This is a genomic window from Halorubellus litoreus (assembly GCF_055378595.1).
The window spans coordinates 453,123-510,793 of record NZ_AP043834.1; the positions used below are offsets into that span (position 1 = coordinate 453,123).

The 57,671-nt window shown below is 68.7% G+C and carries 48 protein-coding genes and 1 pseudogene (2 of these 49 cut by a window edge); 31 read left to right on the forward strand and 18 right to left on the reverse strand.

Translation table 11 applies throughout. From position 1 onward, the window contains the following. Nucleotides 1-1,653: the 5' portion of a PAS domain-containing sensor histidine kinase gene (locus ACZ48X_RS02070; RefSeq protein ID WP_336351234.1), read on the reverse strand. It extends 672 nt beyond the left edge of the window; the window shows 1,653 of its 2,325 coding nt (coding positions 1-1,653); the start codon lies at nt 1,651-1,653; its stop codon lies off the left edge, out of view. Between the two features lie 80 nt (nt 1,654-1,733). Continuing rightward, nucleotides 1,734-2,111 carry a hypothetical protein gene (locus tag ACZ48X_RS02075; RefSeq protein ID WP_336351233.1) on the reverse strand — a complete coding sequence of 126 codons (378 nt, stop codon included), beginning with the start codon at nt 2,109-2,111 and terminating at the stop codon, nt 1,734-1,736. Nucleotides 2,112-2,349: 238 nt separating this feature from the next. On the opposite strand from ACZ48X_RS02075, the gene ACZ48X_RS02080 reads away from it, so the two are divergent. From ACZ48X_RS02080 to ACZ48X_RS02090, 3 genes are all read left to right on the forward strand, one after another. Beyond that, a complete protein-coding gene (locus ACZ48X_RS02080; RefSeq protein ID WP_336351232.1) occupies nt 2,350-3,306 on the forward strand; it encodes a hypothetical protein in 957 nt (318 codons plus the stop codon). A 63-nt stretch (nt 3,307-3,369) separates the two neighbouring features. Next, on the forward strand, nt 3,370-3,972 hold the full coding sequence (locus ACZ48X_RS02085; protein ID WP_336351231.1) for a hypothetical protein: 603 nt from the start codon (nt 3,370-3,372) through the stop codon (nt 3,970-3,972). After that, nucleotides 3,950-4,267 (forward strand): hypothetical protein, encoded by a 318-nt coding sequence (locus ACZ48X_RS02090; protein WP_336351230.1) that lies wholly within the window; start codon nt 3,950-3,952, stop codon nt 4,265-4,267. Before ACZ48X_RS02085 ends, ACZ48X_RS02090 begins: the two co-directional genes overlap by 23 nt. Before the next feature lie 82 nt (nt 4,268-4,349). Here ACZ48X_RS02090 and ACZ48X_RS02095 read toward each other — a convergent pair whose 3' ends face one another. Continuing rightward, nucleotides 4,350-6,050, reverse strand: coding sequence for a histidine kinase N-terminal 7TM domain-containing protein (locus tag ACZ48X_RS02095; protein ID WP_336351229.1), 1,701 nt, complete (start codon nt 6,048-6,050; stop codon nt 4,350-4,352). 424 nt (nt 6,051-6,474) lie between these two features. Between ACZ48X_RS02095 and ACZ48X_RS02100 the strand changes: the two are divergent. The 4 genes and pseudogenes from ACZ48X_RS02100 to ACZ48X_RS02115 all read left to right on the forward strand — a co-directional run. Then, nucleotides 6,475-6,750: pseudogene (locus ACZ48X_RS02100) on the forward strand (DUF8156 family protein); the annotation flags it as partial. Nucleotides 6,751-7,013: 263 nt separating this feature from the next. Continuing rightward, the gene (locus ACZ48X_RS02105) at nt 7,014-9,368 is read left to right on the forward strand and encodes a type B DNA-directed DNA polymerase (RefSeq protein WP_336351228.1); all 2,355 of its coding nucleotides are present in this window, start codon (nt 7,014-7,016) and stop codon (nt 9,366-9,368) included. A gap of 88 nt (nt 9,369-9,456) precedes the next feature. Further along, nucleotides 9,457-10,821, forward strand: coding sequence for a PQQ-binding-like beta-propeller repeat protein (locus tag ACZ48X_RS02110; RefSeq protein WP_336351227.1), 1,365 nt, complete (start codon nt 9,457-9,459; stop codon nt 10,819-10,821). A 50-nt stretch (nt 10,822-10,871) separates the two neighbouring features. Then, nucleotides 10,872-11,855, forward strand: a complete 984-nt coding sequence (locus ACZ48X_RS02115; RefSeq protein WP_336351226.1) for a hypothetical protein — start codon at nt 10,872-10,874, stop codon at nt 11,853-11,855. A gap of 165 nt (nt 11,856-12,020) precedes the next feature. Here ACZ48X_RS02115 and ACZ48X_RS02120 read toward each other — a convergent pair whose 3' ends face one another. Beyond that, the gene (locus ACZ48X_RS02120) at nt 12,021-12,632 is read right to left on the reverse strand and encodes a methyltransferase domain-containing protein (protein ID WP_336351225.1); all 612 of its coding nucleotides are present in this window, start codon (nt 12,630-12,632) and stop codon (nt 12,021-12,023) included. Between the two features lie 1,385 nt (nt 12,633-14,017). Between ACZ48X_RS02120 and ACZ48X_RS02125 the strand changes: the two genes are divergently transcribed. The 4 genes from ACZ48X_RS02125 (at nt 14,018) to ACZ48X_RS02140 (ending at nt 18,398) form a co-directional block, all read left to right on the forward strand. After that, nucleotides 14,018-15,184, forward strand: coding sequence for a thiolase C-terminal domain-containing protein (locus ACZ48X_RS02125; protein WP_336351224.1), 1,167 nt, complete (start codon nt 14,018-14,020; stop codon nt 15,182-15,184). Next, complete coding sequence (locus ACZ48X_RS02130; protein ID WP_336351223.1) at nt 15,181-15,570, forward strand: Zn-ribbon domain-containing OB-fold protein; 390 nt, start codon at nt 15,181-15,183, stop codon at nt 15,568-15,570. The genes ACZ48X_RS02125 and ACZ48X_RS02130 overlap by 4 nt, the downstream gene beginning before the upstream one ends. Nucleotides 15,571-15,681: 111 nt before the next feature. Next, nucleotides 15,682-16,179, forward strand: a complete 498-nt coding sequence (locus tag ACZ48X_RS02135) for a gamma carbonic anhydrase family protein (protein ID WP_336351222.1) — start codon at nt 15,682-15,684, stop codon at nt 16,177-16,179. 173 nt (nt 16,180-16,352) lie between these two features. Then, nucleotides 16,353-18,398, forward strand: a complete 2,046-nt coding sequence (locus ACZ48X_RS02140; RefSeq protein WP_336351221.1) for an AMP-binding protein — start codon at nt 16,353-16,355, stop codon at nt 18,396-18,398. A 127-nt stretch (nt 18,399-18,525) separates the two neighbouring features. On the opposite strand, the gene ACZ48X_RS02145 is transcribed toward ACZ48X_RS02140, so the two are convergent. The 4 genes from ACZ48X_RS02145 to ACZ48X_RS02160 form a co-directional block, all read right to left on the reverse strand. Beyond that, on the reverse strand, nt 18,526-18,951 hold the full coding sequence (locus ACZ48X_RS02145; RefSeq protein WP_336351220.1) for a universal stress protein: 426 nt from the start codon (nt 18,949-18,951) through the stop codon (nt 18,526-18,528). Between the two features lie 5 nt (nt 18,952-18,956). After that, the gene (locus tag ACZ48X_RS02150) at nt 18,957-19,382 is read right to left on the reverse strand and encodes an iron-sulfur cluster assembly protein (RefSeq protein ID WP_336351219.1); all 426 of its coding nucleotides are present in this window, start codon (nt 19,380-19,382) and stop codon (nt 18,957-18,959) included. Next, nucleotides 19,379-20,488 carry an amidohydrolase family protein gene (locus ACZ48X_RS02155; RefSeq protein ID WP_336351218.1) on the reverse strand — a complete coding sequence of 370 codons (1,110 nt, stop codon included), beginning with the start codon at nt 20,486-20,488 and terminating at the stop codon, nt 19,379-19,381. The genes ACZ48X_RS02150 and ACZ48X_RS02155 overlap by 4 nt, the downstream gene beginning before the upstream one ends. Before the next feature lie 211 nt (nt 20,489-20,699). Beyond that, the gene (locus tag ACZ48X_RS02160; RefSeq protein WP_336351217.1) at nt 20,700-22,157 is read right to left on the reverse strand and encodes an aldehyde dehydrogenase family protein; all 1,458 of its coding nucleotides are present in this window, start codon (nt 22,155-22,157) and stop codon (nt 20,700-20,702) included. Between the two features lie 155 nt (nt 22,158-22,312). Between ACZ48X_RS02160 and ACZ48X_RS02165 the strand changes: the two genes are divergently transcribed. After that, on the forward strand, nt 22,313-23,068 hold the full coding sequence (locus ACZ48X_RS02165; RefSeq protein WP_336351216.1) for an SDR family NAD(P)-dependent oxidoreductase: 756 nt from the start codon (nt 22,313-22,315) through the stop codon (nt 23,066-23,068). A 125-nt stretch (nt 23,069-23,193) separates the two neighbouring features. Here the strand turns inward: ACZ48X_RS02165 and ACZ48X_RS02170 are convergent, their stop codons facing one another. The 4 genes from ACZ48X_RS02170 to ACZ48X_RS02185 all read right to left on the reverse strand — a co-directional run bounded on the left by ACZ48X_RS02170 (nt 23,194) and on the right by ACZ48X_RS02185 (nt 28,115). Further along, complete coding sequence (locus ACZ48X_RS02170) at nt 23,194-24,114, reverse strand: ABC transporter permease (RefSeq protein WP_379762707.1); 921 nt, start codon at nt 24,112-24,114, stop codon at nt 23,194-23,196. Between the two features lie 92 nt (nt 24,115-24,206). After that, entirely contained in the window at nt 24,207-25,772 is a 1,566-nt protein-coding gene (locus tag ACZ48X_RS02175) for a sugar ABC transporter ATP-binding protein (RefSeq protein WP_336351214.1), read from the reverse strand. 15 nt (nt 25,773-25,787) lie between these two features. Continuing rightward, nucleotides 25,788-27,146: a sugar ABC transporter substrate-binding protein gene (locus ACZ48X_RS02180; RefSeq protein ID WP_336351213.1), complete on the reverse strand. Its 1,359-nt coding sequence runs from the start codon at nt 27,144-27,146 to the stop codon at nt 25,788-25,790. 192 nt (nt 27,147-27,338) lie between these two features. Further along, on the reverse strand, nt 27,339-28,115 hold the full coding sequence (locus ACZ48X_RS02185; protein ID WP_336351212.1) for an SDR family NAD(P)-dependent oxidoreductase: 777 nt from the start codon (nt 28,113-28,115) through the stop codon (nt 27,339-27,341). Between the two features lie 151 nt (nt 28,116-28,266). Between ACZ48X_RS02185 and ACZ48X_RS02190 the strand changes: the two genes are divergently transcribed. The 5 genes from ACZ48X_RS02190 to ACZ48X_RS02210 all read left to right on the forward strand — a co-directional run bounded on the left by ACZ48X_RS02190 (nt 28,267) and on the right by ACZ48X_RS02210 (nt 34,789). After that, complete coding sequence (locus tag ACZ48X_RS02190) at nt 28,267-29,121, forward strand: beta-keto acid cleavage family enzyme (RefSeq protein ID WP_336351211.1); 855 nt, start codon at nt 28,267-28,269, stop codon at nt 29,119-29,121. Between the two features lie 424 nt (nt 29,122-29,545). Next, complete coding sequence (locus ACZ48X_RS02195; protein ID WP_336351210.1) at nt 29,546-30,313, forward strand: IclR family transcriptional regulator; 768 nt, start codon at nt 29,546-29,548, stop codon at nt 30,311-30,313. Between the two features lie 1,220 nt (nt 30,314-31,533). Next, nucleotides 31,534-32,715: a PQQ-binding-like beta-propeller repeat protein gene (locus ACZ48X_RS02200; RefSeq protein ID WP_336351209.1), complete on the forward strand. Its 1,182-nt coding sequence runs from the start codon at nt 31,534-31,536 to the stop codon at nt 32,713-32,715. Nucleotides 32,716-32,799: 84 nt separating this feature from the next. After that, nucleotides 32,800-33,975 (forward strand): outer membrane protein assembly factor BamB family protein, encoded by a 1,176-nt coding sequence (locus ACZ48X_RS02205; protein ID WP_336351208.1) that lies wholly within the window; start codon nt 32,800-32,802, stop codon nt 33,973-33,975. A 127-nt stretch (nt 33,976-34,102) separates the two neighbouring features. Next, nucleotides 34,103-34,789, forward strand: coding sequence for a helix-turn-helix domain-containing protein (locus ACZ48X_RS02210; protein ID WP_336351207.1), 687 nt, complete (start codon nt 34,103-34,105; stop codon nt 34,787-34,789). 52 nt (nt 34,790-34,841) lie between these two features. On the opposite strand, the gene ACZ48X_RS02215 is transcribed toward ACZ48X_RS02210, so the two are convergent. Next, complete coding sequence (locus tag ACZ48X_RS02215; protein WP_336351206.1) at nt 34,842-35,639, reverse strand: alpha/beta fold hydrolase; 798 nt, start codon at nt 35,637-35,639, stop codon at nt 34,842-34,844. Nucleotides 35,640-35,817: 178 nt separating this feature from the next. Here ACZ48X_RS02215 and ACZ48X_RS02220 point away from each other — a divergent pair, with 178 nt between their 5' ends. The 3 genes from ACZ48X_RS02220 to ACZ48X_RS02230 all read left to right on the forward strand — a co-directional run bounded on the left by ACZ48X_RS02220 (nt 35,818) and on the right by ACZ48X_RS02230 (nt 39,476). After that, nucleotides 35,818-36,843, forward strand: coding sequence for an LLM class flavin-dependent oxidoreductase (locus ACZ48X_RS02220; RefSeq protein WP_336351205.1), 1,026 nt, complete (start codon nt 35,818-35,820; stop codon nt 36,841-36,843). A 66-nt stretch (nt 36,844-36,909) separates the two neighbouring features. Further along, nucleotides 36,910-38,058: an outer membrane protein assembly factor BamB family protein gene (locus ACZ48X_RS02225; RefSeq protein WP_336351204.1), complete on the forward strand. Its 1,149-nt coding sequence runs from the start codon at nt 36,910-36,912 to the stop codon at nt 38,056-38,058. Between the two features lie 83 nt (nt 38,059-38,141). Beyond that, nucleotides 38,142-39,476, forward strand: a complete 1,335-nt coding sequence (locus tag ACZ48X_RS02230) for a cytochrome P450 (RefSeq protein WP_336351203.1) — start codon at nt 38,142-38,144, stop codon at nt 39,474-39,476. A gap of 50 nt (nt 39,477-39,526) precedes the next feature. Here ACZ48X_RS02230 and ACZ48X_RS02235 read toward each other — a convergent pair whose 3' ends face one another. After that, on the reverse strand, nt 39,527-40,423 hold the full coding sequence (locus ACZ48X_RS02235) for a universal stress protein (RefSeq protein ID WP_336351202.1): 897 nt from the start codon (nt 40,421-40,423) through the stop codon (nt 39,527-39,529). A 170-nt stretch (nt 40,424-40,593) separates the two neighbouring features. Here ACZ48X_RS02235 and ACZ48X_RS02240 point away from each other — a divergent pair, with 170 nt between their 5' ends. The 3 genes from ACZ48X_RS02240 (at nt 40,594) to ACZ48X_RS02250 (ending at nt 44,915) form a co-directional block, all read left to right on the forward strand. Then, nucleotides 40,594-41,400 carry an Nmad3 family putative nucleotide modification protein gene (locus ACZ48X_RS02240; protein ID WP_336351201.1) on the forward strand — a complete coding sequence of 269 codons (807 nt, stop codon included), beginning with the start codon at nt 40,594-40,596 and terminating at the stop codon, nt 41,398-41,400. A gap of 831 nt (nt 41,401-42,231) precedes the next feature. After that, nucleotides 42,232-42,624, forward strand: coding sequence for a winged helix-turn-helix transcriptional regulator (locus ACZ48X_RS02245; RefSeq protein ID WP_336351200.1), 393 nt, complete (start codon nt 42,232-42,234; stop codon nt 42,622-42,624). Between the two features lie 152 nt (nt 42,625-42,776). Then, entirely contained in the window at nt 42,777-44,915 is a 2,139-nt protein-coding gene (locus ACZ48X_RS02250) for a plastocyanin/azurin family copper-binding protein (protein WP_336351199.1), read from the forward strand. Between the two features lie 138 nt (nt 44,916-45,053). On the opposite strand, the gene ACZ48X_RS02255 is transcribed toward ACZ48X_RS02250, so the two are convergent. Further along, nucleotides 45,054-45,512 (reverse strand): nucleoside deaminase, encoded by a 459-nt coding sequence (locus tag ACZ48X_RS02255; RefSeq protein ID WP_379762580.1) that lies wholly within the window; start codon nt 45,510-45,512, stop codon nt 45,054-45,056. A 108-nt stretch (nt 45,513-45,620) separates the two neighbouring features. Between ACZ48X_RS02255 and ACZ48X_RS02260 the strand changes: the two genes are divergently transcribed. From ACZ48X_RS02260 to ACZ48X_RS02275, 4 genes are all read left to right on the forward strand, one after another. Beyond that, a complete protein-coding gene (locus ACZ48X_RS02260; protein WP_336351198.1) occupies nt 45,621-45,905 on the forward strand; it encodes a DUF2249 domain-containing protein in 285 nt (94 codons plus the stop codon). A 122-nt stretch (nt 45,906-46,027) separates the two neighbouring features. Next, nucleotides 46,028-46,693: a helix-turn-helix domain-containing protein gene (locus tag ACZ48X_RS02265; RefSeq protein WP_336351197.1), complete on the forward strand. Its 666-nt coding sequence runs from the start codon at nt 46,028-46,030 to the stop codon at nt 46,691-46,693. 88 nt (nt 46,694-46,781) lie between these two features. After that, nucleotides 46,782-47,942: a TIGR04053 family radical SAM/SPASM domain-containing protein gene (locus tag ACZ48X_RS02270; protein WP_336351196.1), complete on the forward strand. Its 1,161-nt coding sequence runs from the start codon at nt 46,782-46,784 to the stop codon at nt 47,940-47,942. A 65-nt stretch (nt 47,943-48,007) separates the two neighbouring features. Continuing rightward, the gene (locus ACZ48X_RS02275; RefSeq protein ID WP_336351195.1) at nt 48,008-50,410 is read left to right on the forward strand and encodes an outer membrane protein assembly factor BamB family protein; all 2,403 of its coding nucleotides are present in this window, start codon (nt 48,008-48,010) and stop codon (nt 50,408-50,410) included. 37 nt (nt 50,411-50,447) lie between these two features. Here the strand turns inward: ACZ48X_RS02275 and ACZ48X_RS02280 are convergent, their stop codons facing one another. Together ACZ48X_RS02280 and ACZ48X_RS02285 are read right to left on the reverse strand one after the other, a co-directional pair. Continuing rightward, complete coding sequence (locus tag ACZ48X_RS02280) at nt 50,448-50,900, reverse strand: universal stress protein (protein ID WP_336351194.1); 453 nt, start codon at nt 50,898-50,900, stop codon at nt 50,448-50,450. A 103-nt stretch (nt 50,901-51,003) separates the two neighbouring features. Continuing rightward, on the reverse strand, nt 51,004-51,897 hold the full coding sequence (locus ACZ48X_RS02285) for a universal stress protein (protein ID WP_336351193.1): 894 nt from the start codon (nt 51,895-51,897) through the stop codon (nt 51,004-51,006). Between the two features lie 168 nt (nt 51,898-52,065). On the opposite strand from ACZ48X_RS02285, the gene ACZ48X_RS02290 reads away from it, so the two are divergent. The 4 genes from ACZ48X_RS02290 (at nt 52,066) to ACZ48X_RS02305 (ending at nt 57,129) form a co-directional block, all read left to right on the forward strand. Beyond that, the gene (locus ACZ48X_RS02290; RefSeq protein WP_336351192.1) at nt 52,066-53,286 is read left to right on the forward strand and encodes a hypothetical protein; all 1,221 of its coding nucleotides are present in this window, start codon (nt 52,066-52,068) and stop codon (nt 53,284-53,286) included. A gap of 192 nt (nt 53,287-53,478) precedes the next feature. Next, the gene (locus ACZ48X_RS02295; RefSeq protein WP_464379795.1) at nt 53,479-54,228 is read left to right on the forward strand and encodes a hypothetical protein; all 750 of its coding nucleotides are present in this window, start codon (nt 53,479-53,481) and stop codon (nt 54,226-54,228) included. 226 nt (nt 54,229-54,454) lie between these two features. After that, entirely contained in the window at nt 54,455-55,048 is a 594-nt protein-coding gene (gene rdfA, locus ACZ48X_RS02300; RefSeq protein WP_336351190.1) for a rod-determining factor RdfA, read from the forward strand. A gap of 119 nt (nt 55,049-55,167) precedes the next feature. Then, the gene (locus tag ACZ48X_RS02305) at nt 55,168-57,129 is read left to right on the forward strand and encodes an archaea-specific SMC-related protein (RefSeq protein WP_336351189.1); all 1,962 of its coding nucleotides are present in this window, start codon (nt 55,168-55,170) and stop codon (nt 57,127-57,129) included. A gap of 301 nt (nt 57,130-57,430) precedes the next feature. Here the strand turns inward: ACZ48X_RS02305 and ACZ48X_RS02310 are convergent, their stop codons facing one another. Next, nucleotides 57,431-57,671, reverse strand: partial view of a DUF7861 family protein gene (locus ACZ48X_RS02310; protein WP_336351188.1) — the 3' portion only. Its footprint extends 17 nt past the window's final position; only the last 241 of its 258 coding nucleotides appear in the window; its start codon lies off the right edge, out of view; it ends in the stop codon at nt 57,431-57,433.

Sequence of the window (57,671 nt, forward strand, 5' to 3'; positions counted from 1 at the left end):
GCGGTCGATGCGTGACAGCGCCGTCGCCAGGTGTCTCGCGAGCAACTCCGCGAGCTCCAGGTCCGTCTCGTCGAACGCACTCGGCGCGTCCGCGACCGCCTGGAAGACGCCGTACTCGCCGACCGGCACAGAGATGAGGCTGTGGAACTCGCCCTTCGGGTCCGCTTCCTCGAACGCGTCGAGTTCGTCCACGCGGAACGACCGCCCCGTCCGGTAGGTCAACCCCGCGACGCCCTCGTCGACCGACATCCGCATCGTCCACGTCTCCTCCAGTTCGTCCGACGCCGCGACGATGTCCAGGTAGTCGTCGTCCTCGATGAGGCTCACGCCACAGAACTCCATGTCGAGGACCTCGGTCGCCGCGGCGACCGTGCGCTCGCTCGCCTCCGTCGGCGTCTCGCTCGTCTTCAGGTCCGACCCGACCGTGTTCAGCGTCCGGAGCGCTCGCTCCCGACGCACTCGCTCGCCGACGTCCTGGCCGACGCCGACGACGCCGACGACGTCGCCGTCGTCGTTCTCCACGGGCCGCAGTCGGAACTCGCAGTCGATCGGCCCACCGGTCGCCGTCGACACGCGCGTCTCGAACGCCACCGCGTTCCCGTCGAGCGCCGTCTCGAGCGCGTCCACCGCGGCGTCCCGGTCCGCGGACGGGAACAGCGACGTCGGGTCGAGCGACTTCACGGTCGCCTCGTCGTACCCCAGGAGCTCTCGCAGGTGCTCGTTCCCGAACTGGACGCGCCACTGTGCGTCCGCGACGAACAGGAGGCCCTCGAGGCCGTCGAGCGCGGCCGGAAGCACCGCACCGCGTCGCGTGAGCGCCCGAACCGGGTCGTGACGGTCCGTCACGTCCTTTGCGACCGTCTGCGCCACCAGTTCGCCGTCGTAGTACGCGGGCGACGTCGTCACGGCCGCGTGCCGTATCTCTCCGTCCGCGGTCAACAACCGCAACTCGACCTCCGCCGTCGACGTCCCGCCCTCGAGGACGTCGTACAGGCCGAGCATCGTACGTTCACGGTCCTCGGGGTGGACGAACGACTCCACTCGCTCGCCGATCATCGCTGGCGCGTCCCCGTACCCGAGGTACGTCGCCGCGCCACCGGTGGCGTGCACGACGCGCCCGTCGTCTCCGACCAACAGCACGGGGACGCTCGCCTCGTCCAGCAGTGCGTCCCGGCTCTCGTAGGTCACGGACGCCTGCCGCGCGTTCCGCCGTCGCCGAACCGCGTTCTCGACGCGGTTCGCGACCACGCGCGTCCTGACGTCGCCGTTCCTTTCGTCATCGTCGCTCCCGCCGTCGTCGCTATCGTCGCTCGCGCCGTCGTCGCTCCCGACCGGGACGAGGTCGTCGGCGCCCGCTTCGAGCGCGTCCACGGCGACGTCGTCGGTCGAAACGTCGACCGCGGCGAGCACCGCCGCCGAATCGTCGATGGCAGCGAGCTCCGTGACCGCGTCCGCGACCGTCGACCCCGTTCCGGCGACGACCACGCACGCGACCGTGCTATCGGCGAGGACGTCGACCGCGGTCGTCACCGTCGATACTCGGCGCACCGAGAACCCCTCGCGTACGTCATCCGGGAGTGCTCCACCGCCGTTCGACGTCCCCGCGAGGTTCAGGAAGAGGACGTCGACGTCCACCCTGCCCCCATCGGTCATACCCTAGTCAGTGAGTCTCACTCAAAGAGTCTTCCGGGGCGACCATGGTCGGGCCCCCGCGCACCCGCGGCGTTCGCGCACTACCCGCGCTTTCGAACCTCGACGGTGACGATGTCGCCGTCGACGCGGACGTAGAGCGTCGACGAGTCGACGCCACTGCCGACGTTCACCCTCGACCGGTCGGTTATCGTCCCGTTCACTGCCACGGACTCGTTCCGGTCGTGCGCCGCGACCGCCGCCTCGCGGACCGGATGGCCCGCCTCGAACTCGGAGACGTCGTACGTTTCCGGCGGTGGATTCAGCGGTGCATCGCGGGGTTCGGCGGTCGCCGTCACCGCGACCGGGCCACCGCTCCCGACGAGGAGGAAACCGCCGATAGCGGCGACGATCAGGAGGACGGCGGCTATCGGCATGAGCGTCTTCACGTCGTCCGCGTTCGGGTCGGGGACGTGACGCATGGGTGACTGTTCCGTTTTCTCGCTTAGGTATCTTGTCCCGGAACGACCGCGTCCTCCCTCGCCCAAGTACCTCGTCCCGTCGTCGCCGCGACCGCCGCCGGCCGTGGACGCTTTCCGGAAACGACGATTCGGCCTCCTCGCGGGCGCTCGCGGTCGACGAGACGGCGCCCGGCGCTTTCCGGAAGTTTCCGGAAACGACACGCCTCGCGTTAACCCGACCGCGGTCGTTCCCTCGACCATGCAGGACTCGACCCAGCAGGACGCGCCGACCCAGCCCGAGCGCGGCGCCGACCGGAACGAGCGCGCGCTCGCGGCCGACGACCACCTCGACCCCGTCCTCCCGTCGCTCGACGACGGCGTCACGCTACTGGACGTCGACGGCCGCGGCGTCCCCGTGCTCCAGTCACTCGCGCTCGACCACCTGCTGACTCGCGACGGCCCCGCGCTCTGGGTGGACACCGCCGGCTGCGCGCGCACCACGACGCTCGCCAGGGTCGCGCCGACGTGGCGGCTCCTCGAACGCGTCCACGTCGCCCGCGGGTTCACGCCCTACCAGCATCACGCCGCCGTCGCCGACGTCCCCGACGCCGCGACCGACCTCGTCGCTCGCGACGACACCGCGGCCGACGCGCCCGCGCTCCTCGTCGCCCCCGTCGTCGACGGCCGGTACCGCGACGCCGACGACCTCCCCCGCGAGCACGCCCGCCAGCTGCTCGCGCGAACGCTCGCCCGCCTCCGCCGATACAGCGACGCGTACGACGCGCCCGTCCTCCTCACGCGCGCCGGCGGCCGGGACGCGACCGTCGCCGACGCCACCGACGCCGCACACGACGGGAGCGACGCGTTCGCCGACGTCGTCGCCCGCACCGCCGACCACCGCCTGCGCTGCGAGCAGACCGCGCAGGGCCCGCGGTTCGTCGGCGACGACACCGAGACGCTCGTCTACCCGCAAGCCGACGGCACCCTCCAGACGACGCTCTCGTACTGGCGGACCGTCCTCCACCAGCGCGCCAGCGCCGCCGGCGTCCAGCCAGCAAGCGCGACGCCGAGCGCGAACGCCGACACCACCCGGTCGTCCGGGCCGAGCGCGGCCTCGACGCGGTTCGGCGACGCCGACAACACCCTCGCCGCCAGCCCCCACGGACACGGCGCCGCACACGAACACCTGCTCTCGCCCTGGCAGCACGGGCGCTGAACGAACCACGCCGCTAGCAGCCGCGGGACCGTTCTTTATCAGGCTGCCCGCGCAAGGCGACGCATGGGCGGCGTCTCCCTCCGCGACGGCGAACTCGTGGTCGAACGACCACCCAACGAACTCGACGACCTCGCCATCGCGTTCTCCACGATTCTCTCGCGGCTCGACGTCGAACACGCGTTCGTCGCGGGGTACGTCGCGATTCTCACCGGGAGAGCGCGCGCGACCGACGACATCGACGTGCTCGTCGAACCGCTCGCCGCCGACGAGGCCGACGAACTCGTCGCGACCCTCGAGGCCGAAGGGTACTGGGGGCCGGCGGCACCGCTCGACGACCTCCACGGGAACCTCGACGCCGGGACGAACATCTGGGTCGCGCCCGACGGGCAGATGACGCCGCATCTCGAGGTGAAGTTCCCGACCGACGAGTTCGACCGCGCGTCGCTCCGGAACGCCATCGACGCGCACGTCGGCGACGCGACGATACCCGTCGGCCCGCTCGAACTCCAGATCGCGTACAAGCTCCGGCTCGGCGCGCAGAAGGACTTCGAGGATGCGGCGCACCTGTACGCGCTGTTCGAGGAAAGCCTTAGGACGACACACCTCGAAACATGGAGCGAGCGGCTCGGGGTGAGTAACGAGTATGAGCGACTCAAGTCGATCTGACGCGCTCGACGCGAAGCATCGCGCGAATCGAGCGTCGCGGCTGGAGGACGTGAAGCGCTGGGTCGAGTACGTCCGCGAGCAGCCCCCGGCGGTCTGGGGCGCGGAACAGAACCGCGTCGTGAACGCGCAACTGGAGAGCGCGCGCGAGACCGAGACGCCGCCGGGTCACGAGCGTCGCGTCGCGGCGTTCGGCGAAGCGATGACCGCCGCCGACCGCGAGTCCACGGACGCCGCCGACGGCGGAACCGGTGACGCGGACCTCGTGGACGGCGAGGACACCCCGGTCGACGAGTAGCGTCGAGCGGCACGCTCGTTCTGCGGTCCGCGGTCGCGACCGCGTGCCGTCGCCGCCCCACGGCGGCACGCGGTCCGGTACGCTACTGGTCTGGTCGCGGGAACCGGACCGTCGCACGCGTCCCGGCGACGTCGACGGCGTCGGTGATGGTGAACGAACCCCCGGACTGGCGGACGATGAGGTCGACCAGCCACAGCCCGACGCCGGAACCGTGCCTGAGCGCCGTCTCGGTACGCCGGTCGAGCGCATCGAGCTCGCTCTCGTCGATACCCGGGCCGTCGTCCTCGACGTATACGACGCTCTCGTCCGGGGTCGACCGGACGCCGACCGCAATCTGCGGGGGTTCGGGGCCGGTATGATGCTCGATGGCGTTCTCCAGGAGCTCCTCGATGGCGTTCGTGACGAGCGGATGCCCCTCGGCGGTGACGTCGTCGTCGATCTCGGTCCGGACCGTCGCCGGCGTCTCCGCGGCGACGCGCGACGCGTGCCCTCGGGCGAGCGTGGAGAGGTCGGTCCGCTCCGACGGCTGGTCCTCGTTGATGAGGTTCCGGAGCACAGTCGCCTTCTCGCTGTGCGCGAGCAACTGCTGGCTCGTCTCCTTGATGTGCTCGACGGAGGTCGCGTGCGCGTCGGCACAATCCGCGTTCCCGATCCGGGTCGCGTGCCCCTCGATGAGGTTGAGGCTGTTCCGGAAGTTGTGCCGGAACACGCGCGCGAACACCTCGTTCAGGAGCTCGAGGTCCGTCTCGCGTTCGCGAAGCTCCGTCACGTCCCGGAACACGTACAGCGTCCCGACGCTCCGGTTGCCGCGCGTTATCGGCTGTCGTTGCGGGACGAACTGCCTGGTGTCGCCGCCGGCAGCCACGGTCAGCTCCGCGGGGTCGTCGCCGTCCACCAGCAGCGGTCGGAGCGCAGGATACGTCCGGCAGAGGGCGTCGGTACTGTTCCCGACGAGTTCCGTGTCGGCGCCGAAGAACGCCGCTGCGGCCTGGTTCGCGTCGACGACCTGCTCGGATTGGCCGACCGTCAGCACGGGGTCGGTGAGGGTCTCGACGGCGGTGCGACGGCTCACCGGGACGAGACTGAACAGCTGGTGCTGTTCGAGCGCGAGCCCCCAGAGGAGCGCGGTCACGAGGAACGCCATCGGTGTCAGGTCGACGTAGGTGGGGATGGCGTCGATGTGCCTGAACAGGTGCGTGTGGAGCGCGCCCGGGAAGCCGATGACCCAGCCGGCCATGAGGAAGACGAGCTGTTGGCGGTGGACGCCGTGCGCGCCCCGGAAGTCGGCGACGAGGAGGCCAATTGGAAGCATCGCGAGGACGCTCGCGAACGCGATGTGGACGTAGTACCACGGGTTCAGGACGAACTCGCTGATGCCGGTGGGGTTCGTGGGCGTGGCGGCGTCGACGACGAGGTGATGCATGGGGTTCGTCACCGAGAGCGCGAGCGTGATGACGGGGATGACGAGTGCGATGGGAACGATCCAGCGCGGGATTCGGATTCGGTCGCGGCGCAGGTACTCGAGGACGAACAGCGGCCACCCGAACGTCACGAGGAGCTGGAAGAAGAACCGGACGGTGATGTTCAGGTGCACCGGGAGGATTCGCGTCGGCCACGTGATCAGCATCAGCAGCAGCGACCACCCGATCATTCCGACCAGACAGAGCAGTAATCCACTGGCACCGGGCTGTCCACGGTTGCGGAAAACGTAGACGGTCACGCCGATGATGGGGATGGTCGAGAGGAACATCAGGAACGCCATCGACTGTGCCCCCTGACTCATGACTCATCCCCGTGCAAAGGTGTGGCATACACGTGTATGCTCGGGTACAATACCGTTTCGGCCGTCGGCGGAGCCGGCGGCGTACCTCGCGTGCGAGTCGCCGACGAACGAGTTCGACCGCGCGCCGCCGTCGAACGCCATCGACGAATCGCTTTCCGGAAACCCTGGAATCGAACGTAGAACGCTCAGCGTCGGCGTCGTCGCCGGAATAGCGTTTTCCGGAAGTTTCCGGAAACGACACGCCGTCGGTTACGTGCGTGGTGGTCGTCGCCTCGAGTATGCAGTACTCGTCCCGCGACGACGACCGCCTCCACTCGCCGTCTCGCATCGCCCGTCCGACAGCTAGCAGCGCGCTCGCCCGCGGACCACCCCGCCGTGCGTTCGCCAGGCCGACCGCCCGCCGCGCTCGCGGGGGTGGTGCGTGATGGGTCGCACGAACCCGACGTACCGCGACGCGCTGTCGGCCATCGAGGAGCGCTGGTCGCCGTACCGGCGCGCGCTCCGGCGCCGGGACCGCGAGCGCTTCGACCGGTTGTTCGGGTACGCTCGCGAGCACGCCGACGCCGCCGGGGCGCGCAACCACCGGAACCCGCTCGTCGCGGCGCTCGTCGGTATCGCGCTCGAACAGGAACGCCGGCACGACGACGCCGAGCGCGAGCGCGAGGGGCTGGCGGACGAACTCGCCGCGGTCGCGGACCGACTGGACCGCATCGACGGCCGACTCGACCGTCTCGAGGGACGGGTCGACGACGTCGAGGCGGCGGTGGACGCGGCGGCGCTCGACCACGAGCTCGACGCGGCGGACTACCCGCCGGCGGTGACCGCGCTCGCGAACCGGCTCGGCGACGCCGAGGTCCCCGACCTGGACCGTCCGGACGACGCCGACTGCGCGGACGACGCCGACTGCGCGGACGACGCCGAGCCCTCGGGCGACGCGGACGACGTCGATGGGGGTGCGTAGGCGTGGCGTTCGTCACGGACTTCCGCGACGACGGCCGCGTTCGAGCGTGGACCCTCGACCCCGAGGATGGTGCGTCGGCGGTGACGCGAGCGTACGCGCCGCGGTTCTACGTGGGCGTCCGCGGGCGTCGCGACGGCGACGGCCGGCTGCGGGACGGTGCGGACGACCGCGGGCGGTTCGTGGACCTGCGCGCGCACTACGAGGCGCACCCGGACGTCCTCGGGACGTCGTTCGTCCACAAGCGCACGTACTTCGGGCGGCCACCGGAGCGCTTGCTTGCGGTGGACGCGACGCACGTCGACCGCGTGCGGTCGCTCGCGCGGCAAGCCCACGAAGTCGCGCCGACGGGGGACTTCGCGTGCTACGACGTCGACCTCTCCCCGGGCTTTCGCTACCATCTGGACGCGCTCGGCGAGGGCGGCGGACGGGTCGTCGGGGGCGCCGGGTCCAGCCGGCGTGCGCGGGCCGCGGACGGCGAGTTCGCGTCCGCGCCCACGAACCCGACGCCCGCACGCGACCCGGAGACGTTCGCGGTCGAGGTCCCCGAGGGCGAGCGCGGGAGCGACGCGTACGGCGCGCTCGTCGTCGACAACGTCGCGTCGTCGACGCGACGAGCGGACGGAACCGCGACCGGCGGTTCCGTCGAGGGCGACCGCGTCTCTGGCGACCCCGCGCACGTCGCCGCAGCCGTCGAATCCCGAATCGAAGCGGCGGACCCGGACGTGCTCGTGCTCGACACCGCGAAGCTCGTCCCGCGACTGGCGGCAGCCAGCGACGCGCCCGCTGGCGAGTACGCGCTCGGGCGCCGCCCCGGCTATCGCGAGCTCGCGGGCGAGTCGACGTTCACGAGCTACGGGCAGGTCGGGCACTCGCCCGCGCGGTACGCGGTCCCGGGGCGTGCTATCGTCGACCTGTCGAACACGTTCTTCGTGAACGAGACGAGCATCGACGGCGTCCTCGACCTCGTCGCGCGCTCGCACAAGCCCCTCCAGGAGGCGGCGTGGGCGAGCATCGGGAACGTCCTCACCGCCATCCAGATCCGCGAGGCCCGCGACCGCGGGGTCGTGGTGCCGTGGCACGCGTGGCGTCACGAGGAGTTCGCGTCGATGCGGACGCTCCACGACGCGGACCGCGGCGGCCTCACGCTCTCGCCCGCCGTCGGCCGCCATCGGGACGTGCACGAACTGGACTTCTCGAGTCTCTACCCGAACGTCATCTGCACGCGGAACGTCAGCCCGGACACCATCCGCTGTCACTGTCACCGCCACCGCGAGGACGTCCCCGGACTCGGGTACGCGGTCTGCGACCGCGACGGCTACCTTCCCGACGTCCTCCAGCCGATCGTCGACGACCGCGACGACTACAAGGCCGCCATCGCCGCGGAGCGCGCGAGCGACGACCCCGACCGCGAGCGCATCGCCGACCTCGAGGGGCGGTCGTCGGCGCTGAAGTGGATCCTCGTCTCGTGTTTCGGCTACCAGGGGTTCTCGAACGCGAAGTTCGGCCGCATCGAGTGCCACGAGGCCATCAACGCCTACGCTCGCGAGATACTGCTCTCCGCGAAGGAGCGCCTCGAAGCGGGCGGGTGGCGCGTCCTCCACGGCATCGTCGACTCCATCTGGGTGACGCCCGCGCCCGACGTCGACGACGCCGCCCGCGAACCGCTCGACGCGCTCGCGAGCGAGATAACCGACGCCGTCGACGTCCGCCTGGAGCACGAGGCGCACTACGACTGGGTGGCGTTCTGCCCGCTCGCCGACAAGGAGGGCGGAGCGCTCACGAAGTACGTCGCGAAGCGCGCGGACGCCCCCGACGCGGTCCCCGCAGGCGACCGCGACGCGTTCAGCGACGCGTTCAAACTCCGTGGCGTTGCCGCGCGCCGCCGGAACACCCCCGAGTTCGTCGCGGACGTCCAGCGCGAGTGCCTGCGCGTCCTCGACGCGACCGACGACCCCCGAGCGGTCGCCGAACGCGCACGGGAGGCCGTCGACCGCCTCCGCCGGGGCGACGTCGACCCCGACCGCCTCGTCGCGCGCCGCCGCACCAGCAAGCCCGCGGACGCCTACCAGCGGTACACGGACGCCACCGCCGCGCTCGACCGCGCCCGCGAGCAGGGCGTCCCCGCTGGACCCGGCCGCGACGTCGAGTACGTCGTCGTCGACGCCGACAAGACGACCAGAGAGCGCGTCCGCCTCGCCAGCGAGGACGTCGACCGGTACGACGCCGACCACTACGCCACCCAGTTAGTGCGCGCCGTCGCGGACGTCCTCGGACCGCTCGACTGGAGCCGCGAGGACGTCCGGGACGCCATCCACGGGCACGAGAACGCGAGCATCGGGAGCTACAGCGAGGACTGAGCGCCGACGGCTTCGAGAGCCAGCCCGCTCCCGGACGTCGAGTGGGTCGCCCAAAACTCCTATATCGCGTCCTTCGGTGGGGTTCTCCATGAAGCGACGGGCGATGTTGACGGCGGCCGGGTTGGGGGTCAGCTTGACGGGGTGTCTGCGGTTGAACGACGGGGGAACCGACACTGCAGCGTCGACGGAGCGCGAGTCGGCGACTCGAACGGCGACGGATCCGGCGACGGCGTCGACGACGGCCACCGAGACCGAGGAGTCGACGGAGACGTCCCGGGCGACGCTCGAGGATCTGGCGTGTCCGGCCGACCGGTCGCTCTCGGGAGCGGCCACGGACGACTGGGGCCAGCCACAGAGCGACGCTGCCAGCACGGGGTACGTCCCCGAGGAATCGGTGGGGACGTCCGCTGCCTGCGTCGCGTGGCGACAGGAGGACGTGGCCCCGGTATCGACGGCGGTCGTGCTCTCGGACTCGCACGTCTTCGTCGGTGGGGAGGGACGAGAGGGGCTTCGTGCGTTGGACCGTACGACCGGCGAGCAGGCGTGGACGACCGACTCGTCACTGTCGGGCGTCATCAACGTCCGGAATCCACTCGTCGTCGACGGGACGGTGTACTTCACCGCCGAGATCGGCGCGGAAGGCGGGCGCGTCTTCGCGTTCGACGCGGAGACGGGGGAGGAACGGTGGCGCATGGAACCCGCGGCGGGCGTGGGAAACATGGGTCCCGTTCGGCACGAGGACGGGGTGCTCTACGGGACGTCGTGGATCGCCGATACCGACGCGGAGAGCGTCGTCTGGGCTCTCGACACCGCTGCTCGGACGACGCGCTGGAAGACGAGACTCGACGGACGGGGCCTCGAGTCGTGCGCCGTGGGGAACGGCCGCGTCTACGTCGCCGGGGACAAGCGGGCGGCGGCGGGCGTTCAGGCACTCGACGCGAACACTGGCGAGGTGCTGTGGCGCGCCGTCGACGCGCAGGTCGCTGGGGCGCCCACCGTCACGGGCAACGCGGTCTACGCGACGACGAACGACACCCGGGACGCACCGTCGCTGTTCGCGCTCGACCCCGAAACTGGGGGGACGCGATGGACGTACGAGACGCTGAACGGGACCGACTGTTCGGTGATTGCCACGGACGACACGGTCACGTACAGGACGTCGGACGGCCTCTTCTGTCTCGGCACCGACGGCGCCGGCCGCTGGCGATACACCGGGCGAGGCGCTCGGTCCCAGAGGGGGTCGCCAGTTCGGGTCGGCGAGACGATCGTCGTCGGTTCGACGGGGAACGACCCCGGTCTGGTGGCGGTCGATGCGAACACGGGCGACCCGCAGTGGTCCATTCCGACGCCCGAGATTCCGATGACGCCCGCGGTCGTCGACGGCGACGTCTACGTGATGTACCGGACCAGCGAGGACTGGAAGTACCACCTGATGGCGCTCCGGACGACGTAGCTCGTTCCGCGACGGCGAACGTTGATAAGGGTCGACTGGAAGGTATCCGTATGAAGCGCCGACATCTCGTTGCTGCACTCTCCGCGTCGTCCGTCGCTGGCTGTCTCAGACTGGACAACGGTGGGGAGACGGCGACGGGGACGCCGACGGGGACGACGACACGACGGACGGAGAGCGAACCGGACGCCACGGCCACCAGCGAGGAGGACGGCGACTCCGACGACCTCTTCGCGACCGAGTCCGAGGCGCTCGAGTACGCTGGCGGATTCGCTGCGGAGGAGGCGGTCGTCGTCGAACAGTCCGTCGACCGGACGCCGGAGTTACTCGAACACGGTGGCGGTTCCGGGAGCAGCTGGGGGCCGGCGGACGGCGGCGGCACCCACACCTCGCAGGACCTCCACTTCGCGTCGATACCGGACGACGGGGTCGCGTTCGGTGGCGGCACGAATCGGTCGCTCCGCGTTCGGAACGTCACGCTCGACAAGGCAGCGACGTTCGAACCGGACGCCGACAGCGAACGGTTCAGCGTGTCGACCTGGAGCATCGACACCGAATCCGAGGGCGTGCCGCCGTCGGCCATCGAACTGGGGCCGGTTGGCCAACAGGAAGACGTCATGCTGGCGGGCGCGTGGCGGGGCGACACCGACCTGTTCCGGACGCAAGCGTTCGGCGAGTACGTGATCGAACTGCTCGAAGACGGCACGCGCATCGGGACGACGGACGGCTTCGTCTACGGAATCAACTACCACTGGGGGGCCGAACAGACGCGGGAGACGCTGTACGTCACGCGCCAGCCGTCGACCAACGAGTCGTGGAACGTGGCGCTGTACGTGGGAGAGAGCTACTTCGACCCTCTCGCGACGCAGGCGGGGACGCAGTCGCCCGAAGACGACGTCTTCGAAGTCGACCTCACCGCCCTGGACCTCGAGTCCGGGCAGTACGATTGGCGGCTGTTCGTCGGCGAGGGCCTCCAGATCGAACGGAAGCACTTCATCGCGCTGCAGCCGTCGTCCGGTGGACTACTGATCCCCTGATCCCGGATTTCGCACGCTCGAGAGGGACTGTTTCTTGGCTGCTGCCATCACCCTTCGAGAGGGGCTGGGAACGGGCTAACGCGACGGCTGTGGGCGCCGGTCGACACGGGTGATGGGGTGCGCTCGTCTTCTGGTGGTCGCCGTGGCGGGTGAGTGGACTGCGGGTCAGTTCGCGTGGCGTGCGACCACGGCGTAGAAGGGGTCGGTCGCGGGGCGTTCGCGCACGACGTCCGCGACCACGAGGCCGGCGGCCCGGCAGTAGGATTCGACGAGGGCGACGCGCTCGTCCATGGAAGCCCGGCGCCACGCGCGGACGGCTTTCGTGGGGAACATCCGGTTCGTGAAGCTGACGACGAGCGCGCCGTCGGGGGCGAGGACGCGCGCGAACTCGCGGAAGACCGCGGCGGGGTACTGGAGGTACTGCACGGAGAGTGCACAGCAGAGGAGGTCGAACGCGTCGTCGTCGAGCGGGAGCGCCTGGTCGTCGTTGAGGTCCTGGACGAACCACTCGTCGAGCGCGTCGTTCGCGTCGAGTTCCGCGGCGTTCAGGCCGTGGCCGACGACGCGCTCGTAGTCGCACGCCGGGAGGTGGGACACCCAGCTGCTCATCGCGTCGAACACGCGGTCGCCGTCGGTCGACACGGCCGCGTACAGGTCCGTGAGTCGGTCGAGGAAGCCGTCGTCGGCGTGCGTGACGAACCGCGGCCGGCCGTAGAACGCGTCGTCGTCGCTCGCGTCGACCTTCGTCCGGTCCAGGTCGGTGAGTACGTCGTCCACGACGACGAGTAGGCGTCGATCCGGCAAGTGGATTGCGTCGGTCGGGTCGACGACGACGGCGTGGCGCTCATGCCACCGGCTCCGCCGATAGCGAATCGGTGGCTGCCACGCCGCTTGCCGACCCGAGTTGGTCACAGCGTCGTGGACCACGATGTCGGACCCGACCTCGACATCCCCGCAGCGCGAATCCAGAAATATAAGAAACCATATATTCAAATCTGGATGGTAGGATTCGTTTTCAGTTCCGGTGACGACTCGACCCGTCGCCGCGAAGGGAGGCCACACTGCACCCTCGAATACCCCCGATATCGCGGAGAAGACGCTTCGAACGGATGCTGTCGCGTTCGGGGTTCCCTGCTCTCGGCAGCGTCGACACCGAGACGGTGCTCCCGCCGATCAGCATCGACAGCGAACACAGGTCGCTGCCGATACCATCCCCTGAATGTCACGGCTGGTGCGCGTTCTGGCGTCTTGCTGGCAGACGAGGATTCCCGCGGGTCGAACTTCACGGGCTGGAGCGCTACAGAGCCACCAATAAATATACGTTAACTGGGTGTTATGGAATCCAATCAGAGAAAAATAATGATTGGGTCCCCCGTGATAGACTCCCGCCTTCGGTCGGTGGACGGGCACGCTCGGGAGGTCTCCAGGAGGATTCGAAGCGGTCCGTGCCAGTCAGTGGTTCGTTCGCGAGTGTCGAATCGTCGGGCGCGAATTGTGACAGAACTATGTGCGTTCCACGGCCGGTCCGGTAGCCGTCCACCCTGGGTCAACCCGTGCCCCTCGTCGAGTACTCGGGCCGACGCTGTCCGTCGACTTCGACGCCGCGTGGACAGAGAACCGCGTTTCCGCTCGAACAGGGCCGGGCCGTCTCCACGCAAGCGATGGCGGCACGTGGTCGCGCTCGCGGCAGCGGCCGGCACGGGGCCCATCCCCATCTCGCGAATCGGACCGTGGTCTCGCTGGTATGGGTGCACGCATGCGGAGTCTCGCGTGCTGTCGCGCTCTCCGGCGCACCCGCTGCGGTTGTTCTCGGACGGCAACCCCACTTCGCACGGCTCGTAGCGCACGCCCGGGTGCGCCTCGATCTTGCCACAAATGCCCGACAGCGATACTGGCGGGGTCGCGTGGTGACGCCAGATGGACGCTGATAACATAAAATCCCGCAGAGACGAATCTTCCGGGAGTGTAAGCGCTCGATGCCCGGCCGCGACCGACGGCATCGACCCGTCGTCGCCGTGGGCGTCGTGGGAAGCGGGCCGTCGTCGCCGTGGGCGTCGTGGGAAGCGGGCCGTCGTCGCCGTGGGCGTCGTGGGAAGCGGGCCTCCGAGGTGTCGTAGCGCGTAGGAACATATTTCAACCCCGGGTCGGAACGGCTGGTGTGTATGCAGAGTGTGAGAGTTGCTGGCGTAGGGCTCACGCCGTTCGGAGACCACGGTGACCGGACGATACGCGAGCTCTTCGCCGACGCAGGCGTGGAGGCGATGAGTGACGCGGCCGTGGGCGGTGACGCCGTCGACGCGGTCTACTTCGGGAACTTCGTCGGGGAACTCGCGGACGGCCAGGGCCATCACGGCCCGCTGGTCGCGGAGAGCCTCGGCGTGTCCGCGCCGGCGACCCGGTTCGAGAGCGCGTGTGCGTCCAGCGGCGTGGCGGTCAGGCACGCGGTACGAGCCATCGAACACGGCGACGCGGACGTCGTGCTCGTCGGCGGTGCCGAACGGATGACCCACGTCGGGACTGGGGAGGCGACGGCGATGCTCGCAACTGCCGCGGACGCCATCCACGAGGTGGGTACCGGGGTGACGTTCCCTGGCGCGTACGCGCTCATGGCGGACGCCTACCTCCGAACGTACGGCGGGTCGTCGCGCGACCTCGCGCACGTCGCGGTGAAGAACCACGCCCACGCGGTCGAGAACGAGTACGCGCAGTTCCAGTCGACGGTGACCGTCGACGACGTGCTGGACGCGCCGACGGTCGCGGCACCCCTGGGCTTGCTCGACGCGTGTCCGGTGACCGACGGCGCCAGTGCGCTCGTCCTCGTCAGCGACGAGTACGCTGCTGCGGCGGACCTCGAGGCGCCCGTGGCGGTGACCGGGTCCGGGCAGGGGACGGACAGCCTCGCGCTCCAGAACCGCGAGTCGCTCAGTCGGACGCCAGCGACGGAACGCGCGGCGCGCGAAGCGTACGAGGACGCCGGCATCAGGGCGGACGACGTCGGCCTCGTCGAGGTGCACGACTGCTTCACGGTCGCGGAGGTGCTCGCGCTCGAGGGCCTGGGGCTCTACGAACCGGGCGAGGCGATCGGGGCCGCTCGCCGGGGCGAGACCTGGCGCGACGGCGAACTGCCGGTGAACTGCTCGGGTGGCCTGAAGGCGAAGGGGCATCCGGTCGGGGCGACCGGCGCGAGTCAGGTCGTCGAGATGACGCGCCTCCTCCGCGGCGACCACCCCAACAGCGAGTACGTCGCCGACGCCACGACGGGCGTCACGCACAGCGCGGGCGGGACCGTCGCCAGTACGACCGTTCACGTCCTGGAGGTGGTGTCATGAGCGAGCAGGAGACGCCTGTCCAGTCCTACGAGGCGTTCTGTGCGGCCATCGAAGCGGGTGAGGGCTTCTACCTCGAGTGCCCGGATGGTCACGGGTCGGTGCCACCGCGTCGCGTCTGTCCGGACTGTGGCGCGCAGTCGCTCACCACTCGCGCCATCCCCGAAATCGGGCGCATCCGGGCGCAGACGGTGGTGCACGTCGCCACGCCGGCCTTCGAGGACCGCGTGCCATACGTCAGCGCGCTCGCCGACTTCGGCCCGGTCACCTTGACGGGCGTCGTCGTGGAGACGACGCCGGACGCCGTCGAGCATGGGACCGAGGTGACCGTCGGCGTCGAGCGGTCCGACGACCGCGACCGGCCAACGCTCGTCTTCGAACCGCAGTAAGCAGTTCCTCCGGGAGCGACGCGCCGCTGCGGAGTGAGGTTTCCGGACCCCGGGTCGACGCGGACCGGGATGCACGTACGTTCAAGTGGACCGGCCGCGTTCCTCGCACGTATGCAACGAGATGTCATGGGCGAAGGGCCGTCGGTCGCGGATTCGGCGTTCGTCTCGGAGATGGCGTACCTGGTCGGTGACGTCGCGGTCGGTTCTCGTGCGAGCCTCTGGCCGTTCGTCTGCCTCAGAGGCGACCGCGAAGGCGTCGTCGTGGGCGAGGAGACGAACGTGCAGGAGTTCTCGATGCTCCACGGCGCGACGCTCGGCGACGGCGTCACCGTCGGACACAACGTCGTCATCGACTACGCCACGGTCGAGGACGGGTCGCTCGTCGGGATGTCGAGCACCCTCCAGCAGGACGCCCACGTCGAGTCCGGCAGCATCGTCGCCCCCGGCTGCGTCGTCACCGAAGGCCAGACGATTCCAGCGGGTCACGTCGCCTACGGCGTCCCGGCGTCGACGCGACCGCTCGAGGACGCCCAGCAGGCCGAGATCGAGCGCGTCCACGAGCTCTACGTCGAGCACGCCGAGACGTACAAGCAAGCCGGGCTGGAATAGGGCGGCTGGTCGGAGGAGGCGGGCTGGCTGGGGGAGGCGGGCTGGTCGGAGGAGGCGGGCTGGTCGGAGGAGGCGGGCTGGTCGGAGGAGGCGGGCAGGCTGGGGGAGGGCCAATATTGCGCTGGGGGCGAAGAATTAAGCGGCTCTCCGGAGACACTTGCACCTGTAAGCTCATGGCCAGTGAGACACTCGCGGATATCGAGGAGGTCGTCCACGAACCGACGCAGTCGGACGTCGAGTCGACGAACGTCTGGGCGTTCATGCAAGCGCACGACATCGACGACTACGAAGAACTCGTCGAGCGCACGACGACCGACGTCGAGGGCGTCCCCGAATCGGGCGTGGACTGGTTCTGGGACGAACTCGTCGACTACCTCGACGTCGAGTTCTACGAGGACTACGACTCGGTTCGAGAGGATAGCGGGGCGCGACGCGCCCCGGAAGGTGCGAGCGGCGAAGCCGCGAGCCGCGACGGCCCGCAGTTCACGGACTGGTATCCCGGTGGCAGCATCAACGTCGCGCACAACGTCCTCGACCGCCATGCGGCGCGCGAGAGCGAGCGACGGAACAAGGTCGCCTGTATCTGGGAGGGCGAGGACGGAACCACCCGGGACGTCACCTATCACGAACTCCAGCGCCAGTCGAACATGGTTGCGAACGCGCTCCGGGAGCGCGGTATCGAGCAGGGCGATACCGTCGGGCTCTACATGCCGATGGTCCCTGAAGTCATCTCCATCCTCTACGGGTGTTTCAAGATCGGCGCCATCGCGGTCCCGATATTCTCCGGGTTCGGCGTGGACGCGACGGCGACGCGCATCGAGGACTCGGGGTGCAGCGTCGTGTTCAGCGCCGACGGGTTCTACCGTCGCGGGAGCGAGATCACGCTGAAGGACGCGCTCGACGACGCCATCGACGACGTCCCGACCGACGTCTCTTCGGTCGTCGTCTACGAGCGAACCGGGACCGAGGTGCCCTGGACGGCCGGCCGCGACGAGACGTGGAGCGAGGCCGTCGAGACCCAGGACGACGACTTCGAGACGGTCGAACTGGACGCCAGCGACCCGTCGATGCTCCTGTACTCGTCGGGCACGACGGGGAAGCCGAAGGGCATCGTGCACACGCACGCCGGCGTCCAGATGCAGTGCGCGAAAGAGGTCTACTTCGGGTTCGACCTCAAGCCCTCGGACCGGTTCTTCTGGGTGAGTGACATCGGGTGGATGATGGGGCCGTGGACGCTCGTCGGGAACCACACGTTCGGCGGCACGGTCTTCATGTACGAAGGCGCGCCGGACCACCCCGAGCCCGACCGGTTCTGGGAGATGATCGACCGGCACGACCTCACGCAGTTCGGCATCTCGCCGACGGCCATCCGCGCGCTCAGGAAGCAAGGGGACGACTGGGTCGAGGGTCACGACCTCTCCAGCCTCCGGATGCTGGGGTCGACGGGCGAGCCGTGGGACCCCGAGAGCTGGCAGTGGTTCTACGAGACGGTCGGGAACGGCGAGACGCCCATCATCAACATCTCGGGCGGCACCGAGATCTGTGGGTGCTTCCTGATGCCGATGCCGACGCAGCCACTGAAGCCCTGCTCGCTCGGCGGTCCCGGCCTCGGGATGGACATCGACATCGTCGACGCCGACGGGAACTCCATCGCGGACACGAACGAACGCGGGTACCTCGTCGCTCGAGACTCCTGTCCGTCGATGACGCGCTCGCTGTGGAGCGGCGACGACCGCTACCTCGAGGAGTACTGGTCGACGTGGGACGACGTCTGGGACCACGGCGACTGGGCACAGCAGGACGAAGACGGCTTCTGGTTCCTCCACGGCCGCGCGGACGACGCGCTGAACATCGCCGGCCGGAAGGTCGGCCCCGCCGAGGTCGAAGGGGCGGCGATGGACCACGACGCCGTCAACCAGGCCGCCGCCGTCGGCGTCCCCGACGACACGACGGGGACCGCGGTCGCACTCTACGTCGTCACCGAGGACGGCGTCGACGAATCCGACGCCCTCCGCGACGAGGTCCGCGCGCTCGTCGGCGAGGAACTCGGCAAACCCTTCCGCCCACGAGAAGTCCGGTTCGTCGACGCCTTCCCGGTCACGCAGTCCGGGAAGATCGTTCGCCGCGCCATCCAGGCGCGCCACACTGGCGAGGACATCGGCGACCTCTCCAGCGTCGAGAACCCCGAGGCGCTCGACGCGATCGACGCCGCGCGGTAGACGGCTACGGGGGCTGTGTCGGTACTCGTCGGTCGCTGCGGAAAACGGAGAACGAGTGCTCGTCGCGTCCTGTCGACGCCAGTACGGGCGGGTAGTGGCTGCGGTCCGGTGTGGTGGGATGGGGCGCTCAGTGCACGATGGTCACCGGGCAGCGCGCGCTCAGCGTGACCTTCTGTGCGGTCGACCCGAAGATGGCCTTCCCCGTCGGCGAGCGCCTGCGGCCGCCGATGACGACCTGGTCGACGTCGTGGTCGTCGAGGTACTCGATTATCTCGCCGGACGGTGACCCGTCGACGATAACGGTCGTGACGTCGCCGTCGTGGTCGATATCCGCGAGGAGCTCCTCGAAGAGCGCCTCGGCGTCCTGCTGCGCCTTGGCGTACCAGCCTTCGGCCTTCTTCCGCCCACCTCGTTCCGGGTTCGTGAGCGATTCGCTGTACTCGATGACGTGCAACAGGACGAGTTCGTCCCCGTGGTGGACCTCGCTGGCGTGGTTGAGCGCGGCGCTCGCCTGCGACGACTTGTCGACTGGAACGAGTATCCGTCGTGGCATGGCTGTCACTCGGAGCGTTCCGCGTACGGCTCGATACCTGCCTCCTCGATGCGACGCTCGAAGCGCTCACGGCGCGCGCGACGCTCGTCCTCGGCCATCCGGTCGGCGGTCCATATCTCGCCGCTGGTCACCTGGTGGACGTCGACGGTTTCGACCGCTTTCAGTTCGGTTACGCGCTCGCAGATCTCGTCGTCGATGTCCAGGAAGTACGTGCAGCGCTGGGATGTCAGGAGGAGGTGGACGGTGACCGTCCGCGTCGCCTCGTCCCATTCGATGTCGTCCACCAGACCGAGGTCGACGATGTTCACCGGGTGCTCGCTCATGCAACTACACGGGTCGAGCACTTCTTCGAGTTCGGCTTTCACGGCCGCCTTCACGTCGCTCTGGAACTCCGTCTCGGGGAGGACGTGGTCGGGTGCTTCGACACTCATACGTACCTCTTGCGCTCCTTCGATGCCTCCTCGGTCGGCTCCTCGTACGTCGACCAGGGCGGCGCGGGGTACTCGCCGCGCTCCTTCAGCTCCTGGATCTTCTGATCCCACTTGTCGCCCTCGATGTCCTTCTTGACCTGCTCGGGGTCCTTCCCCATCAGCCGGAGCTTGTTCTTCCCGAGGATCTTCTCCTTGTCCTCCTGGGTGACCTCGGGGTAGTCCTCGCCGGCGCGGAGGTCCTCGGGCATCTCGAAGTCCCAGATCGCGTCGATCGGCGGCTGGGGATGCAGCGCGGTCGCGCCACTGGAGAACACGATGCGCTCCGGGCCCGCCCAGTACAGCATCTCGCCGAGGCTGCGCGCGAACTTCTTCGGGCGACTGCACGCCATGTGCGCGGTGTTCTCGATGTTCGCGTACACGTTGTCGTGGCTCGCCATCGCGAACACGGTCTCCTCGAGGAACGAGAACCCGGCGTGGATGACCTCGAAGTTGAGTTCGGGGAACGCCAGCGCCGCCTCCTCCACGTCGTCGATCTTGAAGTACTTCACCGGCGCCGTCGCGAACGGGATGAACTTGTGGATGCCGACGGTTCCGATGTCGAGGTCCGCGGCCTTCTCCAGGACGGGTCGGACCGTATCCTGGTTCAGCTGCAGGGAGAGGTCGCGTCCGTTCTGGTAGCGCGCGGGGTAGAGCTTGATGCCGTCGACGTCCTTCTCCTTCGCGTAGTACTCGACCTGCTCGACGGCGTCGTCCTCGAGCGGGTTGATGTCGACGATCATCCCGACGCGGTTCGGGTTCCGGTCGCGGAGCTCGAAGCCCTTCTCCCGGGAGACGTAGCCGTCCTTGAAGTAGTCGTCCAGCGGGAGCGAGTGGTACACCGAGTAGTCGATCTGGCTCTCCAGGAAGAGCAGTCGTTCGAGCTCCTCGGGTTGATGGTTCCGGTAGAATATCTCTTCCGGGAACACGTACTCGTCGGGCATCAACTGCTCGCCGAGTTCGTACGTCTCGTCGTCCCATCGCTGGGAGTGCGGGTGGAGGTGATTGTCCTCCGCGTGGTTGAAGCAGTGCGACACTGCGTCTACAACCAGCTCGCCATTGTCTAACATACGTGTCCTCCTTCAAATCTATGAGTATTAAACGTTCGGGAGGGTCCGGTTGGATGAGTCCTTCAGCGGCGGCTCTCGGCGGTTCCATCGGGCGCGTTCGCGGCCGAATCCCGCGCCGCAACGTCCCCGATACACCCTGCCAGACCGCCGTTCGGGACTCGGTCAGTCTACCGCGCGACCGCCAGTCACCAGGTCGAGCCTGGTTGCGCGGTCAGTTCGAGATGTCGAGACAGACGTTCTTGATCTGCGTGTAGTTGTGGATCGCTTGCGTCCCGTTCTCGCGGCCGACGCCGCTGTCCTTGAAGCCGCCGAACGGCGTCTCGTTCCCGCCGGCGAACCACTCGTTGACGTAGATCTGGCCCGCGTCGACGTCGCGCGCGAACCGGTGGGCTCTGCCCATGTCGGTCGTGATGACGCCCGCGACGAGTCCGTAGTCCACGTCGTTCGCTCGCTGGATGGCCTCGGCCTCGTCGGCGAACGTACTCACGGTGAGGACCGGCCCGAACACCTCCTCCTGGAGGATGCGGGCGTCCTGCGGGACGTCCGCGAACACGGTCGGTTCGACGTAGTACCCGTCGCGGTCGAGGACGCGCCCGCCGGTCACGGGGTCGCCGACCTCCTCGCGACCGACGTCGAGGTACTCGGCGACCTTCTCCATGTGGGACGCGGAAGCGAGCGGCCCGACGTCGTGGTCGTCGAGTCCCGGACCGATACTGAGGTCCTCGACCGCACTCACGAGCTTCTCGACGTACTCGTCGCTCGCGTCTTCGTGGACGACGACGCGCGAGGACGCCGAACACACCTGTCCGGTGTTCGTCGCGAAGATGCCCTTGACGGTCTCCTCGACGGCGACGTCGAGGTCGCCGTCCTCGTAGACGACGAGCGGGCTCTTCCCGCCGAGCTCCAGGTGCGGTTCGGTGAGGTTCTCGATGGCGGCCTTCCCGACCTCGCGGCCCGTGACGGTCGACCCCGTGAACGTGATGGTCCCGATGTCGGGGTTCCCGGAGAGCGCCGCGCCGGCCTCGGCACCGTCGCCGGGGACGACGTTGACCGCAGCCTCCGGAACGCCGTTCTCGTGGAGGAGCTTCGTCAGCTCGATCGCACCGATCGGCGTCTCCTCGGCGGGCTTGATGACGGCCGCGTTCCCGGCGGCGAGCGCGGGAGCGACGCTCCGCGCGAAGAGATATATCGGGACGTTCCACGGGACGATGTGGCCCGTGACACCGAGGGGCTCCCGGATCGTGTAGTCCACGTGGTCGTCGTCGAGGGGGATGCTCTCGCCCTCGACCTTGTCCGCGAGGCCGCCGTAGTACTCGAAGTGACGCGCCGCCCGCGTCACCTGCCCGCGCGCCTCCGAGATCGGTTTCCCGTTCTCCAGCGTCTCGATGCGAGCGAACCGTTCGTGGTCGTCGCGGATGGCGCGAGCGACGTCGTTCAGGATGCGGCAGCGCTTCGCTGGCGTGTACCCGCGCCACTCCTCGAAGCCGTCCCCCGCCACGTCGACGGCCTCGTTCACGTCGCCTTCGGTCGCCGCCGCGACCGTCGTGAGCTGGTCTCCAGTTGCCGGGTCGAAGACGTCGATCGTCTCTCCCGAGGAGGACGCTCGTTCCGTCCCGTCGATGAGCACGCCGTACTGGTCGGCGAGTGCCCCGCGCTCGTCAGTCTGCATTGTGTACGGTAAACTGTCTGCCACTCGCATAATAGTTTTTGACAGCGTCTGGGAACGAACCTGCTGGAACGTCACTGTCAGTTCGTTCGCCGTCCTCCTGTCAGGATTCCTCATAAATGTTTAATCCCGACGCAGGGGAATCTGGAGGTGAGAACATGTCAGACCGATTCAGCGGGCAGTCAGTACTGGTGACCGGTGCCGCGTCGGGGAACGGACGCGCCATCGCCCGGAAGTTCGCCGAGGAAGGCGCCAGCGTCACCGTCAGCGACATCCAGGAGGAACCCCGGATGGGCGGCGACCCGACTCACGAACTCATCGCCGACATGGGGCGCGAGGCGCAGTTCGTGGAGTGCGACGTCAGCGACCCAGCGGCCATCCACGACGCCGTCGACGCGCACGTCGAGCGGTTCGGGTCGCTCGACGTCATGGTCAACAACGCCGGCATCGACCGACAGATGCCGATACTCGACGCCGACCCCGAGGACTACGACGTGCTCATGGACATCAACCTCCGCGGCGTCTACTTCGGCTGTCAGGCCGCGCTCGACGTCATGGCCGACCAGGACGACGGCGGCGCCATCGTCAACATGTCCTCCATCGCCGGCCTCGGCGGCATCGACAACTCCTCGCTGTACTGCACGTCGAAGGGCGGCGTCACGAATCTCACGCGCCAGCTCGCGCTCGAACACGGCGAGAACGGCGTCCGCGTCAACGCCATCAATCCCGGCATCATCGAGACCGCGATGACGCTGGAGGACGGCGACACTATCGACGGCCTCCTCGAGGAGACGCCGCTCGGTCGCGCGGGCCAACCCGAAGAGGTCGCCGACGGCGTGCTCTTCCTCGCCAGCGACGACGCGTCGTTCGTCACCGGCCACAACCTCGTCGTCGACGGCGGTTTCACCGCCTGACCGGACGGCACGGTCGCTTCGAACCGACGGGAAAAACGGAGCGCGGTTCGACGAAGAACCGAAACGATTCGAGCCTGTCCGTCAGCACCGAAGGGGGAGCGTGAACCGGGCCACCCGGCCCGAGTTCACTTCACGACGTCTATCTTGTCGCGGTCGATAGAGAGTGCGACGGCCGAGACCACCACGAGGCCCAGGATGATCTCCTGCACGAAGGAGTCCACCGCGAGCAGGTTCATGCCGTTGTTCAACACCGCGATGACGAGCACGCCGAGTATCGTCCGGTGCGGACCGCCGACCCCGCCGGTCAGCGCCGTCCCGCCCATGACGATGGCGGCGATGCTCGGCAGCAGGAGCCCGCTCCCGATGTTCGGGGACGCCGAGGAGATGCGGAGCGTCAGCAGGACGCCGGCAACGCCACAGAGCAGCCCCGACAACACGAACGGGTAGATCTTGTACCGGTCGACCTTCGCACCGGCGAGCTCGACGACGCGCTCGTTCTCGCCGAGCGCGAAACAGTACCGGCCGAACTTCGTGCGGAACGCCAGCAGGATCGTTCCGACGTAGATCAACAGTCCCCAGATCACGAGGTTGGGGATGCCGAAGTCGGTGAAGGGGATGACGACCTGGCCGGTCGAGATCGCGCGGATGGACTCGTTCCGGAACGTGATGGTGGACCCACCGGTGATGATCTTCCCAACGCCGGCCATCACCGATAGCGTCCCAAGCGTGACGAGGAACGACGGGACCTTGAGCTTCGTGAACACCAGGCCGTTGAACAGGCCAGCGAGCATCCCAGCGCCGATCGCGAGCGGTATCGCCAGCAGGCCGAGCTGGAACTCGGAGATCAGGATGACGGTGACGACCCCGGTCAACAGGACGACGGACTCGACCGAGAGGTCGATGCTCTGCTGGAGGATCGGGAAGGTCCCAGCGAGTGCGACCAGCAGGAGGGTCACGGCGTTCTTCGCCACGTTGTCCAACAGGTTCCCCTCGGAGAGGAAGCGATCCGTGGTCAGGCTGAAGATGACCATCAGGCCGAACAGCATGACGAACGGCCCGAGGTCCTGGATCCAGTCCTGCAGGGTGCGCTGCTCCACTTGGTCGGCGATCCACTCGTTGACGTCGCTCGTACTCATCGTTATATCATCTCCTGTATCAGGTCTTCTTCGGTTGGTTTGTTTCCAGCGGAGGCGTCGAACGGCTCGCCGACGAACTTGCCTCTCGCCATCACGCCGATGCGGTTCGACATTCCGATGACCTCCGGCAGTTCGTCGCCGATGAAGACGATCGAGACGCCCTGCTCGGTCAGTTCCCGGCAGAGCCGATACACCTCCTCTTTCGCGCCGACGTCGATGCCGCGCGTCACGTTGTCCATCACGAGCACGGGCGTGTTCTGCGCGAGCCACCGCGCGATGACGACCTTCTGCTGGTTCCCGCCGCTCAGGCCGTGGACGAGCGCGTTCGGTCCCGGCGTCTTGATGGAGAGCTCCTCGATCGCTCTCGCGGTCGCCTCCTTCTCCGCGTCGAGGTCCAGGGTGGGCATGTTGCCGTTCATGTCGCGGACCATCGCGAGCGACGTGTTCACCAGCACGGACTGGTAGAGGAGGAGTCCCTCCGACTTCCGGTCCTTCGGGATGTAGCCGACACCGGCGTCTACCATGTCCGAGACGGACGGGTCCTCGAGCTCGGTGTCACCGACGGCGAGAGAGCCGCCGGTCATGTCGAGGTCACCGGCGAGCAGCCGACCGAACCGCTGCTTGCCCGACCCTTCCACGCCGACGACGCCGAATATCTCGCCCTCGCGGACCGAGAACGACACCGGACCGACCACGTCCTGGTGAGTCACCGAGTCGACCGATAACGTGACCTCTCCCAGTTGGTCCTCCGGGCGCTGATCGGGGACGCGGTAGTACTCGTCGGCGGTCTCCCGACCGACCATCGACTGCTGCAGGGAGTCCGTCGTCGCATCTTCGACGCGCGTCATGTCGACACGCTCGCCGTCTTTCAGCACGTAGATGCGGTCGGATATCTGCAGCACTTCGTCGAGTTCGTGCGACACGAACACGAACGTCGCCCTGTCCCGGAGGTCGTTCACGAGATCGAAGAGGATCTTGCGGCCGCTCTCCTCGAGCCCGGCGGTCGGCTCGTCGAGCAAGATGACGGGATTCTCGGAGTTCTGCGAGACGTGGAACGCCTTCGCGATCTCGAGCATCTGGCGCTCGTTGAACGTGTAATCCCGGACCTGGTCGTTGACGTCGATGTTGATACCGAGGTCGTCGACGAACGCCTGCGCGTCCTCGCGCATCGTCTCCATGTCCAGCACGCCGAAGCGCTCCTTCTCCCGGCCGAGGTAGAGGTTCTCGTAGCCCCTGAGCGTCGTGATGACGTCCTGCTCCTGGTGCACCAGCGAGACGCCGTACTCGGCCGCTTCGCGCGGGTTCGTGAACGTGACCGGTTCACCGTCGACGTAGAGCTGTCCCTCGTCCGCTTCGAGCACGCCCGTCAGGATGTTCAGGAGCGTGCTCTTCCCGGCACCGTTCTCTCCGACGAGACCGATGACTTCCCCTCGCTCGACCTCGAGCGAGACGTCGTCGAGGGCCTGCACGTGCCGGAACGACTTCGAGATACCTTCGACGCGGAAGCTACTCGAGTCGCTACCGGGGGCGTCTGCCTTCGTCGTGGCCGCGTCTGTCTCTGATGACATTGGTCGCGTTCCGAGTCACCCCAGGGGGTTCGTCTGGAACTGCTCCTCGTACAGCGTCGTGATCTCCTCCTGCTGTGCGTCGTCCGTGTAGACGTCGGGGAGCGAGTACCCAGAGGGCTTCTCGTCGTCGGACCAGTCCAGGACCTCCTTGATGTCCGCGAGGTTCATCGGCGACATGTCGATCTGGGGGTCCCAGGCGTCCTCGCCGGCCTCGACGACGGACATCTTCTTCCAGTCGTACGGCGTCTCGCCCGAGAAGATGGCCTCGTTGTAGTCGGCGGCGTCGACGACCGGCAGCCGGTCGATGACGTCCTCCCACTCGCTCGGGTTCTTCACGCAGACCGGCGCGTTGAACGACATCATCTTCTCGGCGCCACTGACCTCGTGCCCGTTGATGTAGTCGTGGCACTTCGCGACGGACCACCCCGCCTGCCACGGCCCCATCCCGGAGACGGTGCCGGTCATCCGATCTTCGGCGATGGCCGCAAGTCCGGGTTCGCTGGCGTCGATGCCGACGACGGGGACGTCGATGTCGTTCTCCTCGAGGATGGTGAGTCCACCGAGCGCGACGGCGTCGTTCTGGCCGAAGAAGCCGTCGATGTCGTCGCCGAACTGCGAGACCTTGTCGTTCATGACGCTGCGGGCGTCCGAGCGGATGAAGTTCCCCGGCTGGCGGGGCCCCGCCATCTCGATGTCGGGGTACTCCTGCATCGCCAGGTCCACGCCCTTGTTCCGACCGATGTTCGGGGCGGTGCCCCGGTTCCCCTCGATGTGGACGAACTTCCCGCTGCCGTCCATCGCCTCGAACAGCATCTTCGCGGCGCTGTACGCGTGGTTGACGAAGTGCGGCGTGAAGAACGTCACGTACTCCTTGCCGGCGTCCTGCGGGACGTACCAGTCCGCGATGGTCACCGCGAGCACGCCCGGAACGCCGCTGTCGCGCAGCGTCTCCGCGAGCGATATCGCGGCCGCGTTCGTGTACGTCTGCCCGACGATGAAGTCGGCGTCGTTCGAGACGGCGGTGTCGAACTGCTGCTTCTGGGTCGACACCTCGCCGTTGTTCGTCTGGACGTTCGTCTCGTACCCGAACGCTTCGGCGGCCTCTAGGTAGCCCTTCTCCCAGCTCAGCCAGTAGGAGTTGTTCCGGTTCGCGATCGACCCCATCGAGGTCAACGAGCCATCGCCGCCGTCCCCGCTCGACCCGTCCGACCCGTCCGACCCGTCCGACCCGTCCGACCCGTCTCCGCCATCGCCGCCGCCCCCGCCCGAGGTGCTGTTACAGCCCGCGAGCGAGGCCATTCCTGCGACGCCGGCAGTGCCGGCGAGTTTACTGACAAACGACCGCCTAGTGTCTGGCGACTGCTGACCTGACATACGCCTACACTGTCAGACCGTGCATATATAGTTTTTGTTTATGAAGAATCATATGCCGTCTTTTGACGGGTTCTGCGCCGCTCAGCGTCCGGTTCTCGCGTCTGGGCACCCGGCGTCGCATCGTTCGTTCCGCGCGACACCGGACCGCATCTTTCTCGCTCGCGTTCGGCCGCGCCCGGTCCGATGCCGCACTCAGTACATCACCTTCCCCGCGGAGACGTTGATGTCCTGTCCCGTTATCCGCTCGGAGTGCTCGGAGCAGAGGTATCCGACGAGGTCCGCGACGTCCTCGCTGTCGACGAGCTCCCCGCGGGCGGCCTCGCGCTCGACGTCCCCACGGATCTCCTCGTAGTCCCTCCCGGTCTCGGCGGCCTGCCGCTCGAACACTCGTCTGATGCGTGGGCCGTCGACCGACCCGGGACACACCGCGTTGACGTTGATGTTCGCGTCCCCGACCTCCGCGGCGAGCGTCCGCGTGAAACCGATGACGCCCATCTTGCTCGCCGCGTACGGCGTCCGGTTCGGTAGCGGTCGCTTCCCGGTGACCGACGCGATGTTGACGATCCGACCGAAGGACTCCGCTCGCATGTGCGGGACGACCTCGCGACACATCTGGAACGGGCCCTTGAGGTTGACGGCGAGCGTCTGTTCCCAGTCGTCCGTGGACACGTTCTCGCAGGACGCGGTGGGCCCGGCGATGCCGGCGTTGTTGACGAGGTACTCGACGGACCCGAACTCGTCGACGACCCATTCGACCGTCTCCTCGACGTCCTCGCTGGAGCCGACGTTCGTCTCGATGGGCTCGCAGCGACGCCCGGTCTCCTCGACCATCTCCTTCGTCTCCGCCATCTCGTCGGTATCGAGGTCGGCGACGACGACCGAGGCACCTCGTCGAGCGAGCTCTACACAGATCGATTGACCGATACCGCGGGCGCCACCGGTGACGATCGCGGTGCTCTCGGGACGCATAGCACGATAGAGTCACACATGCTATTTAGATTTTTGGGTGAACCGGCTGACGGGGGTGAGTATCACCACGTACGCGGGATAGCTGGCCAGCCGACCGCGAGCCAACCCCACACCCAAAACTTTATACAATCATTTCGAGTCTTTTTCGACCATGGCTTACAGCGGGTACGAGGACTACTTCGAGAAGAAGCTGATAATCAGCGTGGCGACGACCGGCGGCCACCACGGCAAGGAGGCGAACCCGAATCTCCCCGAACAGCCGGTCGAGGTCGCACAGGACCTCGCGGCGTGCGAGGAGGCCGGTGCCTCCATCGTGCACCTCCACGCGAGGGACGACGCCGGTGACAAGACGAAGTCGGTCGCGCGGTATCAGGAACTCCTCGACACCATCGACGAGTACTGCGACGACATCATCGTCAACTTCACGACCGGTGGCGGCGGCATCTTCACCCGCGAGGAGCGCATCGCCCCGGCCCTGGAGACCGACCCTCGCCCGGAGATGGCGACGATGGACCTCGGGCCGATGAACTTCGGCCAGACCAGGACGGCGGTGAACACCCGCGAGCAGAACGAGGAGTACGCGGAACGCCTTCGGGAAGCAGGCGTGAAACCGGAACTCGAGGTCTTCAACCCTGGCCACTACCCCGAGATGACCCACCTCATCGACGAGGGACTCCTCGAGACCCCGTACTGGTGTACGCTCATCCTCGGGATGCAGACCGGGACGCCGGCGCATCCACGTAACCTGATAAACCTCGTCGACAACCTCCCCGAGCCGGCGGAGTGGCAGGCGCTCGCGGTCGGCCGCCACCAACTCCCGCTGACGACGATGGCGATCACGATGGGGGGGCACGTTCGCGTCGGGATGGAGGACAACATCTACTACCGGAAGGACGAACTCGCGGAGAGCAACGCGCAGTTCGTCGAACGGACCGCCCGTATCGCCGACGAGCTGAATCGCCCCATCGCAGACACGGACGAGGCGCGGGCGATGCTGGGTCTCTGACCGTCGCGTCCCGCCCACTACTTCTCTCCGTCAGCCTGGTTCGTGAGCTATCGCTCGCGCCATTCGAATTCATCACGATTGTTTGGGCCAGATTCTGCTCTCGCGAATGGGCTCCTCACCGCCCCCGGCACGGTGGCTTATTCCGGACGATGTGTCACGGACAGAAGTCGATACGTGGACGTTTATTCACCTTATAGACTACCCATTGCCTAGAGTACGTACGGGCAACCCCGGTTCACGAGGACTGGACTTCATATACCACGTTCGATACCGGGCGAGAGACGGTCGCTACCGGCGCAGAACGCGGTGTCTCTCCCTCTTGCGAACGACTACCGTGATATGCGACACCGGGTGCGATACAATAACATGCACCGTCTGTCCGCGAGCAATGGATTATATATAGGGCGGGGCCCAGATTGTGGGTATGACCAACACGGAACAGTCGCGGACGCTGCAGACGACGAAGACGACGCTGGCGATCGTTCGGTCGCTCGAGGAACACGGACCGGTTCGCGTGACCGAACTCGCCGACCGCCTCGACATGGCGTCGAGCACCGTCCACAGTCACCTCGCGACGTTGACCGACGAGGAGTTCGTCGCGAAGGACGGCGACTTCTACCGACTGAGTCTGGAGTTCCTTCGGCTCGGGACGCACGTCCGTAACCTCCGTGACGAGGCGCAGGTTCTCGGGTCCTACACCGAGCAACTGGCCGAGGAGACCGACTGTCGAGCCGTCTTCCTCGTCGAGGAGCACGGCCGCGGCGTCTACCTCTACACGCACTCCGGGAAGCACGCCGTGTGGAACTACTCGACGGTCGGCAAGCAGACGCCACTGCACGTCTCGGCCAGCGGGAAGTCGATCCTCTCGGCGCTCCCGCGCCAGCGCGTCGACGATATCATCGACCGTCACGGCCTCGAACCCGCGACGGACCAGACCATCACCGATCGCGACGCACTCCACGCGGAACTCGACGAGATCAGGGAGCGTGGGTTCGCGTTCAACCACGAGGAACAGCTCGACGGCATCAAAGCGGTCGGCGTCCCGGTCAGTGGGCCCGACGGTCGCGTCATCGGCGCGTTCAGTGCGGCAAGTCCCGCGAAGCGCATGGACGACGAGTGGTTCGAGACGGAACTCCCGAACCAGGTGCTTGGTATCGCGAACGAGTACGAGCTCGAGATATCGCTCCCGTGATTCCTCACTGACCGGGATGGGACGTCCCGTGGCAGTGCCGGGCGGACCGCGCACTCACGCTGTGTGATACAACAATATGGCTGTAACACGATATTCCGGCTCCTTTCGAACCGGTCCGACGCCCGCCCCGTATCGGCCGTCGACTCTCCACTGACCGTCAGCGGACACCGCCAACGACGTGTCGTGGGCGCCCGTGGTACGCGGCCACCCCTCTCGGCTCCGTCGGCCGTTCCACGGGCCGTGGACGCTCCACGCTCACTGACTCCGCCAGCCTCTCGTCGTCCCGGGTCTGTCACGACCGCGTCGCATAACGCTCAAAATACTTCATAACCTCTAAATTTGACAACTATGCGGATGGGTGCTTCGGTGCCCGCTCTCGATGGTCGAGACGGTCGCTGGTTCCGGGAGTGCCGCGCTCCAGCGAGGGCAGCAGGTTCCACCGGGTCTGCGTAGGGCCCCCATGGGACCGCAGAACGCGAACCCGGTGTCGGCTTCGTCGCTCTTCGTCCACGCTCCGTCTCGCAACGCCGACTGCGTTCGTCATCGAACCCGAACCGCGATCACCGGTCTGCATACGGAGATGATCGGCGACCAGAGCAGCGAACCGCACTCGAAACTGCTTCGTCACGCGCGAAGCCGACCCCGGAGTAGCTCGGCGTCCAAATGGCGGCGGTCACGCGCTTCGAAACGCTTCCCTCACTGTGTTCCACGACGACACGAACAGCATCGGGCACCGAGTCCACTGGACTCCCGACAATCACGGCCGACCGTCCACGCCCTGCACGCAGCGAATTATAACTAATATATTAAATTAGGATACCTCTAAGAATAGTATAGTGACTGAATTCGTGGTTTTGCGGGCGTTTGGATTCCCGCAGCTGCGGATGCCGGAGCCAGTGTCGACCCCGAGACGAGTTCCCGGCTGGCGTCCGTGAGTGGCGGCCCGTAAAGTCGGTGGAGGTCGTCCCCGAACGTCCAACCGTCGGCCGCTACGGTCACCTCGCGCGTCCAGCAGTCCGGATGCCAGACGCTCGACGCCGGATGTGAGCCAGCGACCTCGCTCGCCGCATTGGTGTTCCAAGTGATACTACCGCGCGATGGCGTCGTTCTCCACTCCACCGCCGTCAGTGGGGGGATGACGGTCCAGGTTTCGGACACCGCCCCCTGCGTCGAGCTGCCAAGAACAAGACACTTGTACCGGGCGGGCGACCCTGCCAGCGATGCCCTCCAGACGCGACCTCCTCGCGGCGAGCGGTGCAGTTCTCGCGGCGACGACCGCGGGCTGTCTCGACGACGTCGACGGCTCGGGGTCGCACGTGACGCCCGGGACCGACGAGAACACCGAGTGGCCGATGCCGGACTACGACTCGAACGGGACCGCGTACGCATCGGACGCGGCGGCACCGCGGTCGCGTCCGAGCGAGCGGTTCGCGGTCGAGACGCGACTCCCGTACGACCGACCGGTCGTCGCCGACGGGACGGCGTACCTGCCGACGCAGAAGGAACTGGTCGCGTTCGACGCCACGGACGGCACCGAGCGCTGGCGGTACGGCGGCGGCGAGGAGTCGAGCCTGCCGGTCCGGTCACCTGCAGTACGCGACGGGACGGTGTACGCGGCGGGCGGGCCGGGGCTCGTCGCGCTCGACGCCGCCGACGGCAGCGAGCGGTGGCGCGTGGAGACCCCAGGTGACGTGCAGGCGCCGGTTGCGGTGACTCGGGACTGGGACGCGCTGTTCGTCGGGGACGAACGCGGGAACGTGTATCGCGTGACTCCGGACGGCGACGTCGAGTGGCGCGCCGAGGTGTTCGGGCCGGTCTCGCGGATCGTCACCGTCGCGTTCGGCGGGACGTACGTCGGCACCGTCGGCGGCGAGGTGTACCGCCTCTACGACGGCCGCGGCATCTGGCGCAAGCGCGTGCCGGGGAAGGTCACGGCACTCGCCGTGGGTGACGGTGGCGGCCCGTACGTCGGGACGTTCGGCGGCGGCGTCCTCCGCCTCCAGGACGGCGCGCACGCCGGCCGGCCGCGCTGGCACGCCGAGGACGGCCCGGGGGTAGACCGGGCGCTCGTCCTCGCGGGCGACGGCGTCTTCGGGGCGGACGCTGGTGACCTTACGCGACTCGAACGGCGGACCGGCGAACGGGACTGGCGGTTCGACGGTGACTACGCGAGCACGCTCGCGGCGGCCGGCGACACCGTCTACGTCGGCGGCGAGGGCGCAGTCACGGCGTACAAGCTCGGCGGCGGCGCCGGCAGCGGCGGGAGCCGCATCGACCCGCGCCGATGGCGGTACGGCCTCGGCGAGCGGGACGCCGAGTTCATCGCGATCGCCGACGGTGCGCTGTTCGTCTCGGTCTGGGGCCGCGAGGACGGACGAACCGAACTCGTCGCGCTGGAGTAGGGCGGGTGCAGCGCCGAGGACCGACGCGACGGGCCGGCGTCGAGGGACAAGACACTTGACGTGGATGGCCGCACGTGCTCGACGATGCCCTCCAGACGCGACCTCCTCGCGACGACCGGTGCGGTCCTCGCGGCGGCGACCGCGGGCTGTCTCGGCGACGGCCGCGCCACCGGTGTGACGCCCGGCACCGACGACGAGACGGACTGGCCGATGCCCGACCACGGCGCCCTCGCGTCGAGCTACGCTCCGGACGCGGTGGCGCCCCGGTCGTCGCCGAGCGAACGGTTCGCGGTCGAGACGTCGACGCCCACGGACCGGCCCGTCGTCGCAGACGGCGCGGTCTACCTGCCGACGATGGCGGGCCTGCTGGCGCTCGACGCGACGGACGGAACACAGCGCTGGGGGTTCTCGACCGACGAGGCGGGCAGCGAGTGGTTCCGGTCGCCCGCGGTCCACGACGGGACGGTGTACGTCACGGGCGAACCGGGCCTGCTCGCGCTCGACGCGAGCGACGGAACGGAGCGCTGGCGCGTCGAAACGGCCGACCGCGTGCAAGCGCCGGTCGCACCGATGCTCGAGTGGGACGGCTTCTACCTCGGCGACGATGCCGGGAACGTGTACCGCCTGACCCTGGACGGAACTGTCGAGTGGCGGACGCAGGTGTTCGGGTCGGTGACCCGACTCGTCGCCGACCACATCGACGGCGCGATAGCTGGTACCGCAGGCGGCGAAGTGTATCGACTATACGACGGGCGCGGGCTCTGGCGGAAGCGAGTCCCGGGGAAGGTGACGGCGCTCTCGCTCGCCGACGGGGACGGCCCGTACGTCGCCACGTTCGGCGGCGGCGTCCTCCGTCTGCAGGGCGGCGCGCACGCCGGCCGGCCGCGCTGGCACGCCGAGGACGGCCCGGTCGCCCATCGGGCGTTCGCGGTCGCTGGCGACGGCGTCTTCGGTTCGGACATGGCGGGTATCACGCGCCTGGACGACCGGACCGGCGAGCGCGACTGGCGGCTCGAGGGCGACCACGGAGCGGCACCCGCCGCCGCGGGTGACACCGTCTACGTCGGCGGTGAGGGCGCGGTCACGGCGTACAAGCTCGGCGGTGGCGTCGGGAGCGGCGGGAGCCGAATCGACCCGCGCCGGTGGACGCACGACCTCGGCGGCCGTTCGGCCGGGTCGGTCGCGGTCGCCGACGGCGCGCTGTTCGTGCCGATCTTCGGAGGTAAGGACGGACGCACCGAACTCGTCGTGCTCGAATAACGGGGTCGTTGCGGGCCGCCGGACCGAACGTCGGGGCGGCCGAGACGTACAGCTTCGGGCTGCTCTCGGGAGTCGTCGTTCGCTCCGAATCGCAGGCGACAAACCCGAACGCGAACGACTGACTGGTATGGGACTCGTCGCCGAATTCTCGATCGCCTGCGAAGCCCTCCCGCTCGTGGACGTCGCCGCGGCCGTCCCGGACGCGACGGTGACGATGGAGTTCCAGTTCAACCACGGTCGTCGGCCGTCGTTCCTCGCGACGGTCGCCGGCGGGTGTGCGGACGACGTCGAGGATGCGCTCGCGGACGCTCCCGACGTCGGCCCGTGGACGCTCGTCGGCCGAGCCGGGGAGACGCGCCGGTACAAGGTGACGCCCGCATTCAGTCTCGAAGAACAACTTGGGGCGGCGGTCGACGACCTCGATGACCTCGAGGCGCTCGCGCGGACCGACGCCATCGTCGAACGCATCGACGTCACTGCGGCGGGGTCGCGACAGACCGGCTGGTTCGCGGACCGGGACGCGTTCGACGCGTTCCGGACGTTCTGGCAGCGAAACGCCGGTTTCCGGCTGCACCGCCTCACGCAGGACGGCGACCCCGAACCCGCGGGCGACGGGCTCACGGACCGGCAACGCGAGGCGCTCCGAACCGCCTACGAGATGGGGTACTTCGAGATTCCTCGTCGGACGTCGCTCGAAGCCGTCGCGGACGAACTCGACGTCGCCGCGTCCTCGGCGTCCGAGCGCCTGCGGCGCGCGGAGACCGAACTCATCGAGGCGGTCGTCGCGACCACGTGGCCGCCACTCCCCGAGTGACGGCCCCGGCGTCGTCTACTCGTGGAGGAGGGAGTGACGGCTTCGGCGTCGTCTACTCGCGGAGGAAGGCGTCGACCGCGGCGACGACGCGTTCCGGCGCTTCGCTCGGCCCGGAGTGACTGACGCCGTGGAGTTCGACGAACCGACTTCTCGGGAGTGCGCCGTGGACCGAGCGTGCGCTCTCGCGAAGGAAGTCCGGGCCGTCGGTCCCCGTCAACACGAGGACGGGCGCGTCGACGTCGAGACGCTCGGGGAGCTCGTACCGCTCGACGGCGCGGTTCATGCGGACGACCTCCTCGGCGAGGTCGACGCACTCCGGCCACACCGGCCAGTCGGCGAGCCACGCGTCGAGGTCGTCGACGCCGTCGGGGTGGAGGACCTGTTCGACGTAGCGTTTGACTGCCTCTCGGCGCTGGCCCGCGTCGACGAGGTCGGCCATGCGTCTGGCGAGGTCGGCGTCCTCGCGATAGTCGGCGGGAAGGACCGCGGGCTCGTACGCGACGACGGCGGCGACGTCGAGGTCCGTGGCGGCCTCGATCGCGGTGAGTGCGCCGAAGGAGTGCCCGAACAGGACCGGGTTGGCGTCGTCGGGGAGCGAGTCGAGGAGGGCGTGAACGTAGTCGACCTCTCCGGGGAGGACCTCGTCGCTGCTCGTCTCGGCGAGGTCGTCGCGGCACGTCCCGAACCCGGGCCGCTGTGGGACCACGGCGCGGTATCGGTCGAGGTGCGGGAGGACGGGCGTCCAGTACTCGCGCGGCGCCATGCCACCGTGGAGCAGGACGACGGGCTGGCCGTCGCCGTGACGTTCGTAGACGATCTCCGGGTCGTCTGTCGCGGACGGTTGCTGCATGCACGCTTCGTTCGTTCGCGATCCGGCTCAGTCGCACTCTCAGTCGTTCGGCCATTCAAGACGGGGGTAGTATCTTCGGTTCGTGGGAGTGGAGCGGGGAACTTGCGAGTGGCCCGGGACGATGCCGGTGACCGCCGGATGCCGAATCGTTAACCCGCGTCGTCGCCGAGTCGCGGACATGGACCTCTCTATCGTCGACCTGTCGCCGGTCCCGGAGGATGGGACGGCGTCGGACGCGTTCGCGAACACGGTGGAGGCGGCACAGCAGGCCGAACGACTCGGATACGAGCGGTTCTGGGTGGCAGAGCATCACAGTCGCGAGTCGCTCGCGGGGACGACGCCCGAGGTGCTCCTGGGGCACCTCGCGGCGGAGACCGAGTCGATACGGCTCGGTTCCGGCGCCGTGCTCCTGAACCACTACAGTCCGTTCAAGGTCGCGGAGTCGTTCGCGGCACTGGACGGCCTGGCACCTGGGCGCGTCGACCTCGGCCTCGGTCGCGCGAACGAGTCCCCCGCGGTCGACCACGCGCTCGGCACCGAACGCCACCTCGACGACCCCGACGGCGACCAGCGGGCGCGCGTCGAGGCGGTCGCGAACCACCTCGCGGACGCCTACCCCGACGACCACGAGTACGCCGACGTCACCATTCCGCGGTCGGGCGAGGGGCCGCCGACGCCGTGGGTGCTCGGGTCGAGTCCGTCGAGCGCCGAGATAGCGGGGGAACTCGGGCTCCCGTACTGCTTCGCGGCGTTCATCCGGCCGGTGTTCGCCGAGAACGCGTTCGACGCGTACCGCGAAGCGTTCCGGCCGTCGCCGTACGCGATGGGCGTCGACCAGCCGACCGGAATGATAGCGGTGAACGCGGTCTGTGCGCCGACCGACGAGGAAGCCGCCCGGTTGCGGGCGGTCGCCGAGGCCGTCTACGAGCGCCTCAAACAGGGCCGGCCGACGGGCCGGCCGAGCGTCGAGGACGCCATCGAGGAACTCGGTGGCGTCCCCGAGCCGACGCCCGCGACGCTCGACCACGACGAGTGGCCGCGCGCGGTCTCGGGGAACCCGGAGACGCTCGCTGGCCTCCTCGAACAGCTCGCGGACCGCGTCGGCGTCGACGAGGTCATGATACAGCACTCCATCCCTGACCACGAGGACGCGCTGCGCTCGCATCGCCTCCTCGCGGACGGCGTCGGGCTCGACGAGCGATAGCGCGAGCACGGGTACCGCCCACAGGACTGCAGAAGACACTTCACGCGGCCGTTCGCAGCGGCGAGTATGCCCTCCAGACGTGCGGTCCTGCGAGCGGCCGCGCCTGCCGTCGCGGCCGGGACGGTGAGCGGGCTCTCTGGCTGTCTCGGGTTCGGCGACGGCGGCCCGGAGGCGGCGGCGTGGCGAGCGTCGACGACCGCCGGCGTCGGTCGGGCGTCTCCGGTCGTCGCGTCGGGCGTCGTCGCGACGCTCGGCCACCGCGAGGACGGTGCCGGTGGTCGCATCGCGGGGTTCGACGCGGACACCGGCGAGGAGCGCTGGAGCGCGAACGTGGGCCGCCCGACCGGGCTCGCCGCCGACGGCGACCACGTCTACGCCGGCGTGAAGACCGGCGGCGACGCCGGTCGCGTCGTCTCGTTCGCGGCCGAGAACGGCGAGCGCGAGTGGACCGCCGACGTCCGGAACCTCGCGTCCGCGCTCGCCACCACCGGTGACACCGTGTACGCGGCGAACGGGACGCTCGCCGCCATCGACGCCGCCGACGGCTCTATCCGCTGGGAGGTCGAGGAGCGCGCCGGCGCGGACTTCTCGGTCCTGGCCGCGCCCGACGACCAGCTCGCCGCGACCGACGACGCGGTCGTGTTCGCGGACGCGGACCGCGTGCTCGCGCTCGCGCCGAGCGACGGCACGACCGCGTGGGAGCACGCCCTTGCGGACTGGGAGACGTCGGCGGCTGGTCCGTACCTCTGGAACGACCGCGTGTACGTCGGGAGCAGCGAGGCCCAGCAGGTGGTGGCACTGGAACGCGAGAGCGATGACAGCGGCGGCCGCGTCCAGCGCGCGTGGCGACGGGAGTACGGGAGCGCCGGCACCGTCGTCGGTTTCCACGCGCAGAACCAGTCGCTGGTGGTCGCGTCGCGAACCGGGCCGAGCGCCGACGATGGCACGGGCTCGGTTCGCGTCGTCGACCCGGTGGACGGCGGCGTCGACCGGACGATCGAACTCGCTGACGCACCAGCGCGGACGGCGAGCGCGCACGACCGGTTCGTCGTCGCGACCGGCGACGGCACAGTCGTCGGGTACGACGTCGGCTGGGACGACCCCGAACTCTGGCGTGCGTCGCTGGGCGGGGACGACGTCCGCGTCGCGACCGACGGCCAGACCGGGTACGCGCACGCCGACGACGGCACGCTCTGGGCGTTCGAGCGCTCCTGACGCTCCGCGCGACAGCGACCGACGGCGTCGAGCAGGGGCGCAGCGCCGAGTGGTACTTGTCCGTCGAGTCCTGACCATCGAGTATGGCTAGCACACCGCCCGGTCCGCGTGGCGAACCGCTCTTCGGGGACGCGCGTCGGTACGCGAACGACCCGTTCGCGTTCGTGACGGCGCTCGAAGAGAGCTATCGCGGGATCGCCGCGTTCGACATGGGCCCGATGGAGACGTACATGGTGACGGACCCGATGGCGATCGAGCGCGTGCTCGTCTCCGAGGCCGACCGGTTCCGGAAGCCGGACTTCCAGGACGACGCGCTCGGCGACCTGCTCGGCGACGGCCTCCTGTTGAGCGAGGGGGAGACGTGGCGCGAGCAACGCCAGCTCGCCAGTCCGGCGTTCGCGTTCGACCGACTGTCCGGGATGGCGGGCCGCATCACCGAGCACGCCGACGACATGGTCGCGGACTGGTCGGACGGCGACCGGGTGGACGTGGAGGCGGAGATGACTCGGGTGACGCTCGACGTCATCCTCGACCTCATGATGGGCGTTCGCGTCGACGACGCGACCGTCGAGACGATCCGCGAGCAGATGGTGCCGCTCGGCCGACGGTTCGAGCCGGACCCGCTCCGGTTCGCGATGCCGTCGTGGGTGCCGGCACCGGACGACGCGGAGTACGAGCGCGCGGTCGCGACGCTCGACGGCGTCCTCGACGACGTGCTGGCGGCCCGGAAGGGGACGGAGGGAACCGACGAGGACGGCCCGATGGACTTCCTGTCCGTCTTGCGGCGCGCGCAGGACCGCGGCGAGCAGTCGAGCGAGCAGTTGCGCGACGAACTGATGACGATGCTGCTCGCGGGCCACGACACGACCGCGTTGACGCTCACGTACACGATGTACCTCCTCTCGGAGCACCCGGAGGCGGCCGAGCGCGTTCGCACGGAGGTCGACGACGTCGTCGGCGACGACGACCCGGGGATGGCGCACGTCCGCGAGTTCGAGTTCGTCGAGTGGGCGATTCAGGAGGCGATGCGGCTCTACCCGCCGGTGTTCACGATGTTCCGCGCGCCGACCGAGCGCGTGGAGCTGTGCGGGTACGAGGTCCCGGAGGACGTCGCCATCATGCTCCCGCAGTACGCGGTGCACAGGTCCGCGCGCTACTGGGAGTCGCCCGACGCGTTCGACCCAGAGCGGTTCTCGGCGGCGCGCAGCGAGGACCGGCCGCGGTTCGCGTACTTCCCGTTCGGCGGCGGCCCCCGGCACTGCATCGGCAAGCACCTCGCGATGCTGGAGGCGCAGCTCATCCTTGCACGAGTCGTCCAGGACTACGAACTCGCGTACGACGGCGACGGGCTGGAGTTGCTGCCGTCGCTGACCGCGCACCCGAAGGACGGGATGCCGATGCGCGTCGTCGAACGCTGACGTCGCCTCGCCCCATCTTCGTCCGCGACGTTCGGGCCGCGCGCTCGCCGTCAGCGCGTCCCGGACGGCGGAACGATGAGGACGTTGCAGTTGCTTCGGCGGGCGATGGCTTCGGTGGTCGACCCGACGAGCAACCGACGGATGCGGCTCCGGCCGCGCGACCCGAGGAGGACGGTCGTGGGTTTCACCTCCTGCTCGGCGGCGAGTATCTCCGCGGTGGTCTCCCCGGAGCGAACCATCGTCGTGACCTCGTCGATGCCTTTCTCGCGGAGTTCGTCCGCGAGCGCTTCGAGACGCGCTTCGGCGTCCGCTATCGCGTCGGCGTCCGCGCGTCGGTCCGGGGGCGTGACGTGCAGGAGCGTCGCCTCCTGCGTGGCGTGCTTGAGGTTGCGGAACTGCTCGAACGCGCGCTCGGCGTTCTCGGAGAAGTCCGTCGCGTACAGGACGCGCCGGAAGAGGTGCTCGTGGGCGACCTCGTACTCGACGTCGTCGGCGCCGGGGTCTCTGGTCCCGTCGTGGTGCTCCTCGGGCGTCTCGCGCCGGATGCGTTCGAGGAGGAGCGGGCGGACGGTGGTCCGGACGAGGTCGCGCGCGGTGCCGCCGATGAAGCGCTCCTGGAGCGGGCTCTGCCCGCGCGACCCGGCGATGACGAGGTCGGCGTGGACGCGTTCGGCGAGTCCGTTGATGCGCCGGTGGGGGGTGCCGCGGACGACGTGGACGTCGACGTCGAACCCTTCGGCTTCGAGCGTTCGCTCCTGTCGTTCGAGCGCTCGTTTCGTGCGGCTCCCGACGTCGCTCCCCGGCATCCCGGTGGTGACGTTCGGGCTTGTGACGGTGATGAGGTCGATGGCGTCGATGCCGTAGCGGGCGAGGCATTCGAGGCACACGCGTGATTCGATGGCGGTGTCCATGGCGTCGGAGAGGTCGGTGGCGATGACGGCGCGCATACCACATCTCGGTGCTCCAGCGCTATAGTATTGTCTTCTATTCCCAATACTCTGTCCTCGGGGGTGGTCCGCGTCGTCACCGGCGCTCGTCGCGACGCCCGACTGGCGCGCCAGCACGCCGACGCGCCGAGGTCCGCGGTCATAAGTACACCGAGCGCGTCGACGGTCGCATGACAGTCGTCCTCTGTGGCGTCGGCGCGGACACCGGGAACGTTCGACCCGTCCCGCGCGTCGACGACGCCGGCCGGTTCGAGTACGTCCCCATCCCGGAGAAGGGCGCGACGACCGAGCCGGCGACCTACGGGTCGCTCCCGCGACGCCACGGCGACGGCTCCCTAGCGTCGCTCATCGACGGCATCCGACCCGGCAGCGAGGGCGACTGGGTGACGGACGCGGCCGACGTCGAGGACCACGCGGTCCACCGCGACCCGAACCTCGACGCGCTCACCTACGGCGAACACCGACCACCGTACGTCTCCACGCTCGCGGCCCTCGACGCCGGCGACGTCGTCGCGTTCTACGGCGGCTTCCGCGGCCCCGAGAACGACCTGAAGCACCGGTACCTATTCGGGTACCTCACGGTCGCCGCATCCCCGACCGTCCTCCAGCCCGGAATGGACGACGACGCGGTCGCCGACGTCCTCGACTCGCACCCCGAGAACGCGCACGCCAGACGCTACGCGGCCCACGGCAGCCTCTACTACCACGACCCCGAGTTCACGGACAGACCCGAGTCCGTCGTCGTCGTCCCCGGGCGCGAACCCGGCGGCCGCCTCGACCGCGCCGTCCGCCTGAGCGACCACCGCGTCGGCCCGAACTACTACATGGCGGACGACGTCGCGCGCGTCCTCGACCCGGTCCGTGGCGGCGCGCACGGCACGCACCTCGGCGGGTTCAAGCCCGCGGTCGAGTGCGACGTCGACCCCGACCGATTCAGGGAGTTCGTCGAGGCCCGCGTCGCCGACGCGACCGAGTGACCCCTCGTTCGTCTCCGCTCGCCATCACATGTGGCACGCGCTGGTTCAGTCGTAGTTCGACGGCACAGATAGCGCGACCGAACGGAGAGAGACGCGTCCTTCGACGCGTCGGCGTGGGACGAACTCAGTTCGGTCGCGTTCCGAGTGACGCTTCGCTTCGTTCCGCGGCCCCCACCACGGTTCGGGGAACGAACGCGGCGTCTCTGTCGCGGACGCCACCGTCGAGATGGGGTCGGGCGGACGACAGGGTCGTTCGACCCTTCCGTCCCGGACGCCGGCGGCGCTCCCGACACGACCGACGACCGGGTTCGCTGACCAGGCGATGGAACGTCGTCCGCCGCCCCACGTGAACCTCGGTGTCGGTGTAAGGTAGGCTCCCGGGGTCGTTCCAGCGCCGTGGGAACGACCCCGTAGGCGTTCGTGTCCAGCGGACGAACCCGGTGGTCGTCGTCCTCTCTGGGTCGTTGAGAACCGAACGAAAGTGGGGTGGGGTGGTGCCGCGTCGGCGGACCCGACGCGGCCGTAGATGGCGTCCGACTGATGGACGCCGGGGGTGGATGGGGTGGGATGAGGCACCGACGGGGTGGTGTCGGTGCCTCGGCAGGCTTGGCACTCCGACCGGTTGCGCGACGAGAGTGGGGTGCCAGTCGCGCGAACACGGGCGACTCGGAGTACCGTATGAGCGTTGCAGGTGGAGGGTCAAAAGTGAATCGCTCGTTCAATCCTGGTGAATCGACCGGCGGACGACCATCGTCCGACGGTTTGGAGTTACGTCTCGTAACTTGATAGGGTAGGGTAACCGTTAACGTGGTCGCGTCCGTAGGGCGGGTCATGAGCGAGGAGGAGCAATCGTCGACGGCGCCGGCGGAGGAGCGGCTGCCGGTCTGGTGTGCGGGCGAGGACTGGTGTCCGATCACCACGACCGCCACGCTCATCGGGAAGAAGTGGCATCCGGTCATCCTCCATCGCCTGATGGAGGGTGGGCCGGCAGGGTTCAACGAGCTCGAGGTCCGCGTCGACGGCATCTCCAGCAAGGTGCTATCCGAGAGCCTGGACGACCTGGAGGAGCACGGGCTCGTGGACCGCGATATCGTCAGCGAGAAGCCGGTTCGGGTCCAGTACTCGCTGACGGATCTGGGTGCGTCGCTGGATTCGGTCGTGTACGCGATGCGGGACTGGGGGAACGAGCATCTGGAGGAACCGGCGGACGCGGACGGTGGGTAGTCGAGTCGCGGAACGTCCAAAAACATCGAAAATATAACTGGAAATCCTCCGGCTGACGACCGTTTACTATTGCGGTTTCGTAGACGTAACCGAGTAACCGCTCGGTTGGCTGAGATTAATTACGACTCCTCACCCAGTTTCGAGTGGTTACCATGCACGACATCGATAGGCGGACGCTCATCAGGTTCGGCGGTATCGCCACGGTGACGGGCCTCGCCGGATGCACGACCGGATTCCGCGAGACGGAGACAGCGGCCGACACGGAGGAACCGACGGAGACCGATGCCGCGACGACGACTAGCGGCGGCGGCGGTGCGCCACCGGGCGCGGACGTCCTCGGCGGTCCGGACGACCTCGAGTCGGCACCGAGCGTGACCGCGGCGACCCTCGAGCGTGACCAGGGCGCCGGCCAGTTCGTGTTCACGCCCGCCGTCGTCTGGGTCGAGCAAGGCGCGACCGTCGAGTGGACCATCGAGGGCGGCTCGCACTCGGTCACCGCCTACCACGAGGAAAACGGCCAGCCAGGGCGCGTTCCCGAGGACGCGAGCGCGTTCGACTCCGGCGTCCTCTCCGCCGGCGAGTCGTTCGAGCACACGTTCGAGACGCCGGGCGTCCACAACTACTACTGCACGCCCCACCGCGGCCTCGGCATGACCGGTATCGTCGTCGTCGAGGCGTCGGAGGGCGGCCCGGGGACGACCGACCCCAGCGACGTCGAGAGCGACGCCGAAGCGACCGCGCTCGCCCGCCAGCTCGCCGCCGCGGGCCTCGGCGACGGCGGCGGCGGGGGTGACGGCGAGGCGGCGTACCAGTGGTTCGACGCGACGCTCGATTCCTACTGGTACTCGCTGTACAACATGAGCACGAACATCGCGATGAGCGGGAACGGCGTCCAGTTCCCGCACAACGAACAACAGCAGCAGGCCTTCGAGAAGCGCGTGCCTGCGATGCTGGAAGCGGCTGACGTCGAGAAGCCTCCCATCGCGAACCCGAACCTGAACATGGCGCCGTTCACGGAGGGCGACCCGCACTTCACCCAGCAGCCCGTGTTCGATAGCGGAGACGGTCGGCCGGATGCCTCGACGCTGAAGTGGGACATGTCCAAGTCCTCGAAGACCGTCAGCCCGTCGTCGGTGGCGTGGACGCACCTGAAGGGCGTGACGTGGGCGAAGAACTTCGAGTCGCACTTCGACGTGCTCCCGCCGGGGCTCGCGGCGAAGTTCCGCGCGCAGATGCTGACGACGCTCGCGCAGATCGGCGTGAACGCGACGCTCATCGCGGGCGGCCCCGACGGGAACGGCGCGCTCACGAAGGGCGACTCGCTGCAACTCGTCTCCGGGTTCAAACCGGGGACGGGCGAGGTGACCGACTCCACGACCCGCCCGAAGCACCACCTCTCGATGCTGTGGTTCCTCTCGAACCTGAACAGCCTCGCGCAGAACGGCTGGTTCGGGTACGTGAACCCCGAGCCGCTCATTCCCGCGAACAAGGTACAGCAACTCACTGACGGGATGGCGAAGACGACGATGAACGCGTTCGAGCCGAGCGACGTCGTCTCGATGGGGTCGACGCGGGACCTCGGGCTCGCGCTCGGCGCGGCCGCGTGGTACGGGACGCAGGCGGGCTCGAGCGACCTTGAGTCGATGACCGCGTCGTGGGCGAACGCGCTCGCGGACGAGGTCGCGGCGAACGTCGACGGCGACGGCCGGGTCGCCGGAAGCGCGCAGAATCAGGCGGCGACGCAGGGCGCGGTCGTCCAGGGGCTGACGTGGGCGAGCGAACTCGACGGCGTCGACCGTACCGGTCTCGCCGCGGACGCGCTCGGCTACCTGACCGACGACCTCTACGACGCCGACGCGGGGACGTTCGCGTCGAACGCCGACGACGACGTCTACCGGTACACCGCCCGCGACGTCGGCGACGTCACCGGTGGCCTGAACGCGGCCGACGCCGTCCTCGACGCGGACGTCGGCGAGCAGTACGCGTCGTTCTTCGATGGAACGCTCAACCGCGGACGCCTCCAGCGCGCGGAACGCCCGCCGTCGCGGAACGCGAACGCCGAGCACGCGCTCCCGCTGCCCCCGAAGGCCGGCGGCGAGTTCGGGCAGGCGGCAGTGTACAACCAGGCCGTCGCGTACGACACCGGCGCGGACGAGTGGTCGGTCGCCGACGACCGGTTCGTCACTGCCGACGCGCTGTACGCCGCGAACCAGGAGATCTGGATCAGTCACTGGAACGGCGACTTCTACGCCGGCCGTGGCGTTCCCGGCCGGACCGAGGAACCACCGTAGTAACCCGGGACGACCACCAGCCGCCTCGGGCCGTCCAGGGCGTCGGTGTCGGTCGCCCGAGATGGTCCGTCCCGGTCGCAGGTGCCGGGCGAACGCCATCTCGCTCCGGGTGTCGAGGGGCGTGCGGCGAGCGCGTCGCTACCAGTCGAACGCCTCGTGTATCGCGCGGCCCTGGTCGTTCAGCACCGGTCCCTGTACCGTCGTCCGGTCGCCGAGGATGGTCGCGGCGCGGACCGGCGGGTGCTCGCCGGTGAAGTCGCCGATCTCGTCGCCGGCGACGCTGTAGACGACGCGCGCGAATCCGGCGGTCCGCATGCCGCCGGCGCACATCGGGCACGGTTCGGTGCTCGTGTACATCACCGTCTCGGCGCGCTCGCTCGCGTCCAGCTCGCGGCACGCACGATGCGCGAGGTGGAGTTCTGGGTGTCGGCGGACGTCGTCGGCGGTGTTCACGCGGTTCGACTCGCGCATCACGACCGCGTCGTCGCGAACGAGCACGCTCCCGAACGGTTCGTCACCGCGTGCTGTGGCCTCGCGCGCCAGTTCGAACGCCTCGCGCACGTGTCGCTCGTGGTCGAAGTCGTCGAGGTCGGTCACGTGCAGCGGTACGGCCACCGTCGAGAAAAACGTGGGTCGTCGTGCCGGGGGAGCGCGGCGAACGCGTTCGGGGCAAGCTTCCCGGGTACGGCGCGTGAACGGTGACGTATGCCCACGGGAGAACCACCGCAGGTGGACGGGTTGCTCGCCGACACTCACGTGCCCGCGGACCGCGACCGCGAGTACCTCGACGTCCGAGAGCTCCCGCCACCGGAACCGCTCACGGAGACGCTCGAACGGCTCGCGGCGCTCGCCGACGACGCGACGCTCGTGCAGGCGAACGACCGCGTTCCGCAACATCTGTTCCCGAAGCTCGACGACCGCGGGTTCGCGTACGAGCACGTCGAGGCCGACGACGGCACGGTCTACACCGCCATCTGGTCGCCGACCTGACCGCGAGCGCCACCGCGGATCGGCGTCCACGCCACCACTGTCATCCCACCCAGCGAGACCGAGCCGAACATGTTCGGCTAAACCGACAGGGGCGTGGTGTTCGTAGCCGAACACGTTCACAGATGCCCGAAGCCCGCCTCACGCTCTCGATCCCGGAGCACATCTGGATCGGCGAGATCTCTCGACGCTACCCCGACGCGGAGGTGACCATCGTCGCCGCCGTCACCGACGACGACGCCGGCGTCGGCGTCGCGGAGATAACCGCGGAGGAACTGCTCGCCGTCGTCGAGGACATGACCGACCACGACACCCTGGAGTCCGTGGAACTCCTCGAACACCACGGGAACACCGCGATGGTACAGTTCCGGACGCGGGAACCGATGCTGTTGTTCGCCGCGCGCGGCAGCGGGCTCCCCGTGGAGATGCCGTTCGACATCCAGGACGGCGACGCGACGTGGGAGCTCACGACGACCCGCGAGACGCTCTCGGAGCTCGTCACGAAACTCGACGCGTTCGGCATCCCCTTCGAGGTCGAGGAGCTCCGCGAGCGCGTGGACGCGCCCGAGTCACCGCTCACGGAACGCCAGTGGCGGCTCGTCAGCGAGGCCGTCGACCGCGGCTACTACGACACGCCCCGCGGCACGACGCTCACCGAGCTCGCGGACGCGGTCGGTATCGCGAAGTCGACGTGCAGCGAGACGCTGCATCGCGCCGAGGAACGCATCGTGAAGCACTTCGTCGAGAACGCGACGCGCCCCCGCGAGGTCGCCGCCACCGTCGAGGAGTGACCGACTCGACGACGGCGACCTCGGCACTGACCGTGCGGCGAACGTGTTCGGCGAATCCGATACCGACGCCGCGGTCGTAGCTCCGTGCATGCGTCCCGACGACGTGGATACGGCCGAGCGGCCGGTGGTGTTGGTGTGGGAGGTGACGCAGGCGTGTTCGCTGGCGTGCGAGCACTGTCGCGCGGAGGCGACGCCGCGACGCCACCCCGACGAGCTCTCGACAGCAGCGGGCGAGGCGCTCCTGGAGGACGCGGCCGCGTTCGGCGACGGCCAGCTCGTCGTGCTTTCGGGGGGCGACCCGCTCGCTCGCGACGACCTCGAGCACCTCGTCGCGTACGGCGACGACCTCGGCCTCCGGATGACGCTGACGCCGAGCGGCACCGACTCGCTGACCCGCGAGCGCGTCGAGGCGCTCGCGGACGCGGGCCTGCAGCGGATGGCGTTGAGTCTCGACGGCGCGACACAGGATGCGCACGACGCGTTCCGCGGGGAACGCGGGAGCTTCGAGTCGACGCTCCGCGCTGCGCGGTACGCCGCGGACGCCGGGCTCCCGGTCCAGGTGAACACGACCGTCTGCGAGTCGACGGTCGAGGAACTCCCCGGGCTCCGCGACGTCGTCCGCGACCTGGATGCAGTGCTTTGGTCGGTGTTCTTCCTCGTGCCCGTCGGCCGCGGCCGGCTGCTCGACCCGGTCGAGCCGGCGCGCGCGGACCGCGTGATGGACTGGCTCGACGAGGTCCGCGCCAGCGAACCGTACGCGGTGAAGACGACGGAGGCGCCGCAGTACCGGCGCGTGGTCCTCCAGAAGCGCCGCGCGGAATCGACCGAGGATGACGCCGGCAGCGCATCCGGGGTCCCCGGACGCGACGGTGGCGGGCCGCCGGCATCGGTAGCGGGGCGACGCGGTGGCGTCCGTGCCGGCTCCGGGTTCGCGTTCGTCTCGCACGTCGGCGACGTCTACCCCTCGGGGTTCCTCCCCGAATCAGCCGGGAACGTCCGCGAGGACTCGGTCGTCGACGTCTACCGGGACAGCGACCTCTTCGAGTCGCTCAGGGACCCCGACGCGTTCCGCGGGAAGTGCGGCGCGTGCGAGTACCGGCACGTCTGCGGGGGCTCGCGGTCGCGAGCGTACGCCGCCACGGGCGACCCGCTGGCCAGCGACCCGCTCTGCCCGCACGTCCCCGAGGACTGGGACGGTGCGCTCCTGGGCGACGGCGAGGCGTCCTCGACCGGCGTGCACGGGGACTGAGCGACTCCACGGGTCGGGGGTGGCCCACAGAAGACTTATCCTGAACTCGTCACGATTACGGCCCAATGCCCTCCCATGGAGAAGACGCTGCGACGAGCGACGGTGCCGGGCGGCCGTCGCGGCGCGGCCTCCTCCGGACCGGCGGCGCCCTCGCGCTCGCGACGCTCGCGGGGTGTAGCACGACGCGCTCGCCGACCAGTTCGACGGATTCGAGCACCGACGCCGGTGTCGAGACCAGCACCGAACGGCCGACGGACCAGCCGCCTTCGGGGCCGGCGGCGCCCCCGCTCCGCGGCCCGTGGCCGACCGTGCACGCGGACGCCCGGAACACCGGTGCGGTCGAGGCGTCGGGACCACAGGGGCCGCCGGCGCTCCAGTGGCGCAGCGGCGTCCGCCTCGGCACCGAACTCACCGCCGCGAGCGGCCCGGACGGCCCGGTCGTCACCCAGCGGAACGGGACCGTCGTCGCGTACGACCACGACGGCGGCGTCCGCTGGCGCGACCGCCACGACGCGGACTTCGTCGCCGCACCCGTCGTCGCCGCGGACGGCACGGTCGTCGTCGGCACGCTCGACGGACGGGTGACTGCGTACAACGCGGGCGGGGACCGTCGCTGGGAGCGCTCGACGCAGGACGGGCTCTTCGCGCCACACGCCAACGACGCGACGCCGTTCGCGGTCGTCGACGACGTCGTCTACCTCGCTCACCCCCGCGGGAGCGCGTACGCGTTCTCGCTCGCAGACGGAACGGAGCGATGGCGGACGAGCGTCCCCCGTCGCTGTCACCGGCCCGCGCTCGAAGCCGGGAACGTCATCCTCACGTCCCGTGGAATGCGGAGCAGTGGCGACGACGAGAGCCCGGTGCTCGCGCTCGACGCGACCGACGGGAGCGAGGTCTGGCGGACGAACGTACCGGGGACGGTCTCCATCGGCGCGGGCGTCGACGGCGACGCCGCGTACGTCGGCACCATCGACGGCCGCCTCTCCGCGCACGACGTCGCGGACGGGAGCGAACGCTGGACGGTCCAGGTCGACCCCGAGGAGACGCCGTGGATAAGCTCGATACCGACCGCGTTCGCGGACCGCGTCTGGGTCGGAACGCTCGACGACGGCCTCTACGCGGTGGACGCGGACGGCGTCACCGCGCACGTCGCCGTCGACGCGGAGACCACGCCCGCGGTCGGCGACGGGCGACTCTACGTCGGGAGCGCGGACTACGAGTCCGGCGACGCGGAGGCGAACGGCTCGCTCCTCGCGGTCGATCCCGACGGCAGAGTCGCGTGGCGAACGGAGATCCGGGGCCAGCCCGACGCACAGGTCCTGTACCGCGACGGCCAGGTCGTCGTCGGCACGCACAGCGGCGTCGTCGAGACGGTCGAGGCGTCGACGGGCGACCGACGCTGGCGCGCGTTCGAACGCCCCGCCTCGCTCCCGTCGCCGATCGTCGGCGACGGCGCGCTCTACTGCGGGAGCCTCCACGACGCCGTCAGCGGGTACGACGCGAGGAAGGGCGAGAGTCACCTCTGGTACGTCGAGCTCGGCGGGCCGACACCCGGGGCGCCGGTCTCCGCTGGCGACACCGTCCTCGCCGGCAGCTGGAGCGGCGAGGTCGCGGGGACGCCGCCCCACGAGCACGCCGACCCGCCGACGGACCCGATGACGAAACCCGACCGGACGACGACGACCGTGCACGTGGACGCGCCGAGTCCGAACCCGCGCTGGCGCGTCGACCTGGACGGCCCCGTCGGCGACTTCGGCTACGGGACGCCCAGCGAGGCCGGGACCGAGGCAGGGACGACGGCCGGGGGTGCGTTCGTCGGCGCCGGGTCGCGCGTCGTCGCGCTCACGGCGAACGGGGACGTCCGCTGGGAGACCGACGTCGGCGCGCGCGTCGCCACGAGTCCAGCGGTCCACGACGGCGCCGTGTTCGCGACGACGACCGACGGCGACCTCCTCTCGCTCGCTGACTCCGATGGCGGCGTCAACTGGCAGACGGACGTCGGTGGCGCGGCGACCGCACCGGTCGTCGTCACCTCGACCGACCCATCGCTGGTCGTCCTCGGGACTGCAGAGGGCGTCGTCGCCCGACAGGCCACGGACGGCGCCGAAGCCTGGACCGCACCCGGCCAGGGCCGCGTCCGCGGTGCACCGGCGCTCGCGAGCGACGGCACCGTCGTCGCGGCGGACGACGCCGGTGTCGTCCGCGGTCTCGACGCTGCGTCGGGGGAGGAGACGTGGCGATTCCAGGCCGACGGTGCGGTCCACGGTGCTCCCGCTATCGCCGACGGCGTCGCGTACGTCGGGACCCGCGGCAGTCGCCTCCTGGCTATCGACGTCCAGGAAGGGGGCGTCGAGTGGTCGTTCGAGATGCAGGACTGGGTCGACGGGTCACCGGTCGTCGCCTACGGCGCCGTCTTCGTCGCGACGCAGGCCGGGACCATCGACGCCGTCGTCGCCGACCCGGCGTGAGGAGCGACCGGCCGCGACGACCGCCGCCAGCGCGAGCCTAGTTCTCGTCGACGTCGGTCTTGACGATAGTGACCGGGCGGTCGCTCATCCGCGCGACGCGCTCGGCGACGCTCCCGAGGAGCCGCCGGTACTCGCCCGATCGCTGCTTCGTTCCGACCACCGTCACGTCGACGTCCACGTCGTCGGCGTACGCGAGGATCTCCTCGTGCGGGACGCCGTGTCGGACCACCGTCTCCACGTTCACGCCGGCCGCTCGCGCACGCTCGGCGATCGCGTCGATGGCTTCGCCACCGGCTTCCTCGAGCGCGTGCTCGAGGCCCTCGTCCTCGTGGACGTACTCGTCGCCGGGATACGACCCGACGGTGTCCGCGTCGACGACGTAGAGCACGTGCAGGGTCGCGTCGTACTGGCTCGCGAGGTCGATGGCGTGCTCGATGGCGTCGGAGACGCCGGCGCTGCTGTCGGTCGGCAGGAGGATGTTCTCGTACATACTCGAAGAAAGGTGCGGACGAATCGTATAGCTTGCTCTCGATTCCACGCCGATGAGAACGAGCGAAAACCCCTGCTCGACGACGCGAAAGCGAGCGACAGCCTCAGTCGTCGCCGTTGCGCGCGTTCACCGCGAGCACGGGCGCGTCGGCGTGCCGGACGACGCGCTCCGTCGTGCTCCCGAGGAGGTAGCGGTCCAGGCCCGTGCGACCCGTCGTTCCCATCGCGACCAGGTCGACGGCCTCGTCCTCGACGTACTCCAGGAGCGCGTGCCCCGGCGACCCCTTCAGGACCGCCGTCTCAGCGGCGAGCCCCGCCTCGCGGGCGCGCTTCGCGACGTCGCTCGTCGCTTCCTCACCCGCCGCCTCGAAGCGCTCCAGGAGTTCCGTCGCGGGCGCCTCGCCCGCCGACGCGGCGAGCGACGACACGTCGACGACGTTCACCGCGTGCACCGTCGCGCCGCCGACCGCAGCGAGCGCGAGCGCGTGCTCGACAGCCACGTCCGCGTCCTCGCTCCCGTCCGTCGGCACGAGCACGTTCTCGTACTCGTCGAGCGACCGCGCCGCTTCGAGGTCCCGAACCGTCAACACCGGAACGTGCGTCCGGCGGAGCACGCGCTCGGTGACGCTCCCCGCGACGTACCGGTCCACGCCCGTCCGGCCGTGCGTCCCCATCACGAGGAGGTCCGCGTCCACCTCGTCGGCGTACCCGACGATGGACTCCGTCGCGTGCCCCTCCACGAGCGTCGACTCGACGCGCTCGACGCCGTCGAGCGCCGACGCCGTCGTCCGGAGCGCGCGCTCGCCCTCCTCGCGCAGCCGCTCGCGGGTCTCCTCGTCCACGTCACCGCGCTCGAAGACACTCGACGCCGCGTCCTCGTCGACGACCGACACGACGTGCACCGTCGCGTCGAACGCCACCGCCACACCGGCCGCGTGCTCGGCCGCTCGCTCCGCGTACTCGCTCCCGTCCGTCGGCACCACGATGGTCTCGTACATGTTCGTACGTACACGTTCGGCGACCAGGGAAATAACCCGGTCGTCCGTCCCCATCGACTGAGAACGACCCGCGTGAACCCGCCCGACTGCCCGCCGGTGCTTCCGGACCGGTCGCGGCGACGGACCGACGACGCCTTGAGGCCCCGCCGCCGAGTGCGAGTACGACCGATGGCCGACTCCCCCTCGCCACCGCCAGCGGACTCGACACCGGAGCCGACCGCACGCCAGGAACGCGTGTTCGACCGAATCTGGACGCAACTCCCCGCCCAACAGAACCCGACGTCGTCCTCGTGGTGGTTCTTCATCCTGTTCCCCGAGGGCGAGGACGGGTTCGGGCCGCGACAGATGATGTTCTCCATCGCGGCGCGCGTCGGCGACACCATCCGCGTGAACGACGTCACCATGCCCGGGATGGACCTCGACCGAGACGTCGAGGACGGCGTCGACGAGTTCGAGGCCATCTCCGTCGGGTGGGACGGCGACGACGAGCGCATCGACGAACGCATCGTGAACCAGCCGGCTCGAGCGACGCTCTCCGCCGACGGCAGCATCGAAGCGTGGACGGAGACGCCCGACGGCGAGCGCCGCGGGAGCGCCATCCACGCCGCCGAGGACCGCCCGCTCGGTCTCGAAGCCGAGTTCGTCGGCGAGAAGGGCAGCGTCGCGTTCGAAGCGTGGGGCGACCTCGACTCCCCGAACACGTCGCCCGTGCAGTCGATGGACATGGACACGCCCCTGGGTGGCGCCGACGTCGTCGCCTTCCGCCAGATGCGCTTCGAGGGCGAGTTCGACCTGCCCGCCGGCACCGAGACGCTCCAGGGGTCGTGTTACTTCCAGCGCGTGTGTTTCAACGTCCCCCTGTACCCCTGGAAGTGGGTGTGGGCGGTGTTCCCGAACGGAGCGGCGTTCTCCGCGATAATCCCGTTCGTCGGCCCGCACGTCTTCCGCGAGGGCTACGAGTTCTACGAGTCGGACGCGCTCGAACGCGCCACCCTCCCGTTCCGGACCTCGGGGTTCTTCAGTCCCGCGGACGGGAGCGAGGTCGTCCGGTTCGACGACATCACCATCGAGCCCGTCCTGGAGGACGACACCGCCGAGGTTGCCCCGGAAGCCGACCACGCCGACGGCGACGCCCACCCGGACTTCGTCGTCGAGGTGTCGACCGACGACGGCGACTTCGTCGAGTTCACCGCGTCGACGTACGGGCACGCCCGCAACCACATCGACCGCCCCATCCTCGGCGGCCGTCTCGAGTCCCACTGGAGCTACAACGAGTACCTCTTCGAGATGACCGACCTCGACGGCCGCGTCGGCGGCCAGCACCTCTCCGCGGAGACGATGGGGCAAGCGTACGGGACGCTCGAGTACAGCACTGGCCTCGGGCTCTGACGGTCCCAAGATCACCCCCTGCGAGACGACGCGCTTAAATCACTACGCGGCGAACACGTGACTGGAGCCGGCGGGGTGGAGACGTAGGATACCTCGACCCCAACTGCTCCACTTTCAACACTCGCGAGCGACCGCGTTGCCGCTCCCTCGCGACGATACCCGACGCGTACCCCGGCGACGACCGGTCGTCTTATGCCGGTCGCGCACCCGGTCTCGGACGTGACATCGTGGCCGCCTGCGGACCCGACGGACGCGTCGACGATAACCGAGCACCGCGACGAACTCGTCGCCGCGGTCCGCGACCACGCCGGCCGCCTCGCGTACCAGCTCGCGCGCCTGGAGGGCGGGGACTACGGCGACTGGTCGACCGACGGCGAGCACGGCGAGTGGACGGTGAAGTACGAGGGCGGCGACCTCGATTACCTCAAGTACGCGCCCGACAGCGGGAGCGACGTCTACGTCGTCTCCACGAAGCGCGACCCCGAACCCGAGGCGCTCGCGACCGCGCTCCGCGATTACGACGCGCTCGTCGACGGGTTCGCCGAGTACGTCGACTCGGTATCCGGCGTCCTCGACGACGTCTCCACGGACTTCCCCGGGGTCGCGTCCACCGATACCGTCGTCGCGGAACGCGACCGCGTCCTCGACCGCGTCCGCGAGGTCTGCGACCGGATCGCCGCGGAACTCCGCCGGTACGAGGGCGGCGACTACGGGACGTTCACCGCGCGCGTCGACGGCACCCGCTGGGAGCTGAAGTGGGACCAGGACGGCGCGTCGTACCTCCGCGTGAACGGCTCGAACGGCGTCTACGTCCTCTCGCAGTACTCGCCGCCGTCCGCGGACGACCTCCGCGAGTACGCCCCCCAGTTCCACGGGTTCGTCGACGCGTACAACGCCGAGGTCGAATCCCTCGAATCGGACCTCGCCACCATCGAACTCTGACCCGGGCTTCGGAATCAAGTGACTCGTCCCTCGAGAGGACGGCCCGCAGGACACCAAAAGTAACGCATTCTGATAAAACTGGATAAACATACTAGAATTGCCATACCTACGGCACGGCCCAGTCCCCGCCGTCGACCGCGCGGCGACGCAGACTCGTGCACGGCCAGCGACCACCACGACAGCGCAATCCGTTACGGCCTTAACCCTGTAACGAAGAGGCAGAGACATGACTGACGACGCCGCCTGTACCTGCAAGGTCTCCCGCACCAGAGACGAGTTCGACCTCGAGATGGACGACGACTCGCTCGTCGCCGCGTGGCAGGACGGAACGAGCGTGCGCGAGCTGACCCGCTCGTTCAACGAAGCCCTCATCGAAGCACGCCTCGACCGTCTCGACGGCTCCAGCACCACCTGGAACCGCCTCCCCGTCTACGACGCGCTCAAGACCGACGACCTCTCGGAAGCCGACGTCATCGAGATCCAGCGGGAACTCGAACGCGACGGCGTCGACCCGGACGAACTCCGATCCACGCTCATCTCCCACCAGACGATGTACCGCCACCTGACGTCGTGTCTCGACGCGTCAGCCAGCCCCGACCCCACGCCCGACGAACGCCGCGAGAAAGCGCGAGACACGGTGTACGCGCTCCAGCGACGCACGACGCTCGTCACCGAATCGACGATCGAAACGCTCCAGAACACGGGGACGACGGACCTCGGAGACCCCGACGTCCTCGTCGACATCCAGGTCCTCTGTCGAGAGTGCGGGTACTCCGCGGACTTCGATACCGCGCTCACCGAAGGATGTAACTGTCCCTGAAACACACCACTTCAGTTCCCCGTGGACGATACAACGTCATCTAGCACTACCCCAGCGTAATTGTCTGTCCGACCGAACGAACAGCAAGACCCTTAGTATAGAATTGACAAGATGGATGCATGGAATCGACTGAATCACTCGCCGCGCCCTTGTCGCTGTCAGTCGAGAACGTCGGCGGCATCGACACCACAAGCGTTCGACTCGAACCCGGTGTCACGGTCCTCGAAGGCCGGAACGCCACCAACAGGACGTCCTTCCTGAAAGCCGTGATGGCGTCGATGGGAAGCGACCAGTACACGCTCAAGGGCGACTCCGACGCCGGCCGCGTCGAACTCGCGGTCGGCGACACCGTCGTCGAACGTCGATTTGAACGCCGGAACGGGACCGTCACCGCGCTCGACGACGGCTACCTCGACGACCCGGAACTCGCCGACCTGTTCGCGTTCCTCCACGAGGACAACGAGGCACGGCAGGCGGTCGCACGCGGCGACAACCTCCACGAGATAATCACGCGACCGATCGATACCGTCGAGATCGAAGCCGAGATAGAACGATTGCAGGCGACCAAACGCCAGATCGACGAGCAACTCGAACGCATCGACGACCGCCAACGGGAGGAAGCCGAGTTACGTGACCGCAAGTCCGAACTCGAATCCCTGGTCGCGGACGCCGAGGATCGACTCGAGGACCTCGAAGCGGAGATCGAGGCGACCGACGCGGACCTGGAGACGGACCGGGAATCGGACGAAACCGTGGAACGCGACCTCGACTCGCTGACCGACAAGCGGTCCGAACTCGAAGAACTCCGGTTCGAACTCGAGACGCTGAACGAGACGATAGAGTCGCTGGAAGCGGAGCGCGAGGCGAAACGAGAGCAGCGCGAATCGATCGCCGTCGACCCCGACACGGACCTCGCTTCGCTGCGGAGCGAACTCAAGGACCTCCGTGACCGACAACGCCGGGTGACGTCGCAGATGAGTGAACTGCAGAGCATCATCCAGTTCAACGAGAACATGCTCGAGGGCACCGACACGGAGATCGCGAGCGTCCTCAGGGACGACGAGGGTGACTCAGCGCCGGCGGACGGGCCGCTCACCGACCAGCTCGTCGCGGAGGAGACGGTGGTCTGCTGGACGTGCGGGTCGGACGTCGCCGAGGAGGACATCGAGGAGACGCTCGAACGACTGCGGTCGTACCGGCAGGACAAGTTCGGCGAGCGGCAGTCCCTCGAATCGGAGATCGACGACCTCCAGGAGCGGGTGTCGTCGCTCGAGAGCGCCGAGCAGGAACTCGACGACCTGAACGAGCGCCTCGCGGAGATCGACGCGGAGATCGACCGGAAACGAACGCGGATCTCGGAACTGGAGGACCGCAAGGCGACTCTCCACGACGAGATCGCGGAACTCGAAGACGCCGTGGAGGCCCAACAGTCGTCGGACTACAGCGAACTCCTCGACCTTCACAAGGAAGCGAACAAGGTGGAGTTGGAGCTCGAACAACGCAACCGTCAGCTTGCGTCGGTCGAGGAGGAGCTCGCGGAGGTCGAGTCGCTGCTGGACGAACGCGAGGAGTACGCTCAGCGACGCGAGCAAGTTGTCTCGGAGCTCCAGGACCTCCGGAATCGCATCGACCGGCTCGAGGACGATGCCGTCGACGCGTTCAACGAGCACATGGCGGACGTGCTCGACGTCCTGGAGTACGAGAACCTCGCTCGCGTGTGGATCGAACGGCAGACGCGGGAGACGCGCGACGGCCGTCGGAAGGCGCTCGAGAGCTTCTTCGAGCTCCACATCGTCCGGGAGACCGAGGACGGGACGGCGTACGAGGGGACGGTCGAAACGCTCAGCGAGAGCGAGCGCGAGGTCGTCGGACTCGTCTTCGCGCTCGCCGGGTACCTCGTGCACGACGTTCACGAGACCGTGCCAGTGATGCTCCTGGACTCGCTCGAAGCCATCGACGCCGAACGCATCGGCCGACTCGTCGAGTACTTCGCTGACTACCCGGACCACCTCGTGGTCGCGCTCCTGCCGGAGGACGCAGCGGCCGTGGACGTTCAGCACGAAGTCGTCCACGAGATCTGACGTCGCAGGTCTCCGGATTCTGCTCCGTTCCAGTGCGGATTCGAACCGTTCGATGCCGGACCGGTAGCGTCTCGCTCGCCCCGTCGAGGAACGGCTCCTCTCCCAGCGCCTCGCCAACGGGACACGCATTAATATATTTAATCCTTCATACAATAAAATCTGATATAATCGGCTGTCGGGTCGCCTCGAGCGCATCACCATCGACGCTCGGTGAGGCGTCCTACGCTGAGGCGTCCTACGCTGAGTCGTACTGCGGTGAGGCGTACTGCAACCAGTAGCGAACCATGAGTCCGACGCCCACTCACGTCCCGCCGTGCTTGCGGAACCATACCGTCTCCCCGACCGGTGAGTCGTCGTCTTCGAGGTCGAGCCGTCCGAGGAAGAGGTCGCGGACCGCGAGCGTGACGACGAGTTCGACCACGTCCCGGTCCCCGCCGCTCTCGGGTTCGACGACGACGACGCAGTGCCCATCGCGTTCCTCGACCGTTCGGACGATACCACGCGTCCACCGGTCGACGTGATGCGTCGGTTCGCGAGCGTGA

Coding starts and splice junctions, on each gene's coding strand:
- ACZ48X_RS02095 (WP_336351229.1), bottom strand. CDS start 6,050: ATGAGTCAGGGGGCACAGTCGATGGCGTTCCTGATGTTCCTCTCGACC.
- ACZ48X_RS02250 (WP_336351199.1), top strand. CDS start 42,777: ATGCACGACATCGATAGGCGGACGCTCATCAGGTTCGGCGGTATCGCC.
- rdfA (WP_336351190.1), top strand. CDS start 54,455: ATGACTGACGACGCCGCCTGTACCTGCAAGGTCTCCCGCACCAGAGAC.
- ACZ48X_RS02235 (WP_336351202.1), bottom strand. CDS start 40,423: ATGCGCGCCGTCATCGCCACCGACCTCTCCGACGCCATGGACACCGCC.
- ACZ48X_RS02160 (WP_336351217.1), bottom strand. CDS start 22,157: ATGCAGACTGACGAGCGCGGGGCACTCGCCGACCAGTACGGCGTGCTC.
- ACZ48X_RS02130 (WP_336351223.1), top strand. CDS start 15,181: ATGAGCGAGCAGGAGACGCCTGTCCAGTCCTACGAGGCGTTCTGTGCG.
- ACZ48X_RS02260 (WP_336351198.1), top strand. CDS start 45,621: ATGCCCACGGGAGAACCACCGCAGGTGGACGGGTTGCTCGCCGACACT.
- ACZ48X_RS02085 (WP_336351231.1), top strand. CDS start 3,370: ATGGGCGGCGTCTCCCTCCGCGACGGCGAACTCGTGGTCGAACGACCA.
- ACZ48X_RS02110 (WP_336351227.1), top strand. CDS start 9,457: ATGAAGCGACGGGCGATGTTGACGGCGGCCGGGTTGGGGGTCAGCTTG.
- ACZ48X_RS02140 (WP_336351221.1), top strand. CDS start 16,353: ATGGCCAGTGAGACACTCGCGGATATCGAGGAGGTCGTCCACGAACCG.
- ACZ48X_RS02220 (WP_336351205.1), top strand. CDS start 35,818: ATGGACCTCTCTATCGTCGACCTGTCGCCGGTCCCGGAGGATGGGACG.
- ACZ48X_RS02285 (WP_336351193.1), bottom strand. CDS start 51,897: ATGTACGAGACCATCGTGGTGCCGACGGACGGGAGCGAGTACGCGGAG.
- ACZ48X_RS02200 (WP_336351209.1), top strand. CDS start 31,534: ATGCCCTCCAGACGCGACCTCCTCGCGGCGAGCGGTGCAGTTCTCGCG.
- ACZ48X_RS02240 (WP_336351201.1), top strand. CDS start 40,594: ATGACAGTCGTCCTCTGTGGCGTCGGCGCGGACACCGGGAACGTTCGA.
- ACZ48X_RS02205 (WP_336351208.1), top strand. CDS start 32,800: ATGCCCTCCAGACGCGACCTCCTCGCGACGACCGGTGCGGTCCTCGCG.
- ACZ48X_RS02275 (WP_336351195.1), top strand. CDS start 48,008: ATGCCCTCCCATGGAGAAGACGCTGCGACGAGCGACGGTGCCGGGCGG.
- ACZ48X_RS02210 (WP_336351207.1), top strand. CDS start 34,103: ATGGGACTCGTCGCCGAATTCTCGATCGCCTGCGAAGCCCTCCCGCTC.
- ACZ48X_RS02280 (WP_336351194.1), bottom strand. CDS start 50,900: ATGTACGAGAACATCCTCCTGCCGACCGACAGCAGCGCCGGCGTCTCC.
- ACZ48X_RS02175 (WP_336351214.1), bottom strand. CDS start 25,772: ATGTCATCAGAGACAGACGCGGCCACGACGAAGGCAGACGCCCCCGGT.
- ACZ48X_RS02165 (WP_336351216.1), top strand. CDS start 22,313: ATGTCAGACCGATTCAGCGGGCAGTCAGTACTGGTGACCGGTGCCGCG.
- ACZ48X_RS02195 (WP_336351210.1), top strand. CDS start 29,546: ATGACCAACACGGAACAGTCGCGGACGCTGCAGACGACGAAGACGACG.
- ACZ48X_RS02290 (WP_336351192.1), top strand. CDS start 52,066: ATGGCCGACTCCCCCTCGCCACCGCCAGCGGACTCGACACCGGAGCCG.
- ACZ48X_RS02185 (WP_336351212.1), bottom strand. CDS start 28,115: ATGCGTCCCGAGAGCACCGCGATCGTCACCGGTGGCGCCCGCGGTATC.
- ACZ48X_RS02090 (WP_336351230.1), top strand. CDS start 3,950: ATGAGCGACTCAAGTCGATCTGACGCGCTCGACGCGAAGCATCGCGCG.
- ACZ48X_RS02230 (WP_336351203.1), top strand. CDS start 38,142: ATGGCTAGCACACCGCCCGGTCCGCGTGGCGAACCGCTCTTCGGGGAC.
- ACZ48X_RS02245 (WP_336351200.1), top strand. CDS start 42,232: ATGAGCGAGGAGGAGCAATCGTCGACGGCGCCGGCGGAGGAGCGGCTG.
- ACZ48X_RS02215 (WP_336351206.1), bottom strand. CDS start 35,639: ATGCAGCAACCGTCCGCGACAGACGACCCGGAGATCGTCTACGAACGT.
- ACZ48X_RS02075 (WP_336351233.1), bottom strand. CDS start 2,111: ATGCGTCACGTCCCCGACCCGAACGCGGACGACGTGAAGACGCTCATG.
- ACZ48X_RS02305 (WP_336351189.1), top strand. CDS start 55,168: ATGGAATCGACTGAATCACTCGCCGCGCCCTTGTCGCTGTCAGTCGAG.
- ACZ48X_RS02135 (WP_336351222.1), top strand. CDS start 15,682: ATGCAACGAGATGTCATGGGCGAAGGGCCGTCGGTCGCGGATTCGGCG.
- ACZ48X_RS02145 (WP_336351220.1), bottom strand. CDS start 18,951: ATGCCACGACGGATACTCGTTCCAGTCGACAAGTCGTCGCAGGCGAGC.
- ACZ48X_RS02180 (WP_336351213.1), bottom strand. CDS start 27,146: ATGTCAGGTCAGCAGTCGCCAGACACTAGGCGGTCGTTTGTCAGTAAA.
- ACZ48X_RS02155 (WP_336351218.1), bottom strand. CDS start 20,488: ATGTTAGACAATGGCGAGCTGGTTGTAGACGCAGTGTCGCACTGCTTC.
- ACZ48X_RS02225 (WP_336351204.1), top strand. CDS start 36,910: ATGCCCTCCAGACGTGCGGTCCTGCGAGCGGCCGCGCCTGCCGTCGCG.
- ACZ48X_RS02115 (WP_336351226.1), top strand. CDS start 10,872: ATGAAGCGCCGACATCTCGTTGCTGCACTCTCCGCGTCGTCCGTCGCT.
- ACZ48X_RS02265 (WP_336351197.1), top strand. CDS start 46,028: ATGCCCGAAGCCCGCCTCACGCTCTCGATCCCGGAGCACATCTGGATC.
- ACZ48X_RS02150 (WP_336351219.1), bottom strand. CDS start 19,382: ATGAGTGTCGAAGCACCCGACCACGTCCTCCCCGAGACGGAGTTCCAG.
- ACZ48X_RS02270 (WP_336351196.1), top strand. CDS start 46,782: ATGCGTCCCGACGACGTGGATACGGCCGAGCGGCCGGTGGTGTTGGTG.
- ACZ48X_RS02190 (WP_336351211.1), top strand. CDS start 28,267: ATGGCTTACAGCGGGTACGAGGACTACTTCGAGAAGAAGCTGATAATC.
- ACZ48X_RS02080 (WP_336351232.1), top strand. CDS start 2,350: ATGCAGGACTCGACCCAGCAGGACGCGCCGACCCAGCCCGAGCGCGGC.
- ACZ48X_RS02125 (WP_336351224.1), top strand. CDS start 14,018: ATGCAGAGTGTGAGAGTTGCTGGCGTAGGGCTCACGCCGTTCGGAGAC.
- ACZ48X_RS02295 (WP_464379795.1), top strand. CDS start 53,479: ATGCCGGTCGCGCACCCGGTCTCGGACGTGACATCGTGGCCGCCTGCG.
- ACZ48X_RS02170 (WP_379762707.1), bottom strand. CDS start 24,114: ATGCTGTTCGGCCTGATGGTCATCTTCAGCCTGACCACGGATCGCTTC.